The organism is Aeromicrobium sp. EU05-FHT14F07, assembly GCF_058790455.1.
The window spans coordinates 1-55,323 of sequence record NZ_JBYTCR010000013.1 but is presented as its reverse complement, the minus strand read 5'-3'; the positions used below and the strand labels follow the sequence as shown (position 1 = coordinate 55,323).

Sequence of the window (55,323 nt, the reverse complement as noted above, 5' to 3'; positions counted from 1 at the left end):
TCCCGCACGTCGAGTCCTTCCACCGCCAGGTCAGCGACCTGGTGTTCGCGGCGCACCGGGGGAGCGATGAGTCGGTCTGACCTGCGCGACGAGCTCGCCCGGCTGATCCTCCACGAGGGGATGGAGCTCACCGGCGAGCAGGTCGCCGAGCTGGCCGGGCTCGACCTCGAGCGCGCCGAGCGGCTCTGGCGCTCGCTCGGCTTCGCCGACAGTGGCGACGTGCCCGCGTACGGCGAGCACGACGTCGCCGCGGCGCGCCTGGCCGCCGCCGCGTTCGAGGAGGGGCTGCTGGAGGAGCGCACCATCTTCCGCATGACGCGCGCGCTCGGCCAGACGCTCGCCCGGCTCGCGGACTGGGAGGTGCAGACGATCGTCGACCAGGTCGAGGCCGACGTCGAGGCCGGACGGGCGAGCAGCCGGCTCGAGAGCGCGGTCGCGATCGCCGAGCACGTCGCCCCCGGGTTCGACCGGCTCCTGCTCTACGCCTGGCGCCGCCACCTCGCGGCGGCCGCCGGCCGGCTCGAGGCGCTCGGTGCGGTCGACGCCGAGCTGCTCTCGACCACCATGAGCATCGGCTTCGCCGACCTCTCCCGGTTCACGGCCATGACCAACACGCTCAGCGACGTGCGCCTCGGCGAGCTGGTCGAGAACTTCGAGACCCGGTGCACCGACGTCGTCACGTCGCGGGACGGTCGCGTCATCAAGGCGCTCGGCGACGCCGTCCTCTTCGTCAACCCCGACCCGCGCGAGGCCACGCTCACGGCCCTGGAGCTGGTGGCGAACATCGGCTCCCGAGACGACCTCCCCGACGTGCGCGTCGGCCTGGCCACCGGCTCGGTGATCAGCCGCCTGGGCGACGTGTTCGGCCCGCCCGTCAACCTCGCCGCCCGTCTCTCGCACGTCGCCCGCAGCAACCGGGTCCTCGTCGACGACGCCACGGCCGCCGACCTGACCGACGAGGAGTTCGAGATGCGGACGCTGCCGCCGCGACCGCTGCGCGGGTTCGGGAACGTCTCGCCGATCACGGTCAGCAGGCGTCGCGCGTTCCGCCCGCGCACCGTCAGGCGCTGGTAGCACCGCCCGTGGCGGTCGATATCCTGCGAGCATGCCGCTGACACCGCACCTCGCCGTCGTCGGGGGCGGCCAGCTCGCCCGCATGATGCAGGTCCCGGCCGTCGCGCTGGGCCTGCGGATCCGGCTGCTGGCCGAGGGCCCCGACGTCTCCGCAGCCCAGGTCGTCCCCGACCACCTCGTCGGCGACCACACCGACCTCGACGACCTGCGCGCCGTCTGCGCCGGCAGCCCGGTCGTCACCTTCGACCACGAGCACGTCCCGCCGGAGCACCTGCGGGCGCTCGAGGCCGAGGGCCACGCCCCGCGGCCCGGGCCCGACGCCCTGCTCTACGCCCAGGACAAGGGTGAGATGCGGGTGCGGCTGAGCGTCCTCGGGCTGCCCTGCCCGCTCTTCCTGCTCCTGCCCCGCGACGTCGAGGAGGCGCTCGAGGAGCTCGAGGACTTCGGCTACCCGGCCGTGCTCAAGACCACCCGCGGCGGCTACGACGGCAAGGGCGTGTGGGTGGTGCGCAGCGCCGACGAGGCGTCGGAGGTCCTGGCCACCGCCCTCGCCGAGGGGCGCGAGATCATCGCCGAGGAGCTCGTCGACTTCCGCCGCGAGCTCAGCGCCCAGGTCGCCCGCACCCCCTCGGGCGAGGTCGTCGCCTACCCGGTCGTGCAGTCGACCCAGGTCGACGGGATCTGCAAGGAGGTCGTCGCGCCCGCGCCCGACCTCGACCCCGCGCTCGCGCAGGAGGCCACCGACGTCGCCGTCCGGGTCGCCACCGAGCTCGGCGTCACCGGCATGCTCGCCGTCGAGCTGTTCGAGACCGCCGACGGACGCGTGCTCGTCAACGAGCTGGCGATGCGTCCGCACAACACCGGCCACTGGAGCATCGACGGCGCCGCCACGAGCCAGTTCGAGAACCACCTGCGCGCCGTGCTCGACCTGCCCCTCGGCCCCACGACGCCGCACCACGCCTGGACCGTCATGGTCAACGTGCTCGGCGGCGCCGTGCAGGACCTCGAGGCCCAGCAGGCCGTCGTGCTCGCCGCCGTCCCGCACGCCAAGGTGCACCTCTACGGCAAGGGCGTGAAGCCCGGACGCAAGGTCGGGCACGTCACCGTCACCGGCGACGACCTCGACACCGTCCTCGCCGACGCCCGCCGCGCCGGCGCCCTCCTCCAGGACGGCTGAGCTCCCCGCCCCCGGGCGGTGACGTCTCCACCTTCCGGGGTCTCGGGGTCTGGCCCGAGCCCGCCCTCGACGCACGATTCTTCCTTCGCGTGTTCTGAGGGCAAGGTTCTGCGTTTGCGCGTCCTATCGGTGGATCTGCAACCGCAGGAGCCGTTCTGCGGTTGCAGATCCACCGATAGCGGGCAGTCGGCGCAGATGTCTCTGCGTTCGCGTTGCCCTGACGACACGAACGCAGAAAGATCCGTCTCCCCATCCCTCCAGGCATGCACGATGCTGCGTTCGCGTCTTCGGAGACCACCCCCAGCGAAGGCCGGGGCAGCGCAGCAGCACGGCACGATCCCGGAGGGAGGAGGCCCGGCGGTAGGGTCGGCGGCATGAGCGCTCAGCCCCGCGTGGGCATCGTCATGGGGTCGGACTCGGACTGGCCGGTCATGGAGGCCGCGGCCCTCGCCTGCCAGGAGATGGGGATCGCCTACGAGGCCGACGTGGTCTCGGCGCACCGCATGCCCGACGAGATGCTGGCCTACGGGCGCGACGCCCACACCCGCGGTCTCGAGGTGATCGTGGCCGGTGCCGGCGGCGCCGCGCACCTGCCCGGCATGCTGGCCGCCGTCACGCCGCTGCCCGTCATCGGCGTGCCCGTCCCCCTGAAGTACCTCGACGGCATGGACTCGCTGCTGTCGATCGTCCAGATGCCCGCCGGCGTGCCCGTGGCGACCGTGTCCATCGGCAACGCCCGCAACGCGGGTCTGCTCGCCGCACGCATCCTCGCGGTCGGCGACCCCGAGCTCACGCAGCGCGTGCTCGACTTCCAGGACGCGCTCGCCGAGGCGGCCCGCGCCAAGGGCGCCGCCATCCGCGACCGCTAGTCGTCGTCCCCACGTTTCGGTACGTCATCGCCCTTTCCGTGCGGCGGAACGGGCGATGACGTACCGAAACGTGGGGACTGCGAGGCGCGGTCAGGCGGGGGTGAGGCCCAGCGAGCGGTCGGTCCAGGTCTTCAGGTCCGAGTACAGCGTCGGGTTGTCGCCGAGCGAGACCCCGTAGGACGGCACGATCTCCTTGAGCTGCGGCCGCCAGGCGTCGATCTGCCCGGGGAAGCAGCGCTCCAGGACGTCGAGCATGGCCGCGACGGCGGTCGACGCTCCGGGCGAGGCGCCCAGCAGGCCCGCGATGGTGCCGTCCGAGGCGTTGACGACGGTGGTGCCGAACTCGAGCGAGCCGCCGAAGCGACCCTTCTTGCGCACCACCTGGACGCGCTGGCCGGCGGTGATCAGCTCCCAGTCGCCCTCCTCAGCGAGGGGGGCGAAGACCTGCAGGTCCTGGACCTTGCGGCCACGCGACTTCGCCAGCTCGAGCACCAGGTACTTGATGAGGCCCCACGACGTCACGCCGACGGCGGCCATGGGCATGAGGTTGTGCGGGCGCACCGACAGCGGCAGGTCGGTGAACGAGCCCTCCTTGAGGAACTTCGGCGTCCAGCCGGCGTAGGGGCCGAACAGCAGCGAGCGCTGCCCGCCGATGACGCGCGTGTCGAGGTGCGGCACCGACATCGGCGGCGCGCCGACCGCGGCCATGCCGTAGACCTTCGCCTCGTGCTTGGCGGTGACCGTCTCGTCGAGGCAGCGGATGAACTCCCCGCTCACCGGGAAGCCGGCGAAGCCCTTGATCTCCTCGATGCCCGCCTTCTGCAGGAGCTGGATCGCGCCACCGCCCGCGCCGACGAAGACGAACTTCGCCGAGATCCAGATCGTGCGGCCGTCGTCGAGGTCCTTGACCTTGACGCGCCAGGTGCCGTCGGTGTCGCGCTTGAGGCCCTTGACCTGGTGGCGGTACCGGATGTCCGCGCCCTGGCTCGTCAGGTTGCCGAGCAGCTGCGCGGTGAGCGAGCCGAAGTCGACGTCGGTGCCGTGGTCGGTCCAGCTGACCGCGACGTCCTCGGACGGGTCGCGACCCTCGGCCATGAGCGGGAGGCGGCGGGCGAACTCGTCGTGGTCGTGCACCCACTCCAGGCCCGCGAAGAGCGGGTGGCCGGCGAGCGCGTCGTAGCGCTTGCGCAGGTAGTCGACGTTCTCCGTGCCGCGCACGAAGCTGACGTGCGGGACGGGGTTGATGAACGACGACGGGTCCTTCAGCAGCCCGTTGTCGACTCCGTGCGCCCAGAACTGGCGCGAGAGCTGGAACTGCTCGTTGACCGTGACGGCCTTCGAGACGTCGACGCCGCCGTCGGCGGTCTGCGGCGTGTAGTTGAGCTCGCAGAGCGCGGAGTGCCCGGTGCCGGCGTTGTTCCACGGGCCGGAGCTCTCCAGGCCGGGCTGGTCCAGCCGCTCCAGCAGCGTCATCGACCAGTCGGGCTGCAGCGATTTCAGCAGCGAGCCGAGCGTGGCGCTCATGATCCCGGCGCCCACGAGGAGCACGTCGGTCGTGATGCGCTCAGGGGTGGCGGACGGGCGGGTGGCGGGGGTGGGCGAGTTCAACGCAAGGTCTCCTGGGGTCACCGGGGCACCGACGTGGTCGACGTCTGCTGCGCCTTCCAGGGTCTCTCGTACCGGGGGTACGGGGCGAGTCGAAATGGTGTGACATGGTCGGGATCGGGTGTGATCTTCGTCGCGCCGGCCGTCTGGTGTGGTGCGGCGCGGACGTCAGTAGAGCTGCGCCTGGTAGCCGGGGCCCTCGTAGTGGGCGCGGACCTCCTCGAGCGTCTGGTCCGAGCGCTCGAGCGCGTGCGCGATCTCCGATCGCGAGGGCACGGCGTCGGGGTGCCAGGTGTCGGGCTCCCAGAGGTGGGAGCGCAGGAACGCCTTGGAGCAGTGGAAGAACACCTGCTCGACGCTGACCTCGCACACCAGCACCGGCCGGTGCCCGCGCACGACGAGGGCGTCGACGTACGCCGGCGGGTCGTCGTCGGTGCGCAGCAGTCGGGCGGTGCCGTTGACGCGCAGCGTGTCGCCGCGTCCGGGCACGACCGACAGCAGCCCGACGTGCGGGTTCGTGAGCACGTTCACGTACCCGTCGGCCCGGCGGTTCCCGGGCCGTTCCGCGATCGCCAGCGTGTGCTCGTCGACGACGTGCACCAGGGACCCAGCGGGGTCGCCCTTCGGCGAGACGTCGCACGTGCCGTCGGCGCCCGAGGTCGCGAGCAGGCAGAACGGCGACGCGTCGAGCCAGGCGACGTGCTCAGGGTGCAGGCGGTCGCGGTCCTTCGACGCCGCGCGCGGCATCGGTGCGCCGAGGACGGCGCGCAGCTCGTCGAGGTCGTGGATGCGTCCCATGTTGGTCACCCTAGGACGCCGTGCGGCCCGCGGGGAGGCGGTCGACGCGACTCAGTGGTCGCGGATGAAGGACGTGACGCGGGTGAGGGTGGGCGTGCGGGGTGCCGAGCCGAAGCCGAAGCGGACGGGCGGGTCGACGGGGGCGAGCGGGCCGAGGTCCTCGCCGTCCCAGCTGACGGTCGCGGCCGCGACGCGCCACGCGTCCGCGGCGGCGTACCACTCCGTCCGGCCGTGGCCCGCGGTGCCGTGGGTGCGCACGCCCGGCATGACCCGCCGCGCGATCGGGTCGCAGAACCGGGCCCACGCCTCGAGCCGTCCGAGCGGCCCGGGCACGGCCTGCAGGAGCCAGCCGATCGGGGCGCGCGCGCCGGGGACCCAGTGCGCCTCCAGCGGACCGGCCAGGACGCCCCAGCCGTCGACCGCGACGGGCACGACCCGGACGTCGTCGAACGTGTAGGTCGCCGAGACGAGGCCGGCGATCCGCTCGTCCGGCGCGAGCAGGACGCGGTGGCCGTCGGGCCGCTCCACCATCGCGTCGGCGAAGGCGCCGTACGGGCTGCGGTCCCAGATGCCAACCACGACGCGTGTGCCGCTCGCGGTGCCGAGGCCGGTGATGTGTCCGTCGAAGCGCTGGGTCGTCACGGCACCAGTGTGGGCGACCCCACGGGACCCGGCAGCCCGAGTCGTGGCGTCGCGACGTACGATTACTAGGTCGTCCAACTAAACATGAGCGTTGTCTCACCCAGGGATTCGGAGCCGTAGCCGTGACCGACATGTTCGTGCTGTCAGAGGAGCACCAGGCCATCCGCGAGGCCGTCCGCGCCGTCGCCGAGGCGAAGGTCGCGCCGTACGCCGCGCAGGTCGACGAGGAGGCCCGCTACCCGCGCGAGGCCCACGAGGCGCTCGTCGCCGCGGACTTCCACGCCCCCCACGTGCCCGAGGAGTACGGGGGAGCCGGCGCTGACGCCCTCGCCACGGTCCTCGTCATCGAGGAGGTCGCGCGGGTCTGCGTGTCGAGCTCGCTGATCCCCGCCGTGAACAAGCTCGGCTCGCTGCCGGTCATCCTCGGCGGCGACGAGACCCTCAAGAAGAACTACCTGTCGCGGCTCGCCGCGGGCGAGGGCTTCAGCTACTGCCTGTCCGAGCCCGACGCGGGCTCCGACGCCGCCAACCAGAAGACCCGGGCCGTCCGCGACGGCGACCACTGGGTGCTCGACGGCACCAAGCGCTGGATCAGCAACGCCGGCGAGTCGGCCTTCTACACGGTCCTCGCGCAGGTCGACCCGGCGAGGCGCAGCAAGGGCATCACCGCGTTCGTCGTCGAGGCGACCGACGAGGGCGTCTCCTTCGGTGCGCCCGAGAGGAAGCTCGGCATCAAGGGCTCGCCCACCCGCGAGGTCTACCTCGACTCCGTGCGCATCCCCGAGGACCGCATCATCGGCGACGTCGGGCAGGGCTTCGCGCTCGCGATGCAGACGCTCGACCACACCCGCGTCACGATCGCCGCGCAGGCCGTCGGCGTCGCGCAGGGCGCCCTCGACTACGCGCTCGGCTACGTGCAGGAGCGGCAGCAGTTCGGCAAGCCGATCAGCGACTTCCAGGGCGTGCAGTTCATGCTCGCCGACATGGGCATGAAGGTCGAGGCGGCCCGCCAGCTCACCTACGCCGCCGCGGGCCGCTCCGAGCGCGGCGACGACGACCTGACGTTCTTCGGTGCGGCCGCCAAGGCGTTCGCGTCCGACACCGCCATGCAGGTGACGCTCGACGCCGTCCAGCTGCTCGGCGGCTACGGGTACACACGCGACTACCCCGTCGAGCGGATGATGCGCGACGCGAAGATCACCCAGATCTACGAGGGCACGAACCAGGTCCAGCGGATCGTCATGGCCCGCCAGCTCCTCGCGGGCGTGCAGTCGACCCTCTGACGGCCGGGACGCGGCGGCGCGTCGTGGGTTGACCTCGAGTGCGCTCGAGGTCCTATGGTCGAGGGCGTGGACACACGAGACGCAGCACGACGCCCGGACGCCGCCGACGACCGTCGAGGCTCGGGAGGCGCCGACGGCGACGGTCGGGCGGAGCTGCTGAAGGCCGCGTTCCGACGGCACGCGACGGGTGTCGCCGTCGTCACGGCGCTCGGACCGGACGGCCCGGTCGGGCTCACGGCCTCGAGCGTGGCCTCGGTGTCCGCCCACCCACCGGCCCTCTCGTTCTCGGTGCTCACCAGCAGCCGGACCGCCCAGGTGGTCGTCGCGGCCGACGCGCTCGACGTGCACCTGCTGCCCGCCGACCTGGTCGACGTCGCCGACGCCTACGGCAGGTCGGCAGGGGAGCGCTTCACCCCGGAGCAGGGCTGGGTGGTCGACGAGCAGGGGACGACGCTGCCGGGTGCCGTCGCGTCGCTGCGCTGCGTCCCGATCACGACCGTCCCCGTGGGGGAGGCCGTGGTCGTCGTCGCCGAGGTGCGCGACGTACGGCTCGGGCCCGTCGGCGAGCCGCTCGTCTACCACGACCGCACCTATCGCACGGTGGGCCGACAGGTCTGAGACGCCGCTCGCCCAGACCGCTCCGTCAGCTCTTCGGGGGCAGCCCGTCGGGTGTGCAGAGCTTTCCGATGCTGCCCGTGCGGTCGGCGGCGATCAGGTCGAAGAGCTGCTTGCTGCGCTCGGGGTCCCAGCGCACCGAGAAGTCCGCGAGCGGCACCGTGCAGCTCTGGCCGCCGTCGCCCATCGCCGAGCGCAGCCCGAGGGCGAACTTCAGCAGCGCGTACGGGCCGGTGCCCTCGCCGATCTGCACGGCCGACGCGGCGCCGGTGTTCACGCCCCAGTAGCGGACCGGGTTGATGATCGTCCACGGCGACGCAGCCTTGCGCGCGATGCCCGCGATGACCTCGCGCTGGCTCTGCACGCGCTGGATGTCCTGCGTCGCGTAGCTGTGCCGGTTGCGGGAGTACGCGAGGGCGGTCCGGCCGTCGGCCTCCTGGCAGCCCGCCTTCACGTTCAGCCCGGAGTCGCGGTCCTTGATCGCCTCCTTCGGGCAGATCTCCACGCCGCCGAGCGCGTCGACGACCTTGACCAGGCCGCCGAAGCCGATCTCGACGTAGTCGTCGACCCGGATGCCGGTGTTCTGCTCGACCGTCTGCGTCAGCAGGGCCGGACCGCCGTAGGCGTAGGCGGCGTTGATCTTCGTGGTGCCGTATCCCGGCACCTGCACCATCGAGTCGCGCGGGATCGAGACGAGCGTCGAGGGACCGGCGCCCGTGTGCAGCAGCATGATCGTGTCGGTGCGGCCTCGTCCGCCGCCGTCGCCACCCGTCGCGAGCTCACGCTGCTCCTGCGCGCTCAGGCCGGCGCGGCTGTCGGAGCCGACCAGCAGGAAGGTCGTGCCGGGCTGCTCGCCCGGTCGGTCGCCCTCGGGCTCGAACGGCACCTTCGTGGACGTCGAGTAGGCGTACAGCGGCGTCCCCACCAGGAAGGCGAGCCACGCCACCAGGAGCAGCAGGACCCATCGGGCCTTGCCGCGACGTCGGCCGCCCCCGGAGCGCTCACGACCGCGCTCGGTGCGCCCGCCGCCCGGCGGCGGCAGGTTCGGCGGCGGCAGGTCGTCACCCCGTCGTCTCGACGTGGCGGGCTGCTGTCGCGTGGGTGCGGGCTCCCCACGTCCGCCGTCGGAACCGTAGAGCCAGTCGTAACGGTCCTCCGGACGCTCCTGTGCCATGGCACAGAACCTAGCCGAGCGGGGACCGTGCACGACGTGTTCACGCCGATCCTCAGCGGAAAAGCAGGTCCGGGTCGGGAAACACGGATCGCTCGGCGCGCCCTCGACTCGAGGTCGAGACTTTGTGTGACCATCGTCGGGACCTGCTCGCCCTGCTCTTCCCCCTGGCAGCGACCCCGAGGACGACATGCACGACGACCGCCCGACCTCATCCCGCACCTCGACGACCCGGACCGCCTCCGAGCGCATCCAGCTGCGCCGGGCGCTGACGCTCACGCTGATGACCCTCGTCGTGCCCGGCTCGGCCCAGGTGGCGGCCGGGAACAAGCGACTCGGCCGGGTGGCGCTGCGCGTGTGGATCGCCTGCCTCGTCGCCGGCGCGGTGCTGCTCTTCCTCGCGCTCTTCGCGCGCACCAGCCTCATGGGGCTCATGACCGACGCCCGCCTGCTGACCCTGCTGCGCTTCCTGCTGCTCGCCGGCGCCGTCTTCTGGGCGCTGCTCATCGTCGACGCCTGGCGGCTCGGCCAGCCGCTGCGGCTCGCGCGTCGCCACCGCCCGTGGGTCGCGGGCCTCAACGGCGCGCTGTGCCTGGTCACCGCCGGGGCGCTCGTGTTCGCGGCGCACCTCGTCAGCGTCAGCACCGGCGTGATCGACACCGTCTTCGCGGCCACCACCACGTCCAAGCCGGCCGACGGTCGCTACAACGTGCTGCTCATGGGCTCGGACTCCGGCGCCGACCGCACCGGCATGCGTCCGGACTCGCTCAACGTCGCCAGCATCGACGCCAAGACCGGCCGGACCGTGATCATCGGCCTGCCCCGCAACCTCGAGGACGTCCCGTTCCCGTCGGACTCGTTCATGAAGAAGGAGTTCCCGAAGACCTTCGACTGCGAGGGGTGCTACCTCAACGCCGTCAACACCTGGGCCGAGGACCACGCGCAGGAGCTCGGCGTCAAGAAGGTCGGCGAGCGCACGCCCGGCATCCAGGCGACGATCGACGCCGTCGAGGAGATCACCGGGCTGCGCCTCAACTACTACGCCCTCGTCAACATGGCCGGCTTCGCCAAGCTCGTCGATGCGGTCGGCGGCGTCACGGTCGACGTCCAGGAGCGCACGCCGATGTTCGGCCACGACGACGCCTGGAAGCAGCAGTACGTGGAGGCGGGACGGCGCAAGCTCAACGGCGAGCAGGCGCTCTGGTACGCCCGCAGCCGCGTGCTGAACAACGACTTCTCGCGGATGGGACGCCAGAAGTGCGTCATGACCGCCATGCTGCGCGAGCTCAGCCCGCGCAAGGTGCTCATGAACGTCGAGAAGATCGCCGACTCCAGCAAGACCCTCCTCGACACCGACATCCCGGCGCGCGACCTCAACGTCTTCATGGAGCTCGCGCTGAAGGCGAAGTCGCAGCCCGTCTCGTCGGTCTCGCTCGTGCCGCCGGTCATCTACACCGGCAACCCCGACTACGACAAGGTCCGCACGCTCGTCAGCCGCGCCATCGCCACCTCCGAGGGCCACGGCGGACGACCGGCGACCGACGGCATCCTCGCCGCGTCGCTCACGACCCTGACGCCGCAGGCCCCGGCCGGCACGTCGGCCTCGGCCTCGGCCGGGACCGGGACGGGCGCCCCGGCCAAGGACCCGACGCGGGCGAACCAGACGAACGACGTCGACGCGACCTGCTGAGTCGACGTGCTCGTCCGCGCCTCTTGGGCCCGTGGGGGATCATGGGTCTTCGCCAGGACCCCCAGCCGCGAGGAACCATGACCCGTCGTCGAGCCAAGGTGCTCAGCCCGAGCACCGAGGAGCTTCCCCCCAGGGCCCGGTTCCGTCGAGCGCTGCGCCTCTGCCTGCTGTCCGCCGTCGCACCCGGGTCCGCGCAGCTCGCCGTCGGCAACCGCTGGGTCGGGCGGATCGCGCTCGGCGTGTACGCGCTCGGGCTCGTCGCGCTGGGCTGGCTGGCCCTTTCCTACCGCCACGACCGCGCCGGCCTGATCGGCCTCGTCACCGACCCCGACGTCCTGCAGGTGTTCCGCTTCGGTGTCGCCGCGGCGGCGGTCGCGTGGACGGCCCTGTTCGTCGACGCCTGGCGCCTGGCGCGACCCCTGCAGCTGACCCGGGCGCGGGCGGCGGTCGTGCTCGTGCTCAACACGGCCCTGGTGGCCGGTGTGCTCGCCGTCGCGCTGTACGCGTCGCAGGTCAGCAACGCCGGTCGACAGGCCGTGCAGGAGGTCTTCACCGCCACGACGACCAGCCCGCCGCTGCAGGGCCGGTACAACATCCTGCTGATCGGCTCGGACTCCGGCAAGGGCCGCACGGGCATCCGTCCCGACTCGATGACCGTCGTCAGCATCGACGCCTCGACCGGCAGCACCGTGCTCGTCTCGCTGCCGCGCAACCTCGAGGACGTGCCGTTCCGGCCCGGTTCGCCCATGCGCGAGCTCTACCCCTACGGCTACAACTGCGGCTCCGAGTGCCTCCTCAACGCGGTGCACACCGAGGCCGAGAACCGATCCGACCTCTACCCGGGGGCCAAGGACCCGGGCCTGGAGGCCACGATCGATGCGGTCGAGGGCGTCACGGACCTGCCCATCAACTACTACGTGATGATCAACCTGCGCGGTTTCAGCTCCCTCGTCGACGCGGTCGGCGGGGTCGAGATCGACGTCAGGACGCGGCTGGCGATGTTCGGCCACGACGACCTCGACCAGCAGCGCTACCTCGAGCCGGGTCTGCAGCGCCTCGACGGCGACCAGGCTCTCTGGTACGCGCGCAGCCGGGTCCAGTCCGACGACTTCACGCGGATGGGCCGCCAGAAGTGCCTCATGAGCGCCATGCTCGACCAGCTCAGCCCGCAGAAGGTGCTGCTCAACGCCACCGACATCGCGAAGTCGGGGGCGCAGCTCATCTCCACGAACATGCCGTCCGAGGAGCTGGGCGAGTTCGCCGACCTCGCGCTCAAGGCGCGGTCGACCAAGATCCGCACCGTCTCGCTCGTGCCGCCGCTGATCTCGGTCGTCGACCCCGACTACGTCCAGATCCACCGGCTGATCAAGGACGCCATCCGCGCCAGCGAGCGCCCCGCGGGCTCGGGTGCCTCGCCCAGCGCCGGCACGCCGACGCCGACGGCGAGCCCGACGACGCCCACGCCCACGACGCCGTCGGTCCCGACGCCGAGCCCGACCGCCACGCCCGACGAGAGCGGCGCGCAGGCGAACAACGTCGAGGACCTCGCGGCGGCCTGCTGAGCTGCTCGGGGACTACGGGGTCGAGCGGGACTGCTCGTAGGCGTCGACGACCTCGTCCGTGGCGCCGTCCATGACGAGCACGCCGCGGTCGATCCACAGCACCCGGTTGCAGGTGTCGCGGATCGAGCGCATCGAGTGGCTCACGAGGAACACGGTCCCGGCGCCGTCGCGGATCTCGCGGATCCGCGCCTCGCTGCGCTGGCGGAACGCCTGGTCGCCGACCGCGAGCGCCTCGTCGACGATGAGGATCTCGTGGTCGCGGGCCGTGGCGATGGCGAACTTCAGCCGCGCCGTCATGCCGGAGGAGTAGGTCCGCATCGGCAGGTCGATGAAGTCGCGGATGCCGGAGAAGTCGACGATGTCCTCGTACTTCGCCTCGATCTCCGCGCGGCTGAGTCCGAGGGCGAGACCGCCGAGGATGACGTTGCGCTCGCCCGAGAGGTCCTTGATGAGGGCGGCACCGACACCGAGCATGCTGGGCCGTGACGCCGCGTGGATGCTGCCCCGGGACGTGGGCGTGAGACCGGTGATGGCGCGCATGAGCGTCGACTTGCCCGACCCGTTCGAGCCGATGACGCCGATGCTGTCGTTCTCGTAGGCCGTGAACGACACACCCTTCAGGGCGTGGACGGTCCGGGTGCCGCCGGAGCGCTGCAGCAGGCGGCGCCCGGTCTCCGCGGGCCCGGCACGCTTGCCGGTGGAGAGCACCTTGTACTCCACGTGCACGTCGTCGACGACGACCACCGGACGGCGTGCGTCGCCCGCGCCCCGGGGGTCGCCGAGGGGGGACTCAGTCGGTCCGGCCATACCGCTCCTCCGCCGCCCAGAAGAAGATCGTGCCGAGCACGAGCACGGCCACGGACCACGCCGCCGCGTACCCCCAGAAGTGCCACGGCATCGCGTAGTCGGGGCCGTCCAGCAGCACCGCCCGGCCCAGGGAGAGGAACTCGTGGATCGGCTGCGCGTCGGCCACCGTCCGGAACGTCGTCCCGGGGTCGAAGCGCTGGTCGATGCTGTAGAAGATGCCCGAGGTGTAGAAGAACATCCGCGAGATGAACGGCAGCAGGTTCGTCAGGTCGCGGAAGTGCACGGTGAGCCGCGCGGTGATGAGCGCCAGACCGGTGTTGAAGACGGTGAAGAGCGCCACCAGGGGCACCAGCAGCAGCCACTCGAGGTCGGGCAGGTTGCCGTACCCGATCGCGAAGGCCGCCATCACGCCCACCATCGGCACGAACTGCAGGAACCGCTCGGCCACCAGCGCCAGGGGCAGCGCCATGCGCGGGAAGGCGAGGCTCTGCACGAGGGCCGCGTTCGTGGTGATCGACTTCGCCCCGGTGGAGAAGGAGGTCGAGAAGTACTCGAACATCAGCACGCCGATGACGAGGAACGCGACGAAGTCGTCCACGCCTCGGCTGGTCTGGAGCACGAACCCGAACACGAGCCCGTACACGCCGGCGTTGAGCAGCGGTCGCAGGACGACCCAGGCCATGCCCAGCCGGTTCCGCCCGTTGTCGGCCTCGATCCGGAAGCGTGCCAGCGCCTGGATGAACTCGCGGTGGCGCACCACGTCCGCGAGGTAGGCGCCGAGGGGAGGACGTCCGCCGACCTTGGTGAGCCCGGGGACGGCGGAGGGCGGGCTGGTGTTCACGCGCTGTCGGCTCATCCGGGCGGAGGGCCTTCCTGTGGTCTGGCAGCGGGGAGGGGACCTGCGAGCGGCCGTCGAAAGTGTAGAGGATCCGCTCAGGCGACGACCTCGGCGCGCTCCTGCTCCGCCACGCGGGCCAGCACGTCGTCGTCGGCTCCCGCGACGGCCACGACCGATCCTCCGGCGCGCAGGGCCGACACGAGCATCCGCACGTCGCGGTCGAGGGACCCGGGCCGCACCACCAGGCGCCGCGGGTCGGGCGGGCAGCCGGCGAGCAGCGCGGCGTGGTCGAGCGAGCCCGTCGCCCCGAGGTCGACCGCGGGGGAGGAGGGCGTCGGCGGGTCGAGCGGCACGAACACGTCGGGCTGGCCCGGCACGACCGTGGCGAGGTCGACGAAGCCGGTCGGCGGCTCGACGAACCGTCCACCGAGCGGCCGCAGCGACGCCGCCAGCCGGACCGGCTCGTCGCCCTGAAGCTCCGGTCCGCTCACGCCGACCGCGGCGTCGCCCTCCACGACGACCGCGCCCACCGTCCAGCACGACAGCAGCCAGACGAAGCGCAGCCAGTGCGTCGGCAGCCCCACGCGCACGCGCGTGCCCGGCTCGACGTCGAGCTCGTCGACGAGCAACGACGACGTCTTCGCCACCCAGTTGGCGGTCGTGGTGGCGCTGAGCTCCACCCGTTCGCCCGTGCCGCGGTCGTCCCAGGTGAGGAGCGGGCGGCCGGGCTCACGCACGGCGGGGAGCAGGTCGGCGAGAGTCGTCACGGCGCCATCCTCCCAGGGGCCCCGCCCGACGGGCCGCCCCGTCCGGACCCCTGTCGCACCGCGCGACACGCCGGAGACCACGCGGATCGTGCAATTCGGCTTGACGTATGGCAGCGCCAGGCGTGTAATTACGGACATGTCATTCGATCTGGGTCTGCCACTGTCCCCCGAAGAGGAGCTCATGTGGCAGGAGCGTGCGCTCTGTGCCCAGACCGACCCGGAGGCCTTCTTCCCCGAGAAGGGCGGCTCCACGCGCGAGGCGAAGCGGGTCTGCCTCACGTGCGACGTGCGCGGCGAGTGTCTCGACTACGCGCTCGCGCACGACGAGCGGTTCGGCATCTGGGGCGGTCTCTCCGAGCGCGAGCGACGCAAGCTGAAGAAGCGCGCCTGAGCCGCCCCGCCGGCACGGCGGGCCCTTTCGCGCCCCGCTAGGTTGGCGAGCATGGACGAGCGCGTGACCGACGAGGACGCAGCCGCCCTCCCGGCCTGGCGCACCGCGCCGCCCACGGTGGGCGCGGTCCTCGTGACCCACGACGGCGGCCGCTGGCTGCCGCAGGTGCTCGCGTCGTTCTCGGCGCTCGAGCACGCACCGACCAGCTGGCGCGTGGTCGACGTCAGCTCGACCGACGACGGCCCCGACCTCGTGCGCGAGGCGTTCGGCCCCGACCGCGTGACCTACGCCCCGGCCGGCACGGGGTTCGGCGCCGCCGTGCGGCTCGCGGTCGAGGCGATGCCCCGCACCGACTGGCTGTGGCTGCTGCACGACGACGCGATCGTGGAGCCGGGCGCTCTGGCCGCCCTGCTCGACGAGGCCACCGCCGCTGACGACGTCGCCGTGGTCGGGCCCAAGATCCGCGAGTGGCCGTCGTTGCGTCGTCTGCTCGAGGTCGGGCTGACCGTCACGTCGACGGGCGTCCGCGAGACCGGCCTCGAGACGGGGGAGCCCGACGCCGGCCAGCACGACTGGGCGAAGGACGTGCTCGCGGTCGACACCGCGGGCATGCTCGTGCGACGCGACGTGTGGGACGAGCTCGACGGGCTGTCCCCGGACCTGCCGCTGTACTTCGACGACATCGACCTCGGCTGGCGCGTCGCGCGGGCCGGCTACCGCACGCGGATCGCCCCGCGCGCGGTGATCTTCCACGCCGAGGCGTCGCGTCGCGGGGTCCGTCGGCGTGCGGCCGGCGACGTCGAGCCGGGCGAGCAGCGCCGTGCCGCACTGCACACCATGCTGGCGAACACGTCCGGCCCGCGCTTCTGGTGGCAGTACGTGCGCCTGCTCGTCGGCTCGCTGCTGCGGGCGCTCGGTCTCGTGCTCTCCGCCCACCCGGAGGCGGCCGGTGACCAGCTGCAGGCGGTCGCCTCCGTCTACGGACGACCGGGCCGGCTCCGGGCGGCGCGGCGCCGCCGGGCGGCCACCGCCCGCCGCGACGACCGCGCCGTCCGGCACCTGTTCGCGCCGTTCTGGCTGCCCTACCGGCACGGCTTCGACACCGCGCGCGACGTCGTCGCGGCCCTGGTGCGGCCCGAGGCGGTCGAGACCACGGGCCGCCGCTCGACGCTCGACGACGGTGGCGAGGACGACGTACCGCTGGAGGACGGCCCGCCGCTCTGGGTGCGGCGCCCCTGGCTGGTCACGGTCGGGGCACTCGTCGCCCTCTCGCTCGTCGCGGGTCGCTCGCTGCTGGCCGGCGCGGGCGACAGCATCCTGACCGGCGGTGCCCTGGGTGTGACGCCGGGCTCCGCCGGCGACTGGTGGCGCCTGTGGTTCGAGCGGTCGCACGAGATCGGCCTCGGCGGCACCGGCCTGGTGTCGCCGGCGGTGCTGCTGCTGGCGGTGGCGTCGACCCCGGTCTGGCCGTCGCCCGGTCTGGTCGTGGCCGTCCTGCTGCTGCTCGCGGTGCCGCTCGCTGCGCTCACGGCCCACCGGCTCGGCCGCAGGCTCACCGACCACCGCCGGCTGAGGATCGTCTGGGCCGTCGGGTACGGCCTCACCGTCGCCGCCTCCGGTGCGGTGGCCCAGGGACGGCTCGGCACCGTCGTCGCCCTCGTCGTGCTGCCCGTCGTCGTCGTGACCACGCTGCAGGTCGCGGGCGTCGACCCGCTCTCGCAGCGCGCGTCCTGGCGGACCGCCGTGCGGTGGGGCGTGTGGGTCGCCGTCGGCGCCGCCTTCGCGCCCGTCGTCCTGCCGCTCGCCCTGCTCGGTGCGCTGGTCGTCGCGGCGCTCGACCCCCGCCTGGTGCGTCGGCTCCTGCTCGGTCTCGGCGTGGCCCTCCTGCTGCTCGGGCCGTGGATCGTCGGGCGCGTCCTGCACCCTGGGCTCTGGTGGTGGGAGAGCGGGTCGCTGCTCGCGGGTGGCGAGCCGGGCTGGCGGACCGCTCTGGGTCTCGTCGTCGGTCGCGCGGGTGCGCCCGAGCAGGCGCCGGTCTGGCTCGGCGTCGGTCTCGTGGTGCTCGCCGTGGCCGCCCTGGCCTCGCGTGCCACGCGCGCCGTCGTGGTCGTCTGCTGGACCCTCGCCCTCCTCGGCCTCGGCTTCGCGGTGCTCGGCGTCGTGCTGCCGGGCGGCGTCCCGGGCACGTCCGTTGACGTGCGGGCGTGGGTGGGCGTCCCGGCGGGCGCGGTGGCGCTCGCGCTCGGGACGGCTGCGCTCGTGGGGGTGCCGCCGCTCGTCGAGGGGCGAGGTCGCGCCTGGGTTGGGGCGACGGTGCTCGTGGCCCTCCTGCTGCCGGTCGGCACGGCTGCCTGGTGGGTCGTGCGCGGCGTCGACGACCCGCTCGAGCGCGGCCGACCGGACACCGTGCCGGCGTTCCTGACTGACCGGGGCGCCGACACCGTCGTCGTCACCGGCACGACCGCGCGCGGACTCGAGGTCGAGGTCGTGCGGGGGGAGGGGCCGCTCGTCGGGGCCGAGGGCCTGCGCCCGCCCGAGTCGTCGCGTCGTGCCCTGGTCGACGCCGTGGAGCGGCTCGTGTCGGCTCCCGGCGCGCAGGCCGTGAGCAGCCTGTCCGACCTCGGCGTCGACGCCGTCTACGCGCCCGACGTCGACACGGCGGTCGCCCGCGCCCTCGACGCCGCGCCGGGGCTCGAGCCGTCGGGCAGCGAGTCACCGACGTCGCGGGTCTGGACGCTGGCCGAGCCGACGCAGCCGGCCCGTCCCGAGGCACCCGCCTGGCGGCCGTTCCTCGCCGCGGGTCAGGTGCTGCTCTGGCTCGTCGCCGTCGTGCTGACGGCACCGGTGCGCCGACGGCCGTCCGCCGACGACGCACCGCCCGTCGACGTCGCGCCCGGCGGTGGGCGCCGCGTCCGCACCGACGGGGTCCGCTCGTGAGCGGGGGACGGCGCGTGGAGCGCCAGCCCAGTCGTGGGCTCAGTCGTGGGCCCCGTCGTGGGCCCGGTCGCCGGTCCAGCGCTGCCGGGGAGACCGGCCGCCGGCCGCGCCCGGCAGTGCGACGGTCGGGTCTCGTCGCCCTCCTGCCCGCGCTCGCCGCGCTCCTGGTGCTCCTCGCCGCGCTGGTCGGGACCTCCGACGAGCAGGCAGCGGCGCCCCGCGCGGTCCCGGTGCAGGAGACGCGGTACGCCTGCGCGGGCGGCCCGGGCCTCGTCACCGGACAGGTCGTGGCCGGGCGGTCCGCGTCCGCCGAGGTCTCGCCCGGCGGTGACGAGGTCGCCGACGTCGTCGACCCTGGGCGCTGGGTCCGCTCGGACCTCGCCCGTGCACTCGGCCGCGGGGACCGGTCGCTCCTCGTCACGCAGCGTGGGGAGGGCTCGGGCGGGGTCGGCTTCGTCACCGGCGTCCTCGGCGCGGCCCGCGGCGACGGGCTCGTCGTCGGTCGTTGTCCCGGCGTGGTCGACGACGCCTGGTACGCCGGTCTCGGGTCCGCGCAGCGTCACCTGGGCGTCCTCGTCCTCACCAACCTGTCCGAGACGCCCGCCGTCCTCGACGTCACCCTCTGGTCGCCGGAGGGTCAGGTCGACGCCGTGGGTGGCGAGGGCCTGGTCGTCGAGGCCGGCTCGACCCGCACCCTCCAGCTCTCCGACCTCGCCGCCGGCGAGGACGTGCTCGGCGTGCACGTGGCCCGACGTCGCGGTGCCGTCGCGGTCGCCGCGCTCGACACCTCGACCGGGACGGCGCAGGGCTCGGAGCTGGTCAGCCCCATGGCCTCGCCGGAGCGCCGCGTGGTGCTCGCCGGGCTCGTCGGCCGCGGCACGCGGACGCTCACGGTGCTCAACCCGGGGGAGACGACGGCACGGGCGCGGGTGGAGGTGCTGGGGCCGGACGGTCCGTTCGCGCCGGAGGGTCTCGACGAGGTCAGGGTCCGGCCCGGCAGCGTCACCCGGGTCGACCTTCCCGCCAGCGTCGGCACCGGTCCCGCGGCCCTGCGCGTCGTCTCCGACGTGCCGGTGGTGGCCTCCGCGACGGTGGCGTCCGACGGCGACCTCTCGGTGCTCGAGGACGTCGGGGCCTGGACCGGCGGGGCGCTCGTCCCCGTCGGCGGAGCGGTCGGCGAGCCCGACCTGCTGCTCACCGCGCCGGGCGACGCGGGTCGCACCGTCGTGCTGGAGGGCCGAGGCCCCGACCTCGCGCGCCGCGACCGCGCCGAGGTGTCGGTGCCCGCGGGCTCGACGGTGCGGGTCGACCTCTCCCGGGTGCTCGACCTCGACGGCGTCTCGTCCGTGCTGGTCCGGTCCGAGGGCGGCGTCGTCGGCACGGCGCACTACACCGCGGACGGACGCCAGGCGAGCCTGGCGCTGCAGGCCGCGCCCGTCGACGTGCTCACGCCCCGCGTCCGGCCCGCCCCCTGACGGGACGCCCGAGCGCGACTACCGCGGGTCGAGGTCGTCGGGGGAGACCTGCCACACCTCGGCGAGGCGGTGCAGCACCACGTCCCACACCTGCTCCTCGAGGTCGACGCGTCCGGCGGACCGCTCGGTCAGCGGCCGTCGGTAGAGCACCACGAGCGTGACGTCGCCGCGGCGGGCGACGCTGCTGAGCGGCACGTCCTCGGACCACTCCGGCGGCAGCAGCGGCACGTCCTCGACGACGACCTCGACCTGGTCGGGCTCGGCGTCGAAGTGCTTCGCGAGGGGCGCGAGCACACCCGCCACCAGGTGGTCGAAGGCCTCGCGCGGCGTCCGGTGCGCCGGCACGCTGCGCGGTGACAGGGGTCCCGGCAGCGCCAAGGGGCCCCGCGCGCCACGCCGACGGGTCCGCATCCGTCCGGGCCGGGGCCCGCTCACGGTCCCGTCGAGGTGCTGCAGACGTCGGGTCACGCGGTGAGCCTAACCGCACCGCACCCCTCCGCGGGCTACGCTCGGCCCGTGGGTGCTGTTCGACGCTGCACGCGGTCCGCGTGCTCCCAGCCGGCCGTGGCGACGCTGACGTACGTCTACGCCGACCAGACGGCCGTCCTCGGTCCGCTGGCCACCGCGGCCGAGCCGCACACCTACGACCTCTGCGAGGAGCACAGCCGCCGGCTGTCCGCGCCGAACGGCTGGAGCGTGCTGCGGCTCGCGCCCGACCCGTCGACGGTGCGCCCGAGCCACGACGACCTCCTCGCCCTCGCCGACGCGGTGCGCGAGGTCGGCCGTCGCCGTCCTCGCCCCGCGACAGGACCTCCCGGACTCACGCTCGTCCCTCCACCGAAGGAAGACTGAATGCACGCACGGCTGCGCCCTGTCGTCAAGGCCTACGACGTCCGCGGTCGGGTGCCCGACCAGCTCGACCCAGCGATCGCGCGGGCGCTGGGTGAGGCGTTCGCCGACGAGGTCGGCATCTCGGACGGCCGCGGGCGGGCCGTCGTCGGCCGCGACATGCGGGCGTCGTCGCCGGAGGTGGCCGGAGCGGTCGCCGACGGGATCCGCGCGCGCGGCGGTGACGTCGTCGAGATCGGCCTCGCCTCGACCGACATGCTCTACTGCGCGTCCGGCGTGCTCGACGTGCCCGGTGTGATGGTCACGGCCAGCCACAACCCCGCCGCCGACAACGGTCTCAAGCTCTGCCGGGCCGGCGCCCGCCCGATCGGCCTGTCGTCCGGGCTCGCCGCGATGGCCGAGGCGGCCAGCCCCCTGCTCGACCGCGACCCCGCCGACGTGCCGGAGCCCACCGGTGCCCTGGAGTCGCTGGAGTTCCTGCATACCTACGCCGACACGCTGCTCGGCCTCGCACCGGTCGAGGGGCGTCGGCTGAAGGTCGTCGTCGACGCCGGCAACGGCATGGCCGGCCACACCGTCCCCGCCGTGCTCGGCCGGCTCGACCTCGAGGTGATCGGCCTCTACCTCGAGCTCGACGGCACCTTCCCGAACCACGAGGCGAACCCGCTCGACCACAGCACGCTCGTCGACCTGCAGGCCGCCGTGCGCGAGCACGGTGCCGACCTCGGGCTCGCCTTCGACGGCGACGCCGACCGCTGCTTCGTCGTCGACGAGCACGGCGACGTCGTCGCACCGTCGACGATCACCGCGCTGGTGGCCGCCCGGCACCTGCTGCAGGAGCCGGGCGCGACGATCCTGCACAACGTCATCTGCTCGCGCGCCGTGCCCGAGATCGTCAGCGAGCGCGGCGGCGTGCCGGTGCGCACGCCCGTCGGGCACTCGCTCATCAAGGCCGAGATGGCCCGGACCGGTGCCGTCTTCGGCGGCGAGCACTCCGGGCACTTCTACTTCCGCGAGTTCTACCTCGCCGACTCCGGCATGCTCGCGGCGCTGCACGTCCTCGCGGCGCTCGCGGAGACCGACACCACCGTCAGCGCGCTGATGGAGGAGTACACGCGCTACAGCGCGTCGGGCGAGATCAACAGCCGCGTCGACGACACCGACGCCGTCCTGGAGCGGCTGTCGCGCCAGTACGCCGACCACCACCAGGACCGGCTCGACGGCCTGACCGTCACCACCGACGACTGGTGGTTCAACGTGCGGGCGTCCAACACCGAGCCGCTCCTCAGGCTCAACGTCGAGGGTGCCGACGACGCCACCATGGAGCGCGTGCGCGACGAGGTGCTCGCGGTCGTGCGAGCCTGACCGGCCGTAGACTGCCCAGCATGTTCCTCGACCCCGCGCTCCTGGAGATCCTCGTCTGCCCGCAGTGCCGGTCGTCGCTGTTCGTCGACCACGACGCGTCCGAGCTGGTGTGCCAGGCCTGCGGGCTCGCCTACCCGGTGCGCGACGACATCCCGGTGATGCTCGTCGAGGAGGCGCGCACGTTGGCGTGACTCGGTCCCCGACGCCCAGTCCGGCCGGGTAGCATGGGGGCCATGGATTTCAACGTCGCTGACCTGTCGCTCGCCGAGTTCGGGCGCAAGGAGATCGAGCTCGCCGAGCACGAGATGCCCGGCCTCATGGCCATGCGCGAGCGTTTCGGCGCCGACCAGCCCCTCAAGGGTGCCCGCATCGCCGGGTCGCTGCACATGACGGTGCAGACCGCCGTGCTGATCGAGACGCTCGCGGCGCTCGGTGCCGACATCCGCTGGGCGACCTGCAACATCTTCTCCACCCAGGACCACGCCGCCGCGGCCGTCGTCGTGGGCCCGCACGGCACCCCCGAGGACCCGCAGGGCGTCCCGGTGTTCGCCTGGAAGGGCGAGACGCTCGCCGAGTACTGGGACGAGGCCGAGAAGGTCTTCGACTTCGCTGAAGGCGGCCCGAACATGCTCCTCGACGACGGCGGCGACATCACCATGCTGCTGCACCTGGGCGTCGAGTACGAGAAGGTCGGCGCCGTGCCGCCGCAGGACTCCACCGACAACGAGGAGTTCAAGGAGGTGCTGCGCGTGCTCGCCCGCTCGCTCGAGGCCGACCCGCAGCGCTGGACGAACCGCGCCCCGATGATCAAGGGCGTCTCGGAGGAGACCACCACCGGCGTGCTGCGTCTCTACGAGCGCTTCAAGGAGAACACGCTGCTGTTCCCGGCGATCAACGTCAACGACTCCGTCACCAAGAGCAAGTTCGACAACAAGTACGGCTGCCGCCACTCCCTCGTCGACGGCCTGAACCGCGCCACCGACGTCATGATCGGCGGCAAGGTCGCGGTCGTGTGCGGCTACGGCGACGTCGGCAAGGGCTCGGCGGAGTCGCTGCGCGGCCAGGGTGCTCGCGTGATCATCACCGAGATCGACCCGATCTGCGCCCTGCAGGCCGCCATGGACGGCTACGAGGTCAAGCGCCTCGAGACCGTCGTCGACTACGCCGACATCTTCATCACCACGACGGGCAACTTCGACATCATCCGGGTCGAGCACTTCGAGAAGATGAAGAACCAGGCGATCGTGGCCAACATCGGCCACTTCGACAACGAGATCAACATGGCCGGCCTGGCCAAGATCCCGGGCATCGTGAAGGACGAGATCAAGCCCCAGGTCCACCAGTGGATCTTCCCGGGCGAGGACGGCCAGCCCGGCAAGAAGATCATCGTGCTGTCGGAGGGTCGCCTCATGAACCTCGGCAACGCCACCGGTCACCCGTCGTTCGTCATGAGCAACTCCTTCACCAACCAGGTGCTGGCGCAGGTCGAGCTGTTCACGAAGGCCGACCAGTACGAGCTCGGCGTCCACGTGCTGCCGAAGCACCTCGACGAGGAGGTCGCCCGCCTGCACCTCGACGCCCTCGGCGTCGAGCTGACCGAGCTCAGCAAGGAGCAGGCCGCCTACCTCGGCGTCGACGTCGCCGGTCCGTACAAGTCGGACCACTACCGCTACTGAGGACGATCGAGCGGAGCACGATGGTCCGGCACCAGGTGAGGGGCGGGTCGCGATGAGCTACCGACGCAGCAAGCGCGACCGCGTCCTCGTCGTCGACGACGACGCCTCGCTCGCCGAGATGCTGACCATCGTGCTCCAGGCCGAGGGCCTCACCACCTCGGTCTGCCGGACGGGCGACGAGGTCATGGACGTGTTCACGTCCTTCAAGCCCGACGTCGTGCTGCTGGACCTCATGCTGCCCGGGCAGGACGGCATGAAGGTGTGCCGCCGTATCCGGGCGACGTCGGGGGTGCCGATCATCATGCTCACCGCGAAGTCGGACACCCTCGACGTCGTGCGCGGTCTCGAGGCCGGGGCCGACGACTACATCACCAAGCCCTTCAAGAACACCGAGCTCGTCGCGCGGGTGCGGGCACGGCTGCGGCGCAACGACGCCGTGGGCGAGCCGCTCGTCTTCGGCGACATCGAGCTCGACCCCGGTGCGCACACCGTCAGCCGTGCGGGGCGGGCGCTCGACCTGACGCCGCTGGAGTTCGACCTGCTCGCGTGCCTGCTGTCCAACCCCGACCAGGTGTTCACGCGCGAGGTGCTGCTGCAGCGGGTGTGGGGCTACCACCACCCGGGCGACACGAAGCTCGTCAACGTGCACATGACCCGGCTGCGCTCGAAGATCGAGGACGACGCCGAGTCGCCCCAGGTGATCCGGACGGTGCGCGGCGTCGGCTACCAGGCCATCGCGCCCACGCCGGTCGTCGACGAACCGGCCCCATGACCGGCCGGCCGGCGTGATCCGGCGAGCGACCGGGCTGTGGCGACGTTCGTTGCAGACCCGGGTGGTCACGAGCACGGTGCTCCTGGTGGCCATCGTGGTCGGGCTCGTCGGCTGGGCGCTGCTGCAGCAGATCGCCGACGGGCTCACCAGCAGCCGGACGGCGAGCGCCGTCGCCGAGGCGCGCAGCGGGTTCGAGAAGGCGCAGGCCGAGCTCGACGTCGCGGTCGAGACGCAGCCCCAGGCGCAGGCGGCGACGCTGACGCAGCTCGTCGACGCGGTCACCGAGACCGACAGCGGCAGCCGGTCCTACGAGCTGGTGCTCGAGGGACCGCTCCGCTCCGGCAGCGGCGCCCCACCGGTGCGCGCGTCCGGGCGACTCGCACCGGGCTCGTTGCCGCCCGACCTGCGCAGCCAGGTGATCGAGCGGCCCGGCGTCTTCTGGCGCTACTCCGAGCTGTCGCTCATCGGGTCGCGGTCGCGTCCCGCCGTGGTGGTCGGCAGCCGGCTCCGCGCTCCTGGCACCGGCGACACCTACGCGCTCTTCTACCTGTTCCCGCTCACCGAGCAGCAGCAGACCCTCACGCTGGTGCGCAACGCCCTCCTGGTCGGCGGCCTGGCGATGGTGGTCATGGTCGGCGGCGTCGCGTTCATCGTCTCGCGGCAGGTGCTGACCCCCGTCCGGCTCGCCCGTCGCATCGCGGAGCGCTACGCCGCCGGGAGCCTCGAGCAGCGGATGCACGTCAGCGGCGAGGACGACATCGCGCGGCTCTCGACGTCGTTCAACCAGATGGCCGCGAGCCTGCAGAGCCAGATCCGGCGGCTGGAGGACCTCTCGCGGCTGCAGCAGCGGTTCGTCTCCGACGTGTCCCACGAGCTCCGGACGCCGCTCACCACCGTGCAGATGGCGAGCGAGCTGCTCTTCGACGCGCGCGACCGGTTCGACCCGCAGAGCGCCCGGTCGGCCGAGCTGCTCAAGCGCGAGCTCGACCGCTTCGAGGAGCTGCTCACCCAGCTGCTCGACCTCAGCCGCTTCGACGCCGGTGCCGCGCGGCTCGACCTCGCCGACGTCGACCTGGCCCGCGTCGCGCGGGCGGCCGCCGCCGACCCGCTGCTGGAGCGCGCCGGGATCATCGGTCGTACCGTCGGGGCCGACCGGCCGGCCGTCGTGCAGGCCGACATCCGACGCATCGACCGGGTCGTGCGCAACCTGCTGGCGAACGCGGTGAAGTACAGCGGCTCCGACGTGGTGGAGATCGAGGTGGCCCAGGACGGCTTCGCGGTCTCGATCGCCGTGCGCGACTTCGGCGTCGGGCTGCGCGGCGACGAGAACCTGCGGGTCTTCGACCGCTTCTGGAGGGCCGACCCGGCCCGCACCCAGGGCGGCACCGGCCTGGGGCTCGCGATCGCCCGCGAGGACGCGGTGCTGCACGGTGGCACGCTGCAGGCGTGGGGCCGCCCCGGCGAGGGCAGCGAGTTCGTGCTCACGCTCCCGCGCGTCGTCGACCCCGCCCGACGCAGCACCGCACCCGCCCCGGTCGTCCAGCGGGTGTTCGCGTGACCCGCTCCGTGCGCGCGACCGTGGCCGTGGCGCTGCTCGCGGTCGTGGCCGCGTGCTCGGCGATCCCCACGGGCGGGCCGGTGCGGCAGGTACGGGAGAACGAGGGGTTCGAGCAGAGCACGGCGCTCTACGCCCCCGCGCCGCCGAGCCCGGGGGCCACGCCGCAGCAGGTCGTGGCGGGCTACCTCGACGCGATGCTGGCCTTCCCGCCCTCGACCGGGGTCGCGGAGCGCTACCTGACGGACGACGCGGCGCGGCGCTGGAACCCCGCCGCCGGGACCCAGGTGTACCGGGCCCCGTCGGTCGCCGAGCTGCGGACGGGGAGCACGTCGGCACGGGTCCGCCTGTCCACGCAACGGGTCCTCGGGCTGAGCCCGTCCGGCCGGGTCGCCGAGGGCGGCGGCGCGGCGCGGTGGGACGTCGCCCTGCAGCGCGTCGACGGTGAGTGGCGGATCTCCGAGCCGCCGCCGGGCCTGCTGGTGACCGACAAGTTCTACACGGACTACTACCGGCCGTTCCAGGTGTACTTCTTCGACCCGACCGGGGCGCGGCTCGTGGCCTCCGCCGTGCACCTGCCGGCGGGGGAGCAGCTGGCGACCGCCCTCGTCGCGTCGCTCGCCCGGGGCCCCTCCGACCCCGGGGCCCAGCAGCGCACGTACCTGCCCGGCCTGGGCGACCTGCGCCCCGCGGTGCCCGTCGACCGCGACGGCGTGGCCGAGGTCGACCTGGGCACGTCGGCCGCCGACCTCTCGCCGATCGACCAGGGGCGTCTGTCGGCGCAGCTGGTGTGGACGTTGCGCCAGGTGTCCGACGTCAAGGGCGTGCGGGTCGGTGCCGGGGCGACGACCCTCACGCCCACCGGCGGTGCCGTGCAGTCGATGGGCTCGTGGTCGCGCTACGGACCCCGCGAGCAGAGCGAGCCGTACGTCGTGGTCGACGGACGTCGCCGCGAGGCGGCCGAGCTCGACGGCCGCCGCCTCCGTGACCTGCCCGCGGTCTGGGACGTCGACCCCGACGACACCGCCGAGCTGGTGGTCGGCCGGGAGCGGCTCGCGACCCTCTCACGCGACCGCGAGCGCCTGCTGGTGCGTCGCACGTCGGGAGCCGACCGTGTCGAGGTCGCCGTCGACCGGCTCGTCGCGGCGCAGTGGACCGCGGACGACACGCTCGTCGTCGTCGACCGGCCCGGCGGTCTGCGGGTCAGGGTGGTGGAGCCGCAGGCGACGCGCATGCTCCCGCTCGGCGGTCTCGCGGGGCTCGACGTCACCTCCCTCGCGATCTCGCCCGACGGCGCCCGGTACGCGGTGACCACGGCCGGCGACGACGGCCGGGTGCGGGTGGGAGCGGTCCGCCGCTCGGGCGACGACGCCGTGGTCGGGCTCGGGCCCAGTCGTCCCCTTCCGTGGCAGGTCGGGCGGCCGTCGTCCGTGGGGTTCGTCGACGGCGTGCGGCTCGCGTTCTTCGGCGACACCGAGCTCGGCCGGCAGGTCTTCGAGGGCCTCGTCGACGGGACGTCGCTCGAGGGCGGCGCCGCGGGCGGGGCGCCGATCCTGCCCGACGTCGCACCACGGACGCTCGTGGTCGAGGGGGAGCGCCGCTGGGCGGTCGACCGGCGCGACCGGCTCTGGTACCTCGGCCCGGACTCGACGTGGACCCGGCTCGGCATCACCCGGGTCGCGTCGTTGTCCCCAGGCGCCTGAGCGTCGCGGCCCCACGACCGCAGCGTCCACAGGGTCGTGGTCCGCTCGGCGGACGGTGCGCGGAGCGCCCCACCCTGGCCCCATGGACCCCTGGCTCGCCGCGGCCGACCTCGCGCTCGGCGCGGCGTGCGCCGGGTGCGGACGCGTCGCGCTCGACCTGTGCCCCCGGTGCCGCGCGGCCCTGCGGCCCGACCCTCGCCGGGTCGCCGTCTCGCCGGTGCCCGTCGTGGCGGCCGGTGAGCACGAGGGTCTGCTGCGCGAGGTCGTGCTCGCGTGGAAGCGCCGCGGCCACACGAGGCTGACCCCCGTGCTCGGGACGCTCCTGGCGGCGTCGGTGTGCGCGCTGGGCCCGGGCGACCGGGTGGTCCTGGTGCCCGTGCCGACCACCCGGCGCAGCCGTCGGCGCCGCGGCGGCGACCTCGTCGGCCAGGCGGCCGCCCACGCCGCGCGGGCCCTGGACGAGGTCGGTGTACGAGCCCAGGTCGTGGCGGCCCTCGCGATGGAGCGCGAGCCGCGCGACCAGGTGGGACTCGGTGCGCACGAGCGTCGGGCCAACCTCGACGGTGCGCTGCGGCGGTCGTGGCGCGCGGTGCCGGGCACCGCCGACGTCGTGCTCGTCGACGACGTCGTCACCACCGGTGCCACGCTCGCCGAGGCGGTGCGGGTGCTCGCGGCCGGCGGCACCACCATCCTGGGCGCCGCCGTCGTCGCCGCGCGACCCGGTCCGCCGACCGCCCGTTCCTGAACGTCGCCGAGGAACTCCGTGTTCCTCTGGTGTCCGCGCGCCGGTCGGTCTAAGTTCGATGGCATGTAAACATCGCACGACCGAGCGCAGGGAGGCCCCCATGGAAATCGTCGTCAACGGCCGCAACAGCGAGATCTCCGACCGGTTCCGCCAGCACGTCGAGGAGAAGCTCCACCGGATCGAGAAGTACGACCAGCGCCAGAAGATCAACCGCGTCGAGGTCGAGGTCACCCACGAGAAGAACCCGCGGCAGCACGAGCAGGCCGCGCGCGTGGAGATGACGCTCCGGTCGCGGGGTCCGGCGGTCCGGGCCGAGGCCAGCTCGACCGACCAGCACTCGGCGCTCGACGCCGCCATCGACAAGCTCGAGGCCCGGCTGCGGCGTGCCGCCGACCGCAAGCGCATCAGCCACGGCAAGCGACGTCCCGTCTCGATCGCGGAGATGCCCGCCGAGGTGCCGTCGGGCCTGCTCGACGGGTCCCGCGAGGACGCCGACGTCGAGACCACCACGGTCGCCGGTGTGCACGTGCAGGGCGACTGCCCGCTCGTGGTCCGCGAGAAGACGCACCGGGGCGTCCCCATGACCCTCGAGCAGGCGCTCTACGAGATGGAGCTCGTCGGCCACGACTTCTATCTGTTCCTCGAGAAGGACTCGATGCGACCCAGCGTCGTGTACCTCCGCAAGGGCTACGACTACGGAGTCATCCACCTCGACGTCGACGAGTCCGGCGACCTGTCGGGCGACGTCGCCCCCTGACGGATGCCGCTCGTGCGTGGCATGATGCACGAGTGACTTCTCGGGCGCCCCGCATCCGCGTGCTGCTCGTCGACGACCAGGAGCTCTTCCGGCGCGGCGTGTCGATGGTCCTGGGCGCCGACGCCGATCTCGAGCTCGTCGAGGTCGGTGACGGCGACCAGGCCATCGCGGCCGTCGAGGAGACACCCGCCGACGTGGTGCTCCTCGACGTGCGGATGCCGGGGCGGTCCGGCGTGGAGGTCTGCAAGACCATCAAGTCGATCTCGCCGTCGACCGGCATCATCATGCTGACCGCGAGCGACGAGGAGTCCGACCTCTACGAGTCGATCCGCAGCGGCGCCTCGGGCTACCTGCTCAAGGACGGCTCGACCTACGACCAGGTCGCGGAGGCCGTGCGGCTCGTCGCGGCGGGCCAGTCGCTCATCAGCCCCAGCATGGCGACCAAGCTGCTCGACGAGTTCGTGCAGATGTCGCGCAGCCCGGCGCCGGCCACCGCACAGCTGACCGCCCGCGAGCTGCAGGTGCTGCGGCTCGTCGCCAAGGGGCTGAGCAACCGTGAGATCGCCGAGGAGCTGTTCATCAGCGAGAACACGGTCAAGAACCACATCCGCAACATGCTCGAGAAGCTGCAGATGAAGTCGCGCATGGAGGCCGCCATGTACGCCGTGCGCAGCAACCTGCTCGACGACCCGGTCTGAGCGCCGCCCTGACGCCCCGCGTGGGGTCCCGACGCCGGTGTCGGTGCCGCCGGGCAGGATGCTCGACGTGACCGAACGTCTCACCACGCTGCAGGCCCGGCGGGTCGCCCTCGCCGCCCAGGGCTTCACCCGCGCGCGTCCGGCCGCCGTCGGGCGTCCCCACCTGCGCAGCACGCTGCGCCGGCTCGGGTTCTTCCAGATCGACTCGGTCAACGTGCTCCAGCGTGCCCACCACCTGCCGCTGTACTCCCGGTGCGGGCCCTACGACCTCGAGCTGTTCCACCGTGCGGCCGGCCGGTCGCCGCGGCTCATGTTCGAGTACTGGGCGCACGTCGCCACCTTCGTCGACGTCGACCTGTGGCCCGCCATGCAGCACCGGATGGCGTCGCGGCGCGGGCTCTGGGGCGGACCCGACCGCGTCGCGCGCGAGCAGCCGGAGCTCGTCGACGCCGTGCTGGCGCACGTGGCCGAGCACGGGCCGCTCACCGCGCGCCAGGTCGACGCCGCCCTCGGCGAGGAGCGCGTGCGCGACCGCTCGCACTGGGGATGGAACTGGACGGCCACCAAGAACGCCCTCGAGTTCCTCTTCCACGGCGGACAGCTGACGTCGGCGCGTCGCACGGCGCAGTTCGAGCGCGAGTACGACCTGCCGGAGCGGGTCATCCCGGCCGACGTCCTCGCGCGGCCGGCCCTCGACGAGGCCGAGGCGCACCGCGTGATGGTCGAGCACGCGGCCCGCGCTCACGGCGTCGCGACCGTCCCGTGCCTGCGCGACTACTTCCGGTCGGCACCGGAGCCGACCCGCGCCGCGGTCGAGGACCTCGCCGACGCCGGCGTGCTGCTGCCCGTGCGCGTGCAGGGGTGGGACCGGCCCGCGTGGCTGCACCACGAGGCCGCGCGACCCCGCGCCGTGCGCGCCCGGACGCTGCTGAGCCCCTTCGACCCGCTCGTCTTCGAGCGTGAGCGCACCGAGCGCCTCTTCGGCTTCCGCTACCGCATCGAGATCTACGTGCCCGAGGCGCAGCGCGAGTACGGCTACTACGTGCTGCCGTTCCTGCTGGGCGACGCGATCGTCGCGCGGGTCGACCTGAAGGCGGACCGTGCGCGCGGCACGCTCGTCGTCCACGGCGCGTGGTCGGAGCCCGCCGCCCCGGCGGACACCGCGGCGGAGCTGGCCGAGGAGCTGCGTACGATGGCCCGCTGGCTGGGCCTCGGCAGCGTCCAGGTCGGCGAGCGCGGCGACCTCGCGGCGGACGTCCGCACGTTCGTGTAGCCCTCGGCGCGCCACCCGTGCCCGCCGTGCTGGTCCCGCGGCATACACTGCGAGAGGTCCGTCTCACCAACTCAGGAGTGCGTCCACCGTGCCCAAGGTCATCGACAAGATCCTCCGCGCCGGCGAAGGCAAGATCCTTCGTCAGCTCGCCGCGATCTCGAAGCAGGTCAACGCCCTCGAGGACGAGTTCCGCGCGATGAGCGAGGACGAGCTCCGCGGCATGACCGCGGAGTTCCGGGAGCGGCTCGACCAGGGGGAGACCCTCGACGACCTCATGCCGGAGGCGTTCGCGACGGTGCGCGAGGCCGCGAGCCGCGTGCTCGGGCAGCGGCACTTCGACGTGCAGGTGCAGGGCGGCGCCGCGCTGCACCTCGGCAACATCGCCGAGATGAAGACCGGTGAGGGCAAGACCCTCGTCGCGACCCTGCCCAGCTACCTCAACGCGCTGTCGGGCAAGGGCGTCCACGTCATCACGGTCAACGACTACCTGGCGCGCTACCACGCCGAGTGGATGGGTCGCGTCTACACCTACCTGGGCCTGAGCGTCGGCATGATCCTGCCGAACATGACGCCCCCGGAGCGTCGCGACGCCTACGCGTGCGACATCACCTACGGCACGAACAACGAGTTCGGCTTCGACTACCTGCGCGACAACATGGCCGACGACATCGCGGCCTGCGTCCAGCGCGGCCACAACTTCGCCATCGTCGACGAGGTCGACTCCATCCTCATCGACGAGGCGCGCACGCCGCTCATCATCTCGGGCCCCACCGAGGACGAGGTCAAGTGGTACGGCGAGTTCGCCCGGATCGTCGGCGCGATGAGCATCGACACCCACTACGAGGTCGACGAGAAGAAGCGCACCGTCTCCGTCACCGAGGAGGGCATCGACAAGGTCGAGGACCAGCTCGGCATCGACAACCTCTACGACGCGGTCAACACGCCGCTGATCAGCTTCCTCAACAACGCCATCAAGGCCAAGGAGCTGTTCAAGCGCGACAAGGACTACGTCGTCATCGACGGCAACGTGATCATCGTCGACGAGCACACCGGACGCATCCTCGACGGACGTCGCTACAACGAGGGCCTGCACCAGGCCATCGAGGCGAAGGAGGGCGTGCGGATCCGCGAGGAGTACCAGACGCTCGCCACCATCACGCTGCAGAACTACTTCCGGCTCTACGACAAGCTCGGCGGCATGACCGGTACGGCCATGACCGAGGCGAGCGAGTTCGACAAGACCTACAAGCTCGGCGTCGTCCCGATCCCGACCAACAAGCCGGTCGCGCGCATCGACCAGCCCGACCTCGTGTACCGCACCGAGGCGGCGAAGTTCGACGCCGTCGTCGCCGACATCGAGGAGCGCCACGCCACGGGCCAGCCGATCCTGGTCGGCACCACGAGCGTCGAGAAGAGCGAGCGGCTGTCCAAGCTGCTGAAGAAGCGCGGCATCCCGCACGAGGTCCTCAACGCCAAGCAGCACGAGCGCGAGGCCGCGATCGTCGCCGTCGCCGGTCACCGCGGCGCCGTCACCGTCGCCACCAACATGGCCGGTCGAGGCACCGACATCATGCTCGGCGGCAGCGTCGAGTTCCTGGCCGACGCCGAGCTGCGCAAGCAGGGTCTCGACCCGCTCGAGAACGCCGAGGAGTACTCGGCCGCCTGGCCGGCGACGCTGGAGCGCATCGAGGCGCAGGTCGCCGAGGAGAAGGAGGCCGTGCAGGCCGCCGGCGGCCTCGCCGTCATCGGCACCGAGCGGCACGAGTCCCGACGGATCGACAACCAGCTGCGCGGCCGGTCCGGACGTCAGGGCGACCCGGGCGAGACCCGCTTCTACCTGTCGCTCGAGGACGACCTGATGCGCCTGTTCAAGGCCGACTGGGTCAACTGGGTCCTGCAGACGATGAAGATCCCGGACGACGTGCCGATCGAGAACAAGCGCGTCACGAACGCGATCGCGTCGGCCCAGACGCAGGTCGAGGCGCAGAACTTCGAGACCCGCAAGAACATCCTCAAGTACGACGACGTGATGAGCCGTCAGCGCGAGGTCATCTACGGCGAGCGGCGCAAGGTGCTCGAGGGCGCCGACCTGGAGGACCAGGTGCGCACGATGATCACCGACACCGTCACGGGCTACGTGACCGGCGCCACCGAGGGCTTCCCCGAGCAGTGGGACCTCGAGCAGCTGTGGACCGCGCTGAGGACGCTCTACCCGGTGTCGCTGACGATCGAGGAGGTCGAGGAGGAGGCGGGCGGCCGTGAGGCCCTGTCGCGCGAGTCGCTCGTCGAGACGATCACGGCCGACGCGCTGACCGCGTACGACCGTCGCGAGGAGGAGCTCGGCGCGCCGGTCACGCGCGAGCTGGAGCGTCGCGTGGTGCTCAGCGTCCTCGACCGCAAGTGGCGCGAGCACCTCTACGAGATGGACTACCTGCGCGAGGGCATCGGCCTGCGTGCCTACTCCCAGCGCGACCCGCTGGTGGAGTACCAGCGCGAGGGCTACGAGCTGTTCAGCGCCATGATGGACGGCATCGCCGAGGAGTCCGTCGGCTTCCTGTTCAACCTCGACGTCCAGGTCGAGGAGACCCCGGCCGACGACGAGGAGCACCCGCACCTGCAGGCCAAGGGCCTGGAGCCGAAGGGCGAGCAGAAGCTGTCCTACTCCGCCCCGTCGGAGGACGGCGACGTCGAGGTGCACAGCGAGGCCGACGAGCCCGTCGGCGACAAGCAGCGCCAGGCCAACCAGAAGTCGAAGGCACGGCAGAAGTCCAAGGCCGCCCGCCAGTCGCGCAAGCGCAACCGCTGACCCGGCCGAAGGGCCCGCACCGCCACGGCGGTGCGGGCCCTTCGTCGTGCGGCTACTCCGTACGCCCCAGTCTCAGGCCCACTCGAGTGTCAGGCCCACTCGAGCGCGGTGCAGGTCCAGACCGCGCGGCCACGGGGTGAGGTGACGAGCTCCAGGCGGACGGCGATCGCGTGCGAGCGTCCCCGGTGGACCATGCGGCCCGTGACCTCGACGGCGCGCTCGCTCACCACCGAGAGGTGCACCGACGCGAGCCGACCGCCCGCGGGACGCCGGTCGTGGCGGGTCGGGACGCGGCCCTGTCGCACGAGCGCGGTCACGAGGGCGCGGTGCGCGTCGGGTGTCATCCAGGCCGAGAGCTGCCGTGCCGGACGCCCGCCGCACAGCACCTCGGTCACCCCTCGCATGAACCGGGCGAGCGGTGCCCGCAGCTGTCGGGTCAGCTCCTCCCCGTCGCGGGTCCGCGGGACCGGCACGACCGAGGTGGGCGAGCCGGGCAGCGGCAGCGGGAGCTGCGCCGGCAGCGCGTCCTCGTCGGTGACGAAGCGTGCGGGGGAGCGGAGCTCCGTCGACGTCCTCATGCGGACTCCCGCGGTGCGGTGAGGCGCTGACCGGGCTGCAGCAGGTCCGGGTCGGGACCGACCACGTCGTGGTTCTCCCGGTACCACCGCTCGGTCGACGCGGCGATGTCCGCGGCGGTCGCGCGGGGTCCCGAGCGCGCTGTTGCGATGCTCCACAGCGAGTCGCCGGGAGCCACCACCACCGTGTCGGGGGCCGGCCGCGCGGGCGGTACCGCCGACGCAGCGGCGTCGGCGCCCGACGTGGGGCGGTCGGGCAGGACGAGACCGTCGAGCGTCGAGGCGGCGGCCTTCGGGTCGGGGGGCGTCGGGTCGGGGGAGGACGAGGGAGCGGCGTGCGCGGTGCCGACCGACAACGTCGTGACGACCCCGGCCACCAGCGCGCCCCGGATGGCGCGGGGCAGCAGCCGCGCCGCGACGACGGTCGCCCGGCCGCCGACGAGTGCGAGACCCAGCACCACCGCGGCCCACGCCGCGACCGAGAGCAGGGCGAGCTCGAGGAGGGACGTGAGGGCCGTCGGGAACGACCTCGCGCCCACCCCCGCGACGGTCCGCTCGACGAGCGGTCCTCGTGCGAGGAGCACGACGATCGAGACGAGCCAGCACAGGTGACCGGACCACCGAAGACGCATGATGCTGTTTCCTGACGTTTGATGACGTTTGACGACATCGAAGAACGGAAGTCGCGCTGGGTCAAGGCGTGGTGCACAGGCGAGCCGCCGGACGGGACGGGGGTACGGTGCTGCCATGCGCTGGGAGCGTCTCTTCGCCGAGCTCGAGGCGTCGCTCGAGGACGACGCGCTCCTCGAGCGCGACGCCCTGGTGGCCGAGCTGCGCGACGAGGAGTGGTCCCGGACGCCGTGGCGCTCGTTCCTCGGCGGGCACGTCGAGCTGGAGCTGCTGGGCGCGGGCCGGCTGGCCGGTCAGGTCGGTTTCGCGAACGACCGGCTCGTGCGCCTCGACGCCGGTGGTGTCGAGCACGTGGTCGCGATCGACGCGGTGACCGGGGTGCGCGCCGACGGGCGCGCCCCGGCTCCGTCCCCGGTCGACGCGCGCCTGGGCTGGCCGCACGTGCTGCGCCGGCTGCGCGACGACGGCGACGAGGTCCGGGTGGTCAGGACCGACGGTGCCACGCTCCGCGCCCACGTGACGCGGGTCGTCGAAGGAGCCGTGGTGCTGCGGACCGCCGAGCGCGACCTGCTCGTGCCGCTGCGGGCTCTCGCGGTCGTCACGCTCGGCCGGTGATCACCAGCCGGCAGTGCTGTGCCGGGCGGTGCTGTGCTGGGCGGGGCAGTGCCGGGCAGCGTCAGCGTGTGACGTCGTCGGTCTGGTCCGCGAGGTCGGCGTCCGACAGCTCGGCGACGGCCTGCTCGGCGCGCGCGTACTGACGGCGGATGTAGTCCTCCAGCTGGTCGTTCTCGACCCGCCACTGGTTGCGGCCACCGATCTGGATGCCCTTCAGCTCGCCCGAGCGCACGAGCGCGTACACCTGGCGCACCGTCACGTTCAGCACCTCGGCCACGTCGGCGAGGGTGAGGAAGCGAGGAGTCGCGTCGGACATGGGCCCATGCTCCCACGGCCTGGTGTCACGGGCCGTGACGGTCCCGAGCCTGTGGACGGACGTCCCGATCCACACCCCGTTGCTGGACGACATCGCTGCCATCGCAGTAGAAACGGGCCATGGTGATCGGGCGGGGGCCACGGCCAGGTGGCGAGGACAGCAGGACGGGTGCGGTACCGGCCGGGGCCTCGGGAGGGCCGGCCGCGCGACTGCGGCAGCAGCCCTGGACCGACCCGCGCCTCGTCCTGGGAGTGCTGCTGGTGCTGGGCGCGACGGTGCTCGGAGCATCCGTGGTGGCGGCCGCCGACGACACCGAGCCCTACTGGGCGCTCGCGCGTGACGTCGAGGCCGGCGAGCCGGTCCGACGCGGCGACCTCGTCGAGACCCGCGCCCGGGTCGACGGCGACGCGGCCGACGCGCTGCTGCGCACCGACCAGGAGCTCCCCGGTCGGCTCGAGACGCTGCAGTGGTCCCGGGCCGGGGCGGAGGGCGCCCTCGTCGGCCGCGCCGACCTGGTCGCCGACGGCACGACGGCCACTGTCGAGCTGCCGTTGTCCGTCGCACTCGGGGCGGCGCCCGACGACCTGCGCGCCGGGGAGCGGGTCGACGTCTGGGTCGGGCCGTCGCCCGACGGCGACACCGCCGCGACGGACGCCGGCCCAGCGCGACTGCTGCTCGAGGGCGTCGCGGTCGTCCGGGCCGGGGCGGTCGGGGCCACCGGCGGGGCACGCACCGTGCTCGTCGACGTCGGACCCGACCTCGACGGTGCCACGCTGGCCCGGTTGACGTCCGGTCACGTGACGATCGTGCGGCGCTCGTGACCTCCTCCGCGACACGTCGGGTCGTCCTGGCCGCGGCCGGGGCGGGCTGGGAGGCGGCGGCCGTGCGGGCCCTGGAGGCTGCGCCGGACCTGCAGCTCGTGCGTCGCTGCGTCGACGTCGCGGAGCTCATCGCCGTCGCGCAGACGGGCGACGTCGCGGTGGCGGCGGTCGACCTGTCGGCTCCCGGGCTCGACGTCGAGGCCGTCCGTGCCGTGCGTGCTGCAGGCGTGCGCGTGGTGGGTCTCGGCCCCGCCGACCGCGCGTCCGCTCTCGGCACCGACGCCGTCGGGGCGGGCGACGACGTCGTGTCGGCGCTGCGGACCGTCCAGGTCAGCCGGGGTGACCGACCCGTCCCGGACGGGCCGGTCGACGGGCTGGTTGAGGGCGCCGAGGGGGAGGAGCCGCGTGCCGGCCTCGTCGTGACGGTCTGGGGCCCGTCGGGCGCACCGGGGCGCAGCACCGTCGCGCTCGCGCTGGCCGACGCGATGGCCCGCGACGGCCGGCGCTGCGTGCTCGTCGACGCCGACACCTACGGCGGCGCACAGGCGCAGCAGCTCGGCCTGCTCGACGAGGTGTCGGGCCTGATGGCGGCCTGCCGGGTGGCGAACCAGGGCCACGAGGAGCAGGTCCCGGCCCACCTGCAGGTCGTTCGGGAGGGCCTCGGCGTGCTCACCGGGCTGCCCCGGCCGGACATGTGGGTGCACGTGCGGTCGGCTGCGCTCGAGCGGGTGCTGCGGCAGCTGGCCGACACGCACGACACCGTCGTCGTCGACGTCGCCTCCTGCCTGGAGGCACCCGACGGTCCGGGCGGAGGCCGCGACCAGGCCACCGTCACGGCGCTGACGGTGGCCGACGTGGTGGTCGTGGTGGGCCGGGCCGACCCCGTCGGGCTGACCCGTCTGGTGCGGGGTCTGCACGACCTGCGCGACGTGGTACCCGACGAGCCGGTCGTCGTGCTCAACCAGGTGCGCGACTCGATCGGGTGGAGCGTGGAGCAGCTGGCCTCGACCGTGCACCGGCTCGCCGGGGTCCGCCCGCTCGTCGCGCTGCCCCAGGACGGGCCCACCGTCGACACCGCCGCGCTGCGCGGCGCGACCCTCGCGGAGGTCGACCCGAGGTCGGCGCTCGTCGCCTCCGTCCGGACGCTGGCGACGCTCGTGACCCGGGTCCGTCCCGTGACGCTCACCGCATCCACGACGTGAACCACGCCGCACGCCGGACGTCGGTACCGGTGGTAGGTTCGTCGGGATCTGCGAGGAGTGAGATGCAGCGCCTGAGTCCTCTGGACGCGATGTTCCTGAACCTGGACAGCCCGGACGTGCCCCGCCAGATCGCCTCGCTGGCGATCCTGGAGCCCGGTGGCTCCCTCACCTACGACCGGCTCATCGGCGTCATCAACGAGCGCCTCGACATCGTCCCGCGCTACCGCCAGGTGCCGAGCAAGGTGCCGGGCGCCCTGGGCACGCCGCTGTGGACCGACGACGAGGACTTCGACATCTCCTTGCACGTGCGGCGCTCCGCCCTGCCCCGGCCGGGCACGCGCGACGCGCTCCACGAGCTGGTCGGACGTCTCGTGGCCCGTCGCCTCGACCTCGACCGACCGCTCTGGGAGCTCTACCTCATCGAGGGCCTGGAGGACGGCAGCGTGGCGCTGCTGTTCAAGGCGCACCAGGCGCTCGTCGACGGCTCGGAGACGATCGACCTCGCGCAGGTGCTCCTGGAGGAGACCGACCGGGTCCGCGACATCCCGCACGAGGACTGGAACCCGCGGCCGCGGCCGGGGCCGCTGGGCGTCGTCGCCGCCACGCTCGAGCGCAACGTGCGCCACCCGGGCGAGGCCCTGCGGATCGCCGAGATGAACGTCGGACGCGTCGCGCGGCACCTGCCCGTGGTGGGGGCGGGCGCCCCGTCGCAGCGTGGCGTGCTGTCCGGCACGCTGTCGCGCCACCGCCGGTTCACGACCGTCTCCACCTGCCTCGACGAGTACCGTCGGGTGCGCGACCAGCACGGCGGCACGGTGAACGACGTCGTGCTCGCCGTGATCACCGGCGGCATCCGCGGCTGGATGCTGACCCGCGCCGAGCCGGTCACGGCCAAGACCAGCTTCCGCGCCATGGTGCCGATGTCGGTCGCCGCCGACGACGGCCTCCCGACCTCGCTCGGCTCCAAGGTGCGCGGGCACCTGCTGTCGCTGCCGGTCGGCGAGACGAACCCCGTCGTGCGCCTGCACCAGGTGTCGTACGCGCTGAAGGACCACCGCGAGACCGGGTCAGCCGTCGCCGCCAACCAGCTCGCCAGCCTGCCCGGCTTCGCCACCTCGACGTTCCACGCGGTGGGCGCCCGGGTCGCCGCCGCCGAGACGTCGCGGGGGCACCACCTGACCATCACCAACGTGCCCGGCCCCCAGGAGCCCGTCTACATGGCGGGCGAGCAGGTGGCCGAGGTGTACCCGGCCATCCCGCTCATCGACCAGCGGGTGCTGTCCATCGGGGTCACGTCGTACCACGGCGGCGTGTTCTTCGGGATCGTCGCCGACCGCGAGGCCGTGCCCGACGTCGACGTGCTGGGCCAGTGCATCGAGGAGGCTCTCGAGGAGCTCGTCGAGACGGTGGGCCCGCGACGGGGCCGGGCCCCGCGTGGTCGGCAGAACCCGAGGAAGGCATGAGCGTGCGGGTGTGGGTGGGCGTCGACGCCGAGAGGCTGCGGGCCCTGCGCGACGGCAGCCCGCTGGACGGCGAGGTCGTCGCGGCGGAGTCCGACGACGAGCAGCACGAGCTCGAGGCGCTGGAGGCTGCGGCCGAGGACGGCCCGGTCGTCGTCGTGGCCGAGGTGGCGCAGACCCCGGACGGGTCGACCGCCGACGTGACCCTCGCCGACGTGGAGGCGCTGCATCTCGACGCCGACGGCAGCGGGAACCTCGCCTGGTACGCGCCGCAGGAGCTGGAGACGGTCCTCGGCCTGCTCGGCTGAGCCGCGCAGGACGCAGCAGGGCCCCCGACCGCGCCGGTCGGGGGCCCTCGCGCAGCGAGCGCGGATGCGTCGCGGCCGCGGGATCAGAGCCGGCTCTTGCCCAGCTCGACCTCGCCCTTGAGCGATCCCTTGATGGCCTTGGCGACCTCGGGCTCGATCTTCTTGCCGATGAACGGGATCTTCACGGTCACGTCGCCGGTGACGGTGAACGAGGTGCCACCACCCTTGGCCTCCAGGACGGCCGTGCCCAGCATCTCGGCGGGCTGGCCGATGATGCTGACCTTGACGTCGGCCTTGCGGCTGCCGTCGGACGCCGGCGGGCTCCACTTCTCGGTCTGCTTGACCTTCACGGTGTCGCCGGTGAGCTTCTTGACGAAGTCGGGCATCTCGGCCGGCTGGGCGCGCACGATCGTGATCGTCACGGCCCCGCCGGACTCGGTGACGTCGACGTCGATGTCGCGCGCGCCGGCGTCCTCGGCGGCCTCGGTGCGGAACGCCTCGCTGGAGATGAGGCCGAACACGGCCTCGACGTCGGCGTCGCCGTAGGAGTGGGTCTCGTTGATCTTCATGGCGTCATCCTTGCAGTTCTGGACTCAGGAGGCGGGCTGTTCGGGCGCGGACTCGACCTGAGGCGCCGACGACGTCCCGAGCTGGCCCTTCAGCTCCGCGAGGCGCGCCTCGATCTCGAGCTGCGTCGTGTCGGCCTCCAGCTCCTCGAACTGCGCGTCGAGGCTCGAGGACTGCAGCTCGGCGTGCCCGGCCACGCGGGCCTCCTCGCGCCGCACCTTCTCCTCGAAGCGGGAGAGCTCGCTCGTGGGGTCGAGGACGTTGATGGAGCCCACTGCCTGCTGCACCTGGGCCTGTGCCGCGGCCGTCTTCTGGCGCGCGACGAGCTGGTCGCGACGGGTCTTGAGGTCGTCGAGCCGGCTGCGCATGGTGACCAGCCCGGTCTTGAGCTTCTCGACCGTCTCGTTCTGCTGGGCGATCGCGGGGGCGGCCGACTTGGCCTCGTTCTCGAACCCGATCTGCTTGCCGAGCGCGACCTTGGCGAGCTGGTCGAAGCGGTCGGCCTCGGACGGCTGACCGGCGGTGCGCAGGGCGTCGGCCTTCTGCGACGCGGCGATCGCCTTCGCGCCCCACTCCTTGGCGGCGGCGACGTCCTCGGCGTGGTCGGCCTCGGCGAGCCGCAGGTTGCCGATCGTCTGGGCCACGGCGTCCTCGGCCTCGGCGATGCTGTTGGTGTAGTCGCGGACCAGCTGGTCCAGCATCTTCTCGGGGTCCTCGGCCTTGTCCAGCATCGCGTTCACGTTCGCGCGGGTCAGCTGGGCGATGCGACCGAGGATCGACTGCTTCTGGGCCATGGTGCTCTCTCTTCCGGTGGGACGTGCGGGTGTGCTGGTCTCGGGTCAGAACCGGCCGCCGCCGCTGCGACGGGTCCGTCTGCTGCTGGAACGGGGGCTACGGGTACGGCGGCTGGCGGCGCGGCTGCTCGAGCGGGTCGTCCGTCCAGAGCGTCGGACGCGTCCACGGCTGCCCGACCCCACGGCCAGGCCACCGAGGATGCCGCCGAGGGAGAGGTCGTCGCTCGGTGCCGACGACGCACGCCAGGCGGCCACGTCGGCCTCGGCGCTCGTCTGCGCCTCCTTGACGAGCCCGGCAGCGCGCTCCAGCGTCCGGGTGGCCTCGTCCGGGTCACGGTCCACGGCCTGCCGTCCGGCGTCGAGCAGGCGGGCCGCCTCCGACAGTCGCGTGCGTGCGGTGCTGCCGACGGCGCCCCGGTGCGTCTCGACGTAGGTGGACACGGCCGAGACGGTGGCCGTCACCTGGGCCAGCAGGTCGTCGGCGGTGTCGGCGGCGTGCGCGAGGTCGTCGCGCGCCGTGTCGACGGCGTCGAGGAGGGCGACGGCCTGGCCGGTGGCCTCCTCCGCGGTGCGCAGCCGCACGGCTGCGGTGGCGTGGTCCGAGGCGCCGAGCGCGGCGCGGGCCTGGCTGAGCTGCTCGGTGGCGCTGCGGGTGAGCGACTCCGCGCGGGTGACGTTGCCCGAGACGGCAGCCAGCGCGCTGCCCGCGTGCTCGGCCTGCAGCGCGCGCAGGGTGTCCGACGTCGGCGCCAGGCGCGCGACGACCGTGTCGAGCCGCTGCTGCAGCGTGTCCGCCACCTCGGGCGCGCGGGTCTGCAGGTCGCGCAGGGCGTCGAGGCGCTCGACCTGGGCGTCGAGCGCGTCGTCGACGGTGTCGCACAGGTGCAGCACACGCGACAGCAGGACCCGACGCTCTGCGTCGGTCTCGGGCTCGGCGTCGTCGAGACGTTGACGCAGCGTGAACGCCTCGCGCAGCGTGGCCCGGCCCTCGTCGACCGTGCGCCGGACGTCGGCAGCGGCGGCCTCGCCGAACTGCGCCTCGGCGAAGCCCACCTCCTGGGCCACCGTCTGCAGCAGGTCGTCGACCTCCACCAGGGCCTCGGCCACGGCAGCCTCGAGCTCCTCGTCGTCGAGGATCGCCGCGGGATCGACCGGCTGGCCGTGCTCGTCGACCACCGGATGCGTGTGGTCGAAGCGTCGGCGGGAGCGGTGGACGCCGTAGGCGGCGCCGGCGGCCACGACGGCCGTGCCGCCGACGATCCAGCCCCACGGGATGCCGGTGTCGCGGTCGACCTCGGTGAGTCCGCGCGCCGCCCCGGTGGCCGCGCCGGCCCAGTCGTCCTCCCGCAGGGCGGGCAGGATGAAGTCGCGGTCGACCTTCTCCAGGTCGGCGTCCGAGAGCTCGTCGCTGTCGGCGTCGTACCCGTAGGACCGGGACTCCAGCGCCACCGCCAGCAGCACGTCGGTGCGACCCAGCCCGGACCGCTCGGCGGTGCGCGTCGCCCACTCGGCGCCGGTGAGCCCGTCGAAGGTGCGCACGTACACGACGAACAACTGACGGCCGGTGTCGCGGTAGTAGCGGTCGAGGGCCGCCTGGACCTGCGGACGGTCGCTGCCGAGGGCGTCGGCGCGGTCGGTGATCTGTCCACTGACGTCGACGGGCTCCTCCGCCGCGGCCGGCCCGGCGCCGACCACCCCGGCCCCGACCCCGACGATCCCGAGGGTGAGCAGGGCCGACGTCACGACCAGGGCACGGCGGATGGAGCGCGGCATCACACGTCGATCCTTGCGGATCGCTGGTTGCGGGACAACCGCGCGCGCCGGGGCGGGTCGGCTCACCCGGTCCTGGCCGCGCCCCGCCGGAACATCCACCCGCGCATGAGCAGGAACCGGCCCACCGTGACGAGCAGGTTCGCCGCGGTGAGCACCACGACCTCGAGCCCTCGATGTTGGGTGCCCGCCACCTCGTGCAGCAGCCCGAGGGCACCGCTCGTCACGACGATGCCGGCACCGAGCACGACGAGTCCCTGGAGCTGGTGCACGGCGGCTCCGCCCGGGCCGCGCACCCCGAACGTGAACCGACGGTTGGCGGCGGTGTTCGCCACGGTCGTGAGCAGCAGGGCCGCCACGTTCGCGCCCTGCGCGCCGAGCGGCCCGCGCAGCCCGAGGTAGAGGGCGGCGAAGGCGAGGGTCGAGAGCACGCCGACCACGGCGAAGCCCGCCAGCTGGGCGGAGAGCCCGCCGGCCGCACCCTGGCGCGAGACGCGGCCGAGCTCCGCGGCGACCTCGGCCACCGGTACCCGACCACGGACGAGCGACCAGCCGAGCCGCGCCATGCCGCGCAGGTCGTCGAGGGCGGTGCGGAGCACGTCGACGCTGCTGTCGGGGTCGTCGACCCAGTCGACCGGCACCTCGTGGATGCGCAGCCCCGACCGCTCGGCCACGACGAGCAGCTCGGTGTCGAAGAACCACGCGTCGTCGTGCACCAACGGCAGGAGCCGGTCGGCGACGTCGCGGCGGATCGCCTTGAAGCCGCACTGGGCGTCGCTGAACCGGGCGCGCATCGCACCACGCAGCAGGTAGTTGTACCCGCGGGAGACGATCTCGCGCCGAGGTCCGCGCACCGTGTGCGACGTCCGGGCGAGCCGGCTGCCGATGGCCAGGTCGGAGTGACCGGTGAGCAGGGGCGCCACGAGCGGCAGCAGCGCGTTCAGGTCGGTCGAGAGGTCGACGTCCATGTAGACGAGGACGTCGGCCTCCGAGCTCGACCATGCTGCCTTGAGCGCGCGACCCCGCCCCTTCTCCTCCAGGTGCACGACCCGGACGCCGGGGTGGCTCGCGGCGAGCTGGTCGGCGAGCGCGCCGGTGCCGTCGGTGCTGGCGTTGTCGGCCACCGTCACGGTGGACGCGAGGGGCAGCGCCGCGAGGTGCGCGACGACCGCCTCGACGGACGCCACCAGGCTGCGCTCCTCGTTGAACACCGGGATCACGACGTCGAGCGTGCCGACCCGCCGCGCCGGCGACGTGGCCGGCTCCATCACGGCGCTCACTGCACGCCGCCCGACAGGTCGTACAGCGTCGTGCCGTCGACGGTCGTGGCGGTGAACGTCGCCTCGACCCACTCCTGGATCTCGGTGCTCGTGCTGCCGCTCGCGCCCGGCCCGCCACGCCCGCCTCCGCGTCCGCCACCCGCGATGAACCAGTGGACCTCACCGTCGGCGACGAGCTGCTTGAACTCGCTGAGGGTGGGGGAGGGGTCGGAACCGTTGAAGCCGCCGATCGCCATGACCGGCTCCTCGGTGGACAGCTGGAAGCCGGCGGCGCTGTTGGAGCCCACTGCCGCCGCGACCCAGGTGTAGGAGTCGGCGTCCCGGGTGAGCAGGGCGTCGACCTCGGCCGACGACGTCGGGCCCTCGAGCAGCCCGCCGGCGCCGGCGCCGCCGCTCGGCCTGCCCTGTCCGGTCGCGGACCCGGTCTGGCCCTGCGGGAAGCCCTGACCCTGGGGGAAGCCCTGACCCTGAGGCGCGCCCTGCGGCGCACCCTGCTGGCCGGTGGCGCCGGGGCGACCTCCCGGGAAGCCGCCTGGGGGACGTCCGCCGCCGAAGCCGCCCGGTCCACCGCGACCGGTGTCGGGCCCGGCGGTCGGGATCGAGCCGGTGTGCGGCGAGGCGGCGGTGTCGACCGCGTAGACGGCCGGCCCGGCCAGCATCGTCACCACGGCTGCCCCGGCCAGACCGAGACCGAGGCGCCGCGCCGCGCGGTAGGGGAGTCGACGCCGGACGACCGGCAGCGCGAGGATGGCGCCGGTGACGAGCACGCCGGCGACCGCGACGGTCGGCGCGAGCCAGGGCAGGAACCCGTCGGCACGACGCAGCAGCACCACCGCCATGGCCGTCGTCGCGAGTAGCACGGCCGCGGCCCCGACGACGGCCACCGCCTCCGTGCGGTGACGCCAGAGGAGATGACCGCCGATGCCGATGACCGCGCCGATCGCCGGAGCCAGCGCCACCGTGTAGTAGGCGTGGAAGATGCCGGCCATCAGGCTGAACGTCAGGCCCGTGACCAGCAGCCAGAGACCCCAGGCGACGAGGCCCGCCGTGTGGGGCGCAGACCGCCAGCCCCGGCCGGCACGCACCGCGAACCAGAGGCCGAGCCCGAGCAGCAGCAGCGCCGCCGGGAGCAGCCAGGCCACCTGACCGCCGATCTCGGCGTCGAACAGCCGCGTGAGGCCGGTCTGGCCCCACATGCCGCCGCCGGCGCCACCACCGCCGCCGCCGACGGAGCCGACCTCGTCGCCGTTCAGCCGTCCGAGGCCGTTGTAGCCGAGCGTCAGCTCCAGGATCGAGTTGTGCTGCGAGCCGCCGATCCACGGTCGGCTCGATGCCGGCCACAGCTCGACGGCCAGCACCCACCAGCCGCCGGCGACGACCATCGCGGCGAACGCGACCAGCAGGTGCCCGACCCGACGCCAGAACGGCACGGTGGCGGCGAGCAGGTAGACGCCGCCGAGCGCCGGGAGGACGAGGAAGGCCTGCAGCATCTTCGTGAGGAAGCCGAACCCGACGAGGACGCCGGCGAGCGCGAGCCAGCGCACCGCGCGCGTGGGGTCCTCCAGGGCGCGCAGCGTCGCCGCCGTCGCGCCCACGAGGAGGAGCACGAGCAGCGCGTCGGGGTTGTTGAACCTGAACATCAGCGTCGCCACCGGCGTCAGGGCGAGCACGAGACCGGCGGCGAGGCCGGCCCAGGCGTTGCCGGTGGTCCGGCGCACCGTCCCGTGCAGCAGCCAGACCGTCGCGACGCCCATGAGCGCCTGCGGCACGAGGATGCTCCACGACGACAGGCCGAAGAGGCGCACCGACAGGGCCATCACCCACAGCGACATCGGCGTCTTGTCGACGGTGATCGAGCTCGCCGCGTCGGAGGAGGCGAAGAACATCGCCTTCCACGACGCGGAGCCCGCCTGCGCGGCGGCGGAGTAGAACGAGTTCGCCCAGCCGGACGCGCCCAGCCCCCACAGGTAGAGGGCGGCGGTGCCGGCCAGGAGGAGCAGCAGGGCGGGGCGCGCCGCGGGGTGGTCCTCGGGGCGTCCGCGCCAGAGCCGGGCCAGGGGTCGGGAGGCGGCGTCGCGCTGGGTCGGGGCGTGGGGTGGCTCGGCGGGTCGTGATGTCGCGCGGAGCGTCGTCGTCGGGTGCATGACGTCGATGCTGGGCGGCGCCGCTGGGGTGCTCGTCTCCTCGCGCTGTGGGTCGTCTGTGAGTGGTGGCGCGACTCAGGAGCGAGGCAGCGTGATGCGGAACGTCGTGCTGCCGGGACGGCTCTCGACCTCGACCCGGCCGCCGTGGGCCTCGGCGATCGCCCGGACGAGCGACGTCCCGAGCCCGGCGCCGCCGGACGCCCGGGTGCGCGAGGAGTCGCCGCGGGTGAACCGCTCGAAGACCACGGGCAGCAGGTCGGGGGAGAGGCCGGGGCCGTCGTCGTGCACCTCGACCCGCACCTCGGCGTCGTCGGTCTCGACCCGTGCGGTCACCTCGGTGCCCGGCGGGGTGTGGCGGGTGGCGTTGCGCAGCAGGTTCGTGACGGCCTGGTGCAGCCGCATCGCGTCGCCGGACGCCTCCACGGCGACGTCGGGCAGGGCGAGCCGCCAGCGTCGCTCACGGTCGACGACCTGGGCGTCGGCGACGGCCTCGGCGACGAGCCGGCTCACGTCGACCGGCTCGCGCTCCAGCGGGCGTCCGGCGTCGAGTCGGGCGAGCAGCAGCATGTCGTCGACGAGGGTCGACATCCGCTCGGCCTCCTCCTCGACCTTGGCGAGCTGGTCGGTGCCGGTGCGGCGGCCGAGCTCGGCGTAGCCGCGGATGGTGGCGAGCGGGGTGCGCAGCTCGTGCGACGCGTCGGCGAGGAACTGGCGCACCTGCTGCTCGCTCTCGTGGCGGGCGTCCAGGGCACCCTCGACGTGCCCGAGCAGCCGGTTGAGCGCCTCACCGACCTGGCCGACCTCCGTGCCGGGGTCGGTGAGCGCGTCGGGCACGCGCGCCGTGCGGCCGACCTCGCCGGAGTCGAGCGGGAGGGCCGAGACCTCGTGCGCGGTGGCGGCGACGTCGCGCAGCGGGCGCAGCTGGCGACGCACGAGGGCAGCGCCGACCCCCGCGGCGACGGCAGCCCCGGCGACGGTGAGCAGCACCTCCCACCAGAGCAGCTGGGTGAGGGTCTGGTCGACGTCGTCGGTGGGCAGTCCCTGCACGACGACGGTGCCGTCGGGGGTGGTGGTGGCGGCGACACGCACCGACCCGAGGCCGGGGAGGTCGACGGTGCGGGGCTTCTCGTCGACCTCGACCTCGCCCAGGCTCTGCAGCGCGGTGGTGGAGAGGCCGCGCAGGCTCCCGCTGGCCGTGATCTGCACGCCGCTGCCGCAGTCCGCGGTGTACACGGCGGTGAGGCTGCCGGCGGCCTGCCCGAGCGGTGGCCGGGGCCGTTCCCCGCACACGACGTCGACGCGTCCGCCCGGCCCGCCGGGTCTGCCCCCGGGGCCGAGCGGGTTGCCGCGTGCCTCGGTGCTCGCGCGGTCCATCGCCTGCGCGAGCTGCGCGTCGAGCCGGTCGGTGAGCGAGCTGCGCATGAGCAGGGTCGCGGCGGCGGCGACCAGCAGGCTCGCCGTGGCCACGAGCACGACGACGGTCAGGACGAGCCGGCGGGTGAGGCTCATGCGGTCTCGGCCGGCTTGAGCACGTAGCCGGCTCCGCGCTTGGTGTGGATCATCGGCTCGCGGCCGGCGTCGATCTTCTTGCGCAGGTAGGAGATGTAGAGCTCGACGACGTTGGCCTGACCGCCGAAGTCGTAGTTCCACACGCGGTCGAGGATCTGCGCCTTGCTGAGCACGCGACGTTGGTTGCGCATGAGGTAGCGCAGCAGCTCGAACTCGGTCGCGGTGAGCTCGATGGAGGTGCCCGCGCGGGTGACGTCGCGGCTGTCCTCGTCGAGGGTGAGGTCGCCGACGGTGACGACGTGGTCGGAGCGCTGCTCGAGCACACCGGTGCGGCGCACGAGGGCGCGGACGCGGGCGACGACCTCCTCGAGGCTGAACGGCTTGGTCACGTAGTCGTCGCCGCCCGCGGTGAGCCCGGCGACCCGGTCCTCGACGGCGTCGCGTGCGGTGAGGAACAGCACGGGCACGCGGTCGTCGTGCTGGCGGACGCGGCGCAGGACCTCGAGACCGTCGACGTCGGGCAGCATCCAGTCGAGCACGATCACGTCGGGGGCGTGGTCGCGGGCGGTGGACACGGCCTCGCGTCCGGTGGCGGCGGTCCGCACGTCCCAGCCCTCGTAGCGCAGCGCCATCATGAGCAGCTCGGCGATGTTGGGCTCGTCGTCGACGACGAGGACGCGCAGGGGCGTGCCGTCGGCGCGGGTGAGGGGCGCGGTCATGGGTCCAGTGTGGACGGCCTGTCCGTCGCCTGTCCGTGCGGAACCTGTGCGGTTCCTGTGAGCGGGCTGCGTGCGGGTCAGGCGGCGCCGAGGTCGGCGGCGATGCTGCTCTCGAGCACGCGGACGCGGGCGCGTGTGGCGTCGGCGAGGCGGGTGGTGCGCTGCGCCTCGGCGAGGTCGCCGACGGAGACGAGGTGCTGCACGAGCGGCTCGAGGTCGTCGAGGTGCACGCCGTCGACGAGGCTGGTGACCTCGATCAGCTCCGAGAGCAGGGCGTGGAGCAGGAGGTGGGCGTCGAGGTCGCCGTCGGCGGGCTGGGCACCGATGACGAGGCGCAGCTGCTGGCCGAGCGAGAACGCGACCTCGGGCGTGAGGGCACGCTCCTCGACGGCTGCGACGACGAGCACGAGGACGTCGGCGAGTCCCTCGCGCGGGGGGAGGGCGGCGGCCTCGCCGAGGAGGCTGCGCAGGTAGGCGTGCGGTACGAGGGCGTCGTCGTCGAACGACGGCTGCACCACGCGGGTGGTCGTCACCATGTCTTCCACTTCTCCCCACTCCCAGAGGACATGCTCCCGAACTGCAGGCGCTTGCGCTCTAGCCCGAACGGATCATTTCCGCAGTCCGATTCCCACTGTACGTGACCGATCACACGCTTGACCAGCCGTGACTGCACGACGTGACGACCGGGGCAGCGCCGGCGTGAGCGTCCGAAGCGCGATCCGCTCCTGGGGCGGACACACCACCTCACGAGCGGTGTGTGTCGCCGTGCAGTCTTCGCTGGCAGAGTCCCTGTGACGGCGAGCGAACGTGCGGAGCAGGGTCGACGTCCTTCTGGAGGTTGCAGGTGAAGGCGAGTGTCGTGGCGGTGACGGCGTGCGCGCTGCTCCTGTCGGGCTGTGAGGGCGCTGAGAGCGGGGATGCGAGCGCGGGGGTGACCATCCTCCGCCCGAGCGAACGCGAGGTGCTCCACGGCGTCGAGGGGGAGTCGCTCGACGGTGCACCGGTCGACCTGGACAGCTACCGCGGCAAGGTCGTCGTTGTGAACTGGTGGGGCTCGTGGTGCGCTCCTTGTCGCAAGGAGGCCCCGGTCTTCGCAAAAGTGTCCGATGAGGCGCCGTCGGACGTGGCCTTCATCGGTCTTCTCGCGCGGGACTCGCCTGCCGCTGCGCGAGCCTTCAACGAGCGTTTCGGGATCCGGTACCCGACCTTGGTCGACCGCGACAGTCGTCTTGCCCTGCGGTTCAGCCAGGTGCTCCCTGTCCAGGCCGTCCCGGGTACGTGGGTGCTCGACACCCGCGGACGGGTGGCCGCGCGGATCGCATCGGCCGAGGTCACCCCGACCTTGCTCCGCGACGTCGTCGACGAGGTGCGGGGCTCCTGACGCGGGTTGCGACCGTCCGTCCGTCCCACTTGTCCACAGTTTCGGCGGGCGGCCCCTTCACAGATCGCGCCGTTCTTGTCATGGTCCTGGTCATCGACACGACTTCTCGGGGGACAGGTCAGTGGTGGATCCGGTGCAGGCGACGCTCGCGGAGCGGGTGCGCGAGCAGGTGCGACGTCGGCGGCTCGACCCTCAGACGGACGCCGATGCGGTGCGCGAGGTGGCGCACGAGGTGGTGGCCGAGCACGAGCGACGGTCGTTGACGGGGGCGGTGCGCTCGTTGGAGGAGCCTGAGCGGGTGGTCGGCGGGATCGTGGCCGACGTGGCCGGGCTCGGGCCGTTGCAGCCGTTCCTGGACGACCCGACGGTCGAGGAGGTGTGGATCAACGAGCCCGACCGGGTGTTCGTCGCGCGGGAGGGTCGGCACGAGCTGACGTCGGTCATCCTCACGGCCACGCAGGTGCGGGAGCTGGTGGAGCGGATGCTGTCGACATCGGGGCGCCGGCTCGACGTGTCGCAGCCGTTCGTCGACGCGATGCTTCCGGGTGGCCACCGGTTGCACGTGGTGCTCGACGGGATCGCGCGCGGGTTCAGCGCCGTCAACGTCCGCAAGTTCGTGGCGCGGGCACACTCGTTGGAGGACCTCGTCGAGCTCGGGACGATCGACGCCGCCGTCGCGCGGTTCCTGCGGGCGAGCGTCGTGGCGGGGCTGAACGTCGTGGTGTCCGGCGGGACGCAGGCGGGCAAGACGACCCTGCTGAACTGTCTGGCGGCGGCGATCCCCGGGTCGCAGCGGCTGATCACCGTCGAGGAGGTGTTCGAGCTGCAGTGCGGCCGCCACCCCGACTGGGTGGCGCTGCAGTGTCGTCAGGCCGGCCTGGAGGGCACGGGCGAGGTGACGCTGCGGATGCTGGTGAAGGAGGCGCTGCGCATGCGGCCGAGCCGCATCGTCGTGGGCGAGGTCCGTTCGGCCGAGGCGCTCGACATGCTGCTCGCCCTCAACGCCGGGCTGCCCGGCATGGCCAGCGTCCACGCCAGCTCGGCGCGGCAGGCGCTCACGAAGCTGTGCACGCTGCCGCTGCTCGCCGGTGCGAACATCACCAGCGACTTCGTCGTGCCGACCGTCGCGACGTCGATCGACCTCGTCGTCCACACCGCGCTCGGCGCCGACGGGCGGCGCGCGGTCCAGGAGGTCACGGCGGTCAGCGGACGGGTCGAGAACGGGCACATCGAGTCCGAGACGGTGTTCGTGCGCGACGGCGGCGTGCTGCAGCGTGGTCACGGGCGACCGTCGCGCACCGAGGCGTTCGCGCGCGTCGGCATCGACCTCGACGCCGTGCTCGCCGCGAACGGAGACGGACCGTGGCCGCGCTGACCGGTCTGTGCGCCGGGGCCGGCGTCGCGCTCGTGCTGTGGTGGCTCGTTGCGCCGCTGCCGCGGCGCAGGGCGTCGGGTCGACGTCGGGTGCGAGAGCTGCTCGACCGCGCCGGGCTGTCCGACGTGGAGCCCGGTGCGCTGCTGGCCCTGTGCGTCGGGTCGTTCGTCGTCGCCGGCCTGGTGATGACGGCGGTGTCGGGGGTGCTGGTGATCGGTGTCGTCCTCGGGACGCTCGCGGCGCTGCTGCCCGTGGCGACCCTGCGGGGACGTGCGCGACGTCGGGCACGCGAGCACGCCGACCTGTGGCCCGACGCCGTCGACAACCTCGCGTCGGCCGTGCGGGCGGGGCTGTCGCTCCCCGAGGCGGTCGTGCAGCTGGGGGAGCGGGGGCCGGAGGGTCTGCGTGAGCCGTTCGCGCGGTTCGGTCGCGACTACCAGTCGACGGGGCGCTTCGACGTCGCGCTCGACCGGTTGAAGCAGCGCCTGGCCGACCCCACTGGCGACCGCGTCGTGGAGGCGTTGCGGATCGCTCGCGACGTCGGCGGTGGCGACCTCGGCCGGATGCTGCGCGCGCTGTCCGGCTTCCTGCGCGAGGAGGGTCGGACGCGGGGCGAGCTGGAGGCGCGCCAGTCGTGGACGGTCAACGCGGCGCGCCTCGCCGTCGCGGCCCCGTGGATCGTGCTCGCGGCCATGAGCCTGCAGCCCGCGGTCGTCGCGCGGTACGCGACGGGCGCGGGCGCGGTCGTCCTGGTGGGCGGCGCGGTGGTGTGCGTCGTGGCCTACCGGCTCATGCTGTGGCTCGGTCGGCTGCCGGAGGAACGGCGGGTGCTCGCATGACGGCCACGCTCCTGGGAGCAGCAGCGGGCGCCGCGGCGGCGGTCGGGCTGCTGCTGGTCGTCGTCGCCTGGTGGCAGGTCCGGCGTCCGACGCCGGCGATGCGGGTCGACCCGTACCTGAGCGACCTCCTGCCCGCTCGAACGCGACCGTCGAGCACGGTCGGTGCGGTCTACGGCCCGTGGCTGCGTGCAGCCGCGGACCTCGTCGGGCGCCTCACCGGCGGGACGGCGAGCGTCGAGCGTCGGCTGGTGCGGCTCGGCTCGCCCTACGGCGTCGACGCGTTCCGCGTGCAGCAGGTGGCGTGGGGTGCAGCGGGCTTCGCGGCGGCTGCAGCACTGGCCGTGATGGTGTGGAGCACGTCGGGCGGCTCGCCGACGGTGCTGCTGGTGCTGTGCGGCGTGGGCCTCGTGGGCGGGGTGCTGGGCCGTGACTCGTTCCTGACCTCCCAGGTGGCTCGACGTGAGGAGCGGCTCGCGGAGGAGTTCCCCGCCGTGGCCGACCTGCTCGCGCTCGCCGTCGCCGCGGGCGAGAGCCCTGTCGCCGGGCTCGACCGGGTGCTGCGCGTGCTGCGTGGCGCGCTCGCCGACGAGCTCGGCCAGGTGCTCGCCGACGTCCGCACCGGGCACACCGTGCCGGCCGCGTTCGACGCCCTGGCCGCGCGCACCGGCGTCGCCAGCATCGCCCGCTTCGCCGAGGGACTCGCGGTGGCCGTAGACCGGGGCACCCCGCTCGTCGACGTGCTGCACGCACAGGCTGCCGATGTCCGGGAGTCCGCCCGCCGCGACTTGATGGAGTCGGGCGGGCGCAAGGAGATCCTCATGATGATCCCCGTCGTCTTCCTCGTGCTGCCCGTCACGGTCGTCTTCGCATTCTATCCGGGCCTCGTCGGCCTGCGTCTGTCGAGCTGAAGGAGTGGTGTCATGTCGTCCCTGACCCTGCGGCTGAGGTCGCGTCTGCTGGAGCCGCCGCACGACGAACGGGGTGACGTGCCGGGGTGGGTGATGATCACCGTCATGTCCGCCGGACTCGTCGCGGTGCTCACGGCGGTCGCCGGCCCGGAGCTGACGGCCATGCTGCGCGACGCGCTGAGCTCGGTGCGCTGATGCGCCGTGAGCGCGGCTCGGCGGTGGTCGACTTCGTGCTCGTCATGGTGCTGCTGGTGCCGTTGGTGCTGGGGATCGTGCAGCTCGGGCTGGTGCTGCACGTGCGCAACACGCTGACCGCGGCGGCGTCGGACGGGGCTCGGGCGGGTGCGCCGCTGGGGGCGACGCCCGAGGACGCGGAGGTGCGGGCGCGGCGGATGATCACCGACTCGCTCTCGGCCCGGTTCGCGCGGTCGGTGAGTGCGACGCGGACGTCGGTCGACGGGGCACCGGCGGTCGTCGTGCGGGTGCGGGCCAGGGTGCCGGCGCTGGGTGTCCTGGGTCCGGGGGTGCCGCTCGACGTGCGCGGGCGGGCGCTGGTGCAGGTGGAGCCGTGAGGGACGAGCGGGGGTCGGCGCCGGTGGAGCTGGTGTGGCTGACGATCCTGCTGCTGGTGCCGTTCGTGTACGTGATGATCGCGGTGTTCGACGCGCAGCGGGCCGCGTACGCGGTGTCGTCGGCGAGCAAGGCGGCGGCGCGGGCGTACGTTCAGGCGCCGGACACGGTGACGGCGACCCAGCGGGCGCAGCGCGCGGCAGCGGTGGCGCTGGGCGACCAGAGGGTCAGTGCCGACGTGGAGGTGGTGTGCCTGCCGACGCCTGCCTCGTGCCTGCAGCCGGGCTCGTCGGTGCGGGTGTCGGTGAGCACGGTGCAGCCCCTGCCGCTGACGCCGTCGGCGCTGGGCGACCAGGTCGGTGGGGTCGCGGTCGACTCCTCCCACGTCGAGCCGTACGGGTCGTTCCGGGAGGGCCGGTGAGGCGCACGGACGAGCGGGGGAGCGTGACCGTGATGACGATCGGGTTCCTGGTACTGGTCGCGCTGCTGCTGACGGTGGTGGTGAACGCGACGGCGGCCTATCTGCAGCGTCAGGAGGTCGCGAACCTGGCCGACGGCGCCGCGCTGGCCGCGGCTGACGGTCTCGACGAGGCCGCCTTCTACGCCGAGCAGCGGGTCGAGCTCGACGCAGCGTCGGCGCGGGCGCTGGTCGGTGACTACCTGGCGGGGGAGGAGGTCTCCGCCGTGCAGGTGGGCGTCGTGGACGGGACGGTGACGGTGCGTCTGGAGCGCGTCGTCTCCCTTCCCCTCACCCCGCCCGGCTGGCCCGCCAGCACGCGCGTGTCGGCGGAGGCGTCGTCGCAGCTGCGCGAGCCGGTGGAGTGAAGAACAGAAGCGTTCCAGCCTGCGGCTCCTGATACGCCGGCACGGGCGTGCCGTCAAGCTCCGTCGGCAGCGAAAGGATCGAGGCCTACTCAGCTAGTGTTGAGGTCGTGAAGACCTGGGACGCGACGCGGGTGCGACGTATCGTCATGGGGATGTGCATCGTCGGCGCTGTCGTCGCTGTGGCGCAGAGGGAGGCGCTCGTAGCAGGAGTGTGCGCCACGGGCGCTGTCGCGATGTTGTTCCTGCCTCCGAAGAGTCGTACCTGACACTTGCCCAGGCTCGCGAGCTGTGCGTAACGTCAAGGTATGAGTAAGGCATTCAAGTTTTGCGTGATTGCGCTGGTTTCGGTCCTACTGGCTGCAGGGACTACCGTCCCCGCTGAGGCAGCCACCAAGACCTGGACAACGTCGAGCCACACCCGAGTCCAGAAATGTTACGTCGCGCCGACGTGCACGAACTACGCGAAGAGCATCACCTTCGCCGCGAAGTCCAACTCTCAGATGCGAACGATCACCGCCACCGGGAGAGTCCTCGCGCAAACAGGGGCCAACAAGTACTCCCAGATCTACTCTCGAACCATCACGGTCAAGAACACGACGGAGAACGTCTGGCGCTGGTCGATTCCCAAGAAGTACGGCAACGCCAAGTTGAAGGTCGTCGTCTCGGCCACGTTCAAGAAGCGGCTTTACTCTGCGGGTCGGTCGAGCACGAAGTACATCTGGGAAGGGATCCCCGCTGTTGCACCCGAGTGAAGGGTGCTCGAGGCGGTCAGCGGGGGGGAGAAGCCAAAAAGGTGCCCCCCCCCCCCACCCCCC

56 protein-coding genes (1 of these 56 only partly in view) are annotated in these 55,323 nt (G+C 73.0%); 37 read left to right on the top strand and 19 right to left on the bottom strand.

What is annotated here, in order from left to right:
• The 4 genes from AC3WRM_RS12350 to purE all read left to right on the top strand — a co-directional run.
• Positions 1–80: the final stretch of a PH domain-containing protein gene (locus tag AC3WRM_RS12350; RefSeq protein ID WP_492247017.1), read on the top strand. 427 nt of this gene lie to the left of the window's left edge; only the last 80 of its 507 coding nucleotides appear in the window; the start codon falls outside the window, past its left edge; it ends in the stop codon at positions 78–80.
• Complete coding sequence (locus AC3WRM_RS12345) at positions 67–1,074, top strand: adenylate/guanylate cyclase domain-containing protein (RefSeq protein WP_492247016.1); 1,008 nt, start codon at positions 67–69, stop codon at positions 1,072–1,074. The genes AC3WRM_RS12350 and AC3WRM_RS12345 overlap by 14 nt, the downstream gene beginning before the upstream one ends.
• 31 nt (positions 1,075–1,105) lie before the next feature.
• Entirely contained in the window at positions 1,106–2,251 is a 1,146-nt protein-coding gene (locus AC3WRM_RS12340; protein ID WP_492247015.1) for a 5-(carboxyamino)imidazole ribonucleotide synthase, read from the top strand.
• A gap of 263 nt (positions 2,252–2,514) precedes the next feature.
• Positions 2,515–3,120, top strand: a complete 606-nt coding sequence (purE, locus tag AC3WRM_RS12335; protein WP_492247014.1) for a 5-(carboxyamino)imidazole ribonucleotide mutase — start codon at positions 2,515–2,517, stop codon at positions 3,118–3,120.
• A 90-nt stretch (positions 3,121–3,210) separates the two neighbouring features.
• Here purE and AC3WRM_RS12330 read toward each other — a convergent pair whose 3' ends face one another.
• The 3 genes from AC3WRM_RS12330 to AC3WRM_RS12320 form a co-directional block, all read right to left on the bottom strand.
• The gene (locus AC3WRM_RS12330) at positions 3,211–4,728 is read right to left on the bottom strand and encodes a malate:quinone oxidoreductase (protein WP_492247013.1); all 1,518 of its coding nucleotides are present in this window, start codon (positions 4,726–4,728) and stop codon (positions 3,211–3,213) included.
• A gap of 165 nt (positions 4,729–4,893) precedes the next feature.
• Positions 4,894–5,523 (bottom strand): MSMEG_1061 family FMN-dependent PPOX-type flavoprotein, encoded by a 630-nt coding sequence (locus tag AC3WRM_RS12325; RefSeq protein WP_492247012.1) that lies wholly within the window; start codon positions 5,521–5,523, stop codon positions 4,894–4,896.
• A gap of 51 nt (positions 5,524–5,574) precedes the next feature.
• The gene (locus AC3WRM_RS12320) at positions 5,575–6,165 is read right to left on the bottom strand and encodes a hypothetical protein (RefSeq protein WP_492247011.1); all 591 of its coding nucleotides are present in this window, start codon (positions 6,163–6,165) and stop codon (positions 5,575–5,577) included.
• A 131-nt stretch (positions 6,166–6,296) separates the two neighbouring features.
• On the opposite strand from AC3WRM_RS12320, the gene AC3WRM_RS12315 reads away from it, so the two are divergent.
• Together AC3WRM_RS12315 and AC3WRM_RS12310 are read left to right on the top strand one after the other, a co-directional pair.
• On the top strand, positions 6,297–7,448 hold the full coding sequence (locus tag AC3WRM_RS12315) for an acyl-CoA dehydrogenase family protein (protein ID WP_492247084.1): 1,152 nt from the start codon (positions 6,297–6,299) through the stop codon (positions 7,446–7,448).
• A 66-nt stretch (positions 7,449–7,514) separates the two neighbouring features.
• Entirely contained in the window at positions 7,515–8,066 is a 552-nt protein-coding gene (locus AC3WRM_RS12310) for a flavin reductase family protein (RefSeq protein WP_492247010.1), read from the top strand.
• A 25-nt stretch (positions 8,067–8,091) separates the two neighbouring features.
• On the opposite strand, the gene AC3WRM_RS12305 is transcribed toward AC3WRM_RS12310, so the two are convergent.
• A complete protein-coding gene (locus AC3WRM_RS12305) occupies positions 8,092–9,237 on the bottom strand; it encodes an LCP family protein (protein WP_492247009.1) in 1,146 nt (381 codons plus the stop codon).
• A 187-nt stretch (positions 9,238–9,424) separates the two neighbouring features.
• On the opposite strand from AC3WRM_RS12305, the gene AC3WRM_RS12300 reads away from it, so the two are divergent.
• Both AC3WRM_RS12300 and AC3WRM_RS12295 read left to right on the top strand, forming a co-directional pair.
• Complete coding sequence (locus AC3WRM_RS12300; protein WP_492247008.1) at positions 9,425–10,924, top strand: LCP family protein; 1,500 nt, start codon at positions 9,425–9,427, stop codon at positions 10,922–10,924.
• A gap of 77 nt (positions 10,925–11,001) precedes the next feature.
• Positions 11,002–12,486 (top strand): LCP family protein, encoded by a 1,485-nt coding sequence (locus tag AC3WRM_RS12295; RefSeq protein ID WP_492247007.1) that lies wholly within the window; start codon positions 11,002–11,004, stop codon positions 12,484–12,486.
• Between the two features lie 12 nt (positions 12,487–12,498).
• Here AC3WRM_RS12295 and AC3WRM_RS12290 read toward each other — a convergent pair whose 3' ends face one another.
• From AC3WRM_RS12290 to AC3WRM_RS12280, 3 genes are all read right to left on the bottom strand, one after another.
• Positions 12,499–13,293 carry an ABC transporter ATP-binding protein gene (locus AC3WRM_RS12290; protein ID WP_492247006.1) on the bottom strand — a complete coding sequence of 265 codons (795 nt, stop codon included), beginning with the start codon at positions 13,291–13,293 and terminating at the stop codon, positions 12,499–12,501.
• Positions 13,277–14,149: an ABC transporter permease gene (locus AC3WRM_RS12285; protein ID WP_492247005.1), complete on the bottom strand. Its 873-nt coding sequence runs from the start codon at positions 14,147–14,149 to the stop codon at positions 13,277–13,279. The genes AC3WRM_RS12290 and AC3WRM_RS12285 overlap by 17 nt, the downstream gene beginning before the upstream one ends.
• Positions 14,150–14,226: 77 nt before the next feature.
• On the bottom strand, positions 14,227–14,898 hold the full coding sequence (locus AC3WRM_RS12280; RefSeq protein ID WP_492247004.1) for a TIGR03089 family protein: 672 nt from the start codon (positions 14,896–14,898) through the stop codon (positions 14,227–14,229).
• Positions 14,899–15,034: 136 nt separating this feature from the next.
• On the opposite strand from AC3WRM_RS12280, the gene AC3WRM_RS12275 reads away from it, so the two are divergent.
• The 3 genes from AC3WRM_RS12275 to AC3WRM_RS12265 all read left to right on the top strand — a co-directional run bounded on the left by AC3WRM_RS12275 (position 15,035) and on the right by AC3WRM_RS12265 (position 19,701).
• Positions 15,035–15,289, top strand: a complete 255-nt coding sequence (locus AC3WRM_RS12275) for a WhiB family transcriptional regulator (RefSeq protein WP_067855452.1) — start codon at positions 15,035–15,037, stop codon at positions 15,287–15,289.
• Positions 15,290–15,340: 51 nt separating this feature from the next.
• A complete protein-coding gene (locus tag AC3WRM_RS12270) occupies positions 15,341–18,226 on the top strand; it encodes a glycosyltransferase family 2 protein (protein WP_492247003.1) in 2,886 nt (961 codons plus the stop codon).
• Positions 18,227–18,342: 116 nt separating this feature from the next.
• Positions 18,343–19,701: a DUF5719 family protein gene (locus AC3WRM_RS12265; protein WP_492247002.1), complete on the top strand. Its 1,359-nt coding sequence runs from the start codon at positions 18,343–18,345 to the stop codon at positions 19,699–19,701.
• Between the two features lie 18 nt (positions 19,702–19,719).
• Here the strand turns inward: AC3WRM_RS12265 and AC3WRM_RS12260 are convergent, their stop codons facing one another.
• Complete coding sequence (locus AC3WRM_RS12260; protein ID WP_492247001.1) at positions 19,720–20,169, bottom strand: metallopeptidase family protein; 450 nt, start codon at positions 20,167–20,169, stop codon at positions 19,720–19,722.
• A gap of 48 nt (positions 20,170–20,217) precedes the next feature.
• Here AC3WRM_RS12260 and AC3WRM_RS12255 point away from each other — a divergent pair, with 48 nt between their 5' ends.
• The 12 genes from AC3WRM_RS12255 to secA all read left to right on the top strand — a co-directional run bounded on the left by AC3WRM_RS12255 (position 20,218) and on the right by secA (position 33,900).
• Positions 20,218–20,553, top strand: coding sequence for a DUF3499 domain-containing protein (locus tag AC3WRM_RS12255; protein ID WP_492247000.1), 336 nt, complete (start codon positions 20,218–20,220; stop codon positions 20,551–20,553).
• Positions 20,554–21,915 carry a phosphomannomutase/phosphoglucomutase gene (locus tag AC3WRM_RS12250; protein WP_492246999.1) on the top strand — a complete coding sequence of 454 codons (1,362 nt, stop codon included), beginning with the start codon at positions 20,554–20,556 and terminating at the stop codon, positions 21,913–21,915.
• 20 nt (positions 21,916–21,935) lie between these two features.
• The gene (locus tag AC3WRM_RS12245) at positions 21,936–22,106 is read left to right on the top strand and encodes a Trm112 family protein (RefSeq protein ID WP_492246998.1); all 171 of its coding nucleotides are present in this window, start codon (positions 21,936–21,938) and stop codon (positions 22,104–22,106) included.
• Between the two features lie 42 nt (positions 22,107–22,148).
• The gene (gene ahcY, locus AC3WRM_RS12240) at positions 22,149–23,591 is read left to right on the top strand and encodes an adenosylhomocysteinase (RefSeq protein ID WP_492246997.1); all 1,443 of its coding nucleotides are present in this window, start codon (positions 22,149–22,151) and stop codon (positions 23,589–23,591) included.
• 52 nt (positions 23,592–23,643) lie between these two features.
• Complete coding sequence (gene mtrA, locus AC3WRM_RS12235; protein WP_492246996.1) at positions 23,644–24,363, top strand: MtrAB system response regulator MtrA; 720 nt, start codon at positions 23,644–23,646, stop codon at positions 24,361–24,363.
• 13 nt (positions 24,364–24,376) lie between these two features.
• Entirely contained in the window at positions 24,377–25,921 is a 1,545-nt protein-coding gene (mtrB, locus tag AC3WRM_RS12230) for an MtrAB system histidine kinase MtrB (protein ID WP_492246995.1), read from the top strand.
• Positions 25,918–27,621, top strand: coding sequence for an LpqB family beta-propeller domain-containing protein (locus tag AC3WRM_RS12225; RefSeq protein ID WP_492246994.1), 1,704 nt, complete (start codon positions 25,918–25,920; stop codon positions 27,619–27,621). Before mtrB ends, AC3WRM_RS12225 begins: the two co-directional genes overlap by 4 nt.
• An 82-nt stretch (positions 27,622–27,703) precedes the next feature.
• Complete coding sequence (locus AC3WRM_RS12220; protein WP_492246993.1) at positions 27,704–28,366, top strand: ComF family protein; 663 nt, start codon at positions 27,704–27,706, stop codon at positions 28,364–28,366.
• A gap of 100 nt (positions 28,367–28,466) precedes the next feature.
• Entirely contained in the window at positions 28,467–29,123 is a 657-nt protein-coding gene (hpf, locus tag AC3WRM_RS12215; protein ID WP_492246992.1) for a ribosome hibernation-promoting factor, HPF/YfiA family, read from the top strand.
• Between the two features lie 32 nt (positions 29,124–29,155).
• Entirely contained in the window at positions 29,156–29,821 is a 666-nt protein-coding gene (locus tag AC3WRM_RS12210; RefSeq protein ID WP_236749822.1) for a response regulator, read from the top strand.
• Positions 29,822–29,888: 67 nt separating this feature from the next.
• Positions 29,889–31,094 (top strand): winged helix-turn-helix domain-containing protein, encoded by a 1,206-nt coding sequence (locus tag AC3WRM_RS12205; RefSeq protein WP_492246991.1) that lies wholly within the window; start codon positions 29,889–29,891, stop codon positions 31,092–31,094.
• Positions 31,095–31,182: 88 nt separating this feature from the next.
• Positions 31,183–33,900: a preprotein translocase subunit SecA gene (secA, locus tag AC3WRM_RS12200; protein ID WP_492246990.1), complete on the top strand. Its 2,718-nt coding sequence runs from the start codon at positions 31,183–31,185 to the stop codon at positions 33,898–33,900.
• A gap of 89 nt (positions 33,901–33,989) precedes the next feature.
• Here secA and AC3WRM_RS12195 read toward each other — a convergent pair whose 3' ends face one another.
• Both AC3WRM_RS12195 and AC3WRM_RS12190 read right to left on the bottom strand, forming a co-directional pair.
• On the bottom strand, positions 33,990–34,478 hold the full coding sequence (locus tag AC3WRM_RS12195; RefSeq protein ID WP_492246989.1) for an Rv3235 family protein: 489 nt from the start codon (positions 34,476–34,478) through the stop codon (positions 33,990–33,992).
• A complete protein-coding gene (locus AC3WRM_RS12190; RefSeq protein WP_492246988.1) occupies positions 34,475–35,107 on the bottom strand; it encodes a LysM peptidoglycan-binding domain-containing protein in 633 nt (210 codons plus the stop codon). Before AC3WRM_RS12190 ends, AC3WRM_RS12195 begins: the two co-directional genes overlap by 4 nt.
• Before the next feature lie 115 nt (positions 35,108–35,222).
• Between AC3WRM_RS12190 and AC3WRM_RS12185 the strand changes: the two genes are divergently transcribed.
• Positions 35,223–35,720: a hypothetical protein gene (locus AC3WRM_RS12185; protein WP_492246987.1), complete on the top strand. Its 498-nt coding sequence runs from the start codon at positions 35,223–35,225 to the stop codon at positions 35,718–35,720.
• 61 nt (positions 35,721–35,781) lie between these two features.
• Here AC3WRM_RS12185 and AC3WRM_RS12180 read toward each other — a convergent pair whose 3' ends face one another.
• Positions 35,782–36,036: a helix-turn-helix domain-containing protein gene (locus AC3WRM_RS12180; RefSeq protein ID WP_492246986.1), complete on the bottom strand. Its 255-nt coding sequence runs from the start codon at positions 36,034–36,036 to the stop codon at positions 35,782–35,784.
• A gap of 119 nt (positions 36,037–36,155) precedes the next feature.
• Here AC3WRM_RS12180 and AC3WRM_RS12175 point away from each other — a divergent pair, with 119 nt between their 5' ends.
• The 4 genes from AC3WRM_RS12175 (at position 36,156) to AC3WRM_RS12160 (ending at position 39,827) form a co-directional block, all read left to right on the top strand.
• Entirely contained in the window at positions 36,156–36,857 is a 702-nt protein-coding gene (locus tag AC3WRM_RS12175; protein WP_492246985.1) for a hypothetical protein, read from the top strand.
• Positions 36,854–38,059, top strand: a complete 1,206-nt coding sequence (locus AC3WRM_RS12170; protein ID WP_492246984.1) for a CpaE/TadZ family protein — start codon at positions 36,854–36,856, stop codon at positions 38,057–38,059. The genes AC3WRM_RS12175 and AC3WRM_RS12170 overlap by 4 nt, the downstream gene beginning before the upstream one ends.
• 62 nt (positions 38,060–38,121) lie before the next feature.
• Positions 38,122–39,522 carry a WS/DGAT/MGAT family O-acyltransferase gene (locus tag AC3WRM_RS12165; RefSeq protein ID WP_492246983.1) on the top strand — a complete coding sequence of 467 codons (1,401 nt, stop codon included), beginning with the start codon at positions 38,122–38,124 and terminating at the stop codon, positions 39,520–39,522.
• Positions 39,519–39,827 carry a hypothetical protein gene (locus AC3WRM_RS12160; RefSeq protein ID WP_492246982.1) on the top strand — a complete coding sequence of 103 codons (309 nt, stop codon included), beginning with the start codon at positions 39,519–39,521 and terminating at the stop codon, positions 39,825–39,827. The genes AC3WRM_RS12165 and AC3WRM_RS12160 overlap by 4 nt, the downstream gene beginning before the upstream one ends.
• 83 nt (positions 39,828–39,910) lie before the next feature.
• Here the strand turns inward: AC3WRM_RS12160 and AC3WRM_RS12155 are convergent, their stop codons facing one another.
• From AC3WRM_RS12155 to AC3WRM_RS12120, 8 genes are all read right to left on the bottom strand, one after another.
• Complete coding sequence (locus AC3WRM_RS12155; protein ID WP_492246981.1) at positions 39,911–40,396, bottom strand: DUF2505 domain-containing protein; 486 nt, start codon at positions 40,394–40,396, stop codon at positions 39,911–39,913.
• A gap of 24 nt (positions 40,397–40,420) precedes the next feature.
• Positions 40,421–41,188, bottom strand: a complete 768-nt coding sequence (locus tag AC3WRM_RS12150) for a PspA/IM30 family protein (protein WP_492246980.1) — start codon at positions 41,186–41,188, stop codon at positions 40,421–40,423.
• A gap of 45 nt (positions 41,189–41,233) precedes the next feature.
• The gene (locus AC3WRM_RS12145; RefSeq protein ID WP_492247083.1) at positions 41,234–42,961 is read right to left on the bottom strand and encodes a TPM domain-containing protein; all 1,728 of its coding nucleotides are present in this window, start codon (positions 42,959–42,961) and stop codon (positions 41,234–41,236) included.
• Positions 42,962–43,023: 62 nt separating this feature from the next.
• Positions 43,024–44,226, bottom strand: coding sequence for a bifunctional glycosyltransferase family 2/GtrA family protein (locus AC3WRM_RS12140; protein WP_492247082.1), 1,203 nt, complete (start codon positions 44,224–44,226; stop codon positions 43,024–43,026).
• 8 nt (positions 44,227–44,234) lie between these two features.
• Positions 44,235–46,382, bottom strand: coding sequence for a glycosyltransferase family 39 protein (locus AC3WRM_RS12135; RefSeq protein WP_492246979.1), 2,148 nt, complete (start codon positions 46,380–46,382; stop codon positions 44,235–44,237).
• Between the two features lie 75 nt (positions 46,383–46,457).
• Positions 46,458–47,891 (bottom strand): sensor histidine kinase, encoded by a 1,434-nt coding sequence (locus tag AC3WRM_RS12130; protein ID WP_492246978.1) that lies wholly within the window; start codon positions 47,889–47,891, stop codon positions 46,458–46,460.
• Positions 47,888–48,610, bottom strand: a complete 723-nt coding sequence (locus AC3WRM_RS12125; protein ID WP_492246977.1) for a response regulator transcription factor — start codon at positions 48,608–48,610, stop codon at positions 47,888–47,890. Before AC3WRM_RS12125 ends, AC3WRM_RS12130 begins: the two co-directional genes overlap by 4 nt.
• Positions 48,611–48,687: 77 nt before the next feature.
• On the bottom strand, positions 48,688–49,146 hold the full coding sequence (locus AC3WRM_RS12120) for a hypothetical protein (RefSeq protein ID WP_492246976.1): 459 nt from the start codon (positions 49,144–49,146) through the stop codon (positions 48,688–48,690).
• A gap of 395 nt (positions 49,147–49,541) precedes the next feature.
• Here AC3WRM_RS12120 and AC3WRM_RS12115 point away from each other — a divergent pair, with 395 nt between their 5' ends.
• The 9 genes from AC3WRM_RS12115 (at position 49,542) to AC3WRM_RS12075 (ending at position 55,260) form a co-directional block, all read left to right on the top strand.
• Positions 49,542–49,991 carry a TlpA family protein disulfide reductase gene (locus AC3WRM_RS12115; RefSeq protein WP_492246975.1) on the top strand — a complete coding sequence of 150 codons (450 nt, stop codon included), beginning with the start codon at positions 49,542–49,544 and terminating at the stop codon, positions 49,989–49,991.
• A gap of 124 nt (positions 49,992–50,115) precedes the next feature.
• Entirely contained in the window at positions 50,116–51,366 is a 1,251-nt protein-coding gene (locus AC3WRM_RS12110) for a TadA family conjugal transfer-associated ATPase (RefSeq protein WP_492246974.1), read from the top strand.
• A complete protein-coding gene (locus AC3WRM_RS12105; RefSeq protein WP_492246973.1) occupies positions 51,354–52,205 on the top strand; it encodes a type II secretion system F family protein in 852 nt (283 codons plus the stop codon). Before AC3WRM_RS12110 ends, AC3WRM_RS12105 begins: the two co-directional genes overlap by 13 nt.
• Positions 52,202–53,113, top strand: a complete 912-nt coding sequence (locus tag AC3WRM_RS12100) for a type II secretion system F family protein (RefSeq protein WP_492246972.1) — start codon at positions 52,202–52,204, stop codon at positions 53,111–53,113. Before AC3WRM_RS12105 ends, AC3WRM_RS12100 begins: the two co-directional genes overlap by 4 nt.
• A gap of 12 nt (positions 53,114–53,125) precedes the next feature.
• On the top strand, positions 53,126–53,308 hold the full coding sequence (locus AC3WRM_RS12095; RefSeq protein WP_286689669.1) for a hypothetical protein: 183 nt from the start codon (positions 53,126–53,128) through the stop codon (positions 53,306–53,308).
• Positions 53,308–53,685: a TadE/TadG family type IV pilus assembly protein gene (locus AC3WRM_RS12090; RefSeq protein WP_492246971.1), complete on the top strand. Its 378-nt coding sequence runs from the start codon at positions 53,308–53,310 to the stop codon at positions 53,683–53,685. Before AC3WRM_RS12095 ends, AC3WRM_RS12090 begins: the two co-directional genes overlap by 1 nt.
• Complete coding sequence (locus AC3WRM_RS12085; RefSeq protein WP_492246970.1) at positions 53,682–54,104, top strand: hypothetical protein; 423 nt, start codon at positions 53,682–53,684, stop codon at positions 54,102–54,104. Before AC3WRM_RS12090 ends, AC3WRM_RS12085 begins: the two co-directional genes overlap by 4 nt.
• Positions 54,105–54,127: 23 nt before the next feature.
• Positions 54,128–54,508 (top strand): pilus assembly protein TadG-related protein, encoded by a 381-nt coding sequence (locus tag AC3WRM_RS12080; protein ID WP_492246969.1) that lies wholly within the window; start codon positions 54,128–54,130, stop codon positions 54,506–54,508.
• Positions 54,509–54,813: 305 nt separating this feature from the next.
• Positions 54,814–55,260: a hypothetical protein gene (locus AC3WRM_RS12075; RefSeq protein ID WP_492246968.1), complete on the top strand. Its 447-nt coding sequence runs from the start codon at positions 54,814–54,816 to the stop codon at positions 55,258–55,260.
• Positions 55,261–55,323: the final 63 nt, after the last annotated feature.

Excerpts from the sequence above, each read along its gene's own strand:
- AC3WRM_RS12345 (WP_492247016.1), top strand. The coding sequence starts at position 67 with ATGAGTCGGTCTGACCTGCGCGACGAGCTCGCCCGGCTGATCCTCCAC.
- AC3WRM_RS12340 (WP_492247015.1), top strand. The coding sequence starts at position 1,106 with ATGCCGCTGACACCGCACCTCGCCGTCGTCGGGGGCGGCCAGCTCGCC.
- purE (WP_492247014.1), top strand. The coding sequence starts at position 2,515 with ATGCACGATGCTGCGTTCGCGTCTTCGGAGACCACCCCCAGCGAAGGC.
- AC3WRM_RS12325 (WP_492247012.1), bottom strand. The coding sequence starts at position 5,523 with ATGGGACGCATCCACGACCTCGACGAGCTGCGCGCCGTCCTCGGCGCA.
- AC3WRM_RS12315 (WP_492247084.1), top strand. The coding sequence starts at position 6,297 with ATGTTCGTGCTGTCAGAGGAGCACCAGGCCATCCGCGAGGCCGTCCGC.
- AC3WRM_RS12305 (WP_492247009.1), bottom strand. The coding sequence starts at position 9,237 with ATGGCACAGGAGCGTCCGGAGGACCGTTACGACTGGCTCTACGGTTCC.
- AC3WRM_RS12300 (WP_492247008.1), top strand. The coding sequence starts at position 9,425 with ATGCACGACGACCGCCCGACCTCATCCCGCACCTCGACGACCCGGACC.
- AC3WRM_RS12295 (WP_492247007.1), top strand. The coding sequence starts at position 11,002 with ATGACCCGTCGTCGAGCCAAGGTGCTCAGCCCGAGCACCGAGGAGCTT.
- AC3WRM_RS12290 (WP_492247006.1), bottom strand. The coding sequence starts at position 13,293 with ATGGCCGGACCGACTGAGTCCCCCCTCGGCGACCCCCGGGGCGCGGGC.
- AC3WRM_RS12285 (WP_492247005.1), bottom strand. The coding sequence starts at position 14,149 with ATGAGCCGACAGCGCGTGAACACCAGCCCGCCCTCCGCCGTCCCCGGG.
- AC3WRM_RS12275 (WP_067855452.1), top strand. The coding sequence starts at position 15,035 with ATGTCATTCGATCTGGGTCTGCCACTGTCCCCCGAAGAGGAGCTCATG.
- AC3WRM_RS12270 (WP_492247003.1), top strand. The coding sequence starts at position 15,341 with ATGGACGAGCGCGTGACCGACGAGGACGCAGCCGCCCTCCCGGCCTGG.
- AC3WRM_RS12250 (WP_492246999.1), top strand. The coding sequence starts at position 20,554 with ATGCACGCACGGCTGCGCCCTGTCGTCAAGGCCTACGACGTCCGCGGT.
- AC3WRM_RS12245 (WP_492246998.1), top strand. The coding sequence starts at position 21,936 with ATGTTCCTCGACCCCGCGCTCCTGGAGATCCTCGTCTGCCCGCAGTGC.
- ahcY (WP_492246997.1), top strand. The coding sequence starts at position 22,149 with ATGGATTTCAACGTCGCTGACCTGTCGCTCGCCGAGTTCGGGCGCAAG.
- mtrA (WP_492246996.1), top strand. The coding sequence starts at position 23,644 with ATGAGCTACCGACGCAGCAAGCGCGACCGCGTCCTCGTCGTCGACGAC.
- AC3WRM_RS12220 (WP_492246993.1), top strand. The coding sequence starts at position 27,704 with ATGGACCCCTGGCTCGCCGCGGCCGACCTCGCGCTCGGCGCGGCGTGC.
- hpf (WP_492246992.1), top strand. The coding sequence starts at position 28,467 with ATGGAAATCGTCGTCAACGGCCGCAACAGCGAGATCTCCGACCGGTTC.
- AC3WRM_RS12195 (WP_492246989.1), bottom strand. The coding sequence starts at position 34,478 with ATGAGGACGTCGACGGAGCTCCGCTCCCCCGCACGCTTCGTCACCGAC.
- AC3WRM_RS12190 (WP_492246988.1), bottom strand. The coding sequence starts at position 35,107 with ATGCGTCTTCGGTGGTCCGGTCACCTGTGCTGGCTCGTCTCGATCGTC.
- AC3WRM_RS12185 (WP_492246987.1), top strand. The coding sequence starts at position 35,223 with ATGCGCTGGGAGCGTCTCTTCGCCGAGCTCGAGGCGTCGCTCGAGGAC.
- AC3WRM_RS12180 (WP_492246986.1), bottom strand. The coding sequence starts at position 36,036 with ATGTCCGACGCGACTCCTCGCTTCCTCACCCTCGCCGACGTGGCCGAG.
- AC3WRM_RS12175 (WP_492246985.1), top strand. The coding sequence starts at position 36,156 with ATGGTGATCGGGCGGGGGCCACGGCCAGGTGGCGAGGACAGCAGGACG.
- AC3WRM_RS12165 (WP_492246983.1), top strand. The coding sequence starts at position 38,122 with ATGCAGCGCCTGAGTCCTCTGGACGCGATGTTCCTGAACCTGGACAGC.
- AC3WRM_RS12160 (WP_492246982.1), top strand. The coding sequence starts at position 39,519 with ATGAGCGTGCGGGTGTGGGTGGGCGTCGACGCCGAGAGGCTGCGGGCC.
- AC3WRM_RS12155 (WP_492246981.1), bottom strand. The coding sequence starts at position 40,396 with ATGAAGATCAACGAGACCCACTCCTACGGCGACGCCGACGTCGAGGCC.
- AC3WRM_RS12150 (WP_492246980.1), bottom strand. The coding sequence starts at position 41,188 with ATGGCCCAGAAGCAGTCGATCCTCGGTCGCATCGCCCAGCTGACCCGC.
- AC3WRM_RS12145 (WP_492247083.1), bottom strand. The coding sequence starts at position 42,961 with ATGCCGCGCTCCATCCGCCGTGCCCTGGTCGTGACGTCGGCCCTGCTC.
- AC3WRM_RS12140 (WP_492247082.1), bottom strand. The coding sequence starts at position 44,226 with ATGGAGCCGGCCACGTCGCCGGCGCGGCGGGTCGGCACGCTCGACGTC.
- AC3WRM_RS12135 (WP_492246979.1), bottom strand. The coding sequence starts at position 46,382 with ATGCACCCGACGACGACGCTCCGCGCGACATCACGACCCGCCGAGCCA.
- AC3WRM_RS12130 (WP_492246978.1), bottom strand. The coding sequence starts at position 47,891 with ATGAGCCTCACCCGCCGGCTCGTCCTGACCGTCGTCGTGCTCGTGGCC.
- AC3WRM_RS12125 (WP_492246977.1), bottom strand. The coding sequence starts at position 48,610 with ATGACCGCGCCCCTCACCCGCGCCGACGGCACGCCCCTGCGCGTCCTC.
- AC3WRM_RS12120 (WP_492246976.1), bottom strand. The coding sequence starts at position 49,146 with ATGGTGACGACCACCCGCGTGGTGCAGCCGTCGTTCGACGACGACGCC.
- AC3WRM_RS12100 (WP_492246972.1), top strand. The coding sequence starts at position 52,202 with ATGACGGCCACGCTCCTGGGAGCAGCAGCGGGCGCCGCGGCGGCGGTC.
- AC3WRM_RS12095 (WP_286689669.1), top strand. The coding sequence starts at position 53,126 with ATGTCGTCCCTGACCCTGCGGCTGAGGTCGCGTCTGCTGGAGCCGCCG.
- AC3WRM_RS12090 (WP_492246971.1), top strand. The coding sequence starts at position 53,308 with ATGCGCCGTGAGCGCGGCTCGGCGGTGGTCGACTTCGTGCTCGTCATG.
- AC3WRM_RS12075 (WP_492246968.1), top strand. The coding sequence starts at position 54,814 with ATGAGTAAGGCATTCAAGTTTTGCGTGATTGCGCTGGTTTCGGTCCTA.